The 57,671-nt window shown below is 28.2% G+C and carries 48 protein-coding genes (2 of these 48 only partly in view); 25 read left to right on the forward strand and 23 right to left on the reverse strand.

The genetic code is table 4. The features are described from left to right. The 3 genes from NPA07_RS02240 to NPA07_RS02250 all read left to right on the forward strand — a co-directional run. Nucleotides 1-134 carry the end of a hypothetical protein gene (locus NPA07_RS02240; protein WP_126117876.1) on the forward strand. The gene continues 760 nt to the left of window position 1, outside the view, so only the last 134 of its 894 coding nucleotides appear in the window; its start codon lies off the left edge, out of view; the stop codon is at nt 132-134. A 96-nt stretch (nt 135-230) separates the two neighbouring features. Beyond that, nucleotides 231-1,622 (forward strand): glutamate--tRNA ligase, encoded by a 1,392-nt coding sequence (gltX, locus tag NPA07_RS02245; protein ID WP_126117875.1) that lies wholly within the window; start codon nt 231-233, stop codon nt 1,620-1,622. Then, nucleotides 1,613-2,020: a hypothetical protein gene (locus NPA07_RS02250; RefSeq protein WP_126117874.1), complete on the forward strand. Its 408-nt coding sequence runs from the start codon at nt 1,613-1,615 to the stop codon at nt 2,018-2,020. Before gltX ends, NPA07_RS02250 begins: the two co-directional genes overlap by 10 nt. 168 nt (nt 2,021-2,188) lie before the next feature. Here the strand turns inward: NPA07_RS02250 and NPA07_RS02255 are convergent, their stop codons facing one another. Further along, nucleotides 2,189-2,806 (reverse strand): hypothetical protein, encoded by a 618-nt coding sequence (locus NPA07_RS02255; RefSeq protein ID WP_126117873.1) that lies wholly within the window; start codon nt 2,804-2,806, stop codon nt 2,189-2,191. Nucleotides 2,807-2,948: 142 nt separating this feature from the next. Then, the gene (locus tag NPA07_RS02260) at nt 2,949-3,677 is read right to left on the reverse strand and encodes a phosphotransferase (protein ID WP_126117872.1); all 729 of its coding nucleotides are present in this window, start codon (nt 3,675-3,677) and stop codon (nt 2,949-2,951) included. A gap of 90 nt (nt 3,678-3,767) precedes the next feature. On the opposite strand from NPA07_RS02260, the gene lepA reads away from it, so the two are divergent. After that, nucleotides 3,768-5,567 (forward strand): translation elongation factor 4, encoded by a 1,800-nt coding sequence (lepA, locus tag NPA07_RS02265; RefSeq protein ID WP_126117871.1) that lies wholly within the window; start codon nt 3,768-3,770, stop codon nt 5,565-5,567. A 203-nt stretch (nt 5,568-5,770) separates the two neighbouring features. Beyond that, complete coding sequence (locus NPA07_RS02270) at nt 5,771-15,445, forward strand: hypothetical protein (RefSeq protein WP_126117870.1); 9,675 nt, start codon at nt 5,771-5,773, stop codon at nt 15,443-15,445. A 73-nt stretch (nt 15,446-15,518) separates the two neighbouring features. Here the strand turns inward: NPA07_RS02270 and NPA07_RS02275 are convergent, their stop codons facing one another. Further along, entirely contained in the window at nt 15,519-16,634 is a 1,116-nt protein-coding gene (locus tag NPA07_RS02275; protein ID WP_126117869.1) for an MAG5150 family histidine triad lipoprotein, read from the reverse strand. Nucleotides 16,635-17,121: 487 nt separating this feature from the next. Here NPA07_RS02275 and ligA point away from each other — a divergent pair, with 487 nt between their 5' ends. Next, nucleotides 17,122-19,104, forward strand: a complete 1,983-nt coding sequence (gene ligA, locus NPA07_RS02280; RefSeq protein WP_164535710.1) for an NAD-dependent DNA ligase LigA — start codon at nt 17,122-17,124, stop codon at nt 19,102-19,104. A 94-nt stretch (nt 19,105-19,198) separates the two neighbouring features. Then, nucleotides 19,199-19,957, forward strand: coding sequence for a triose-phosphate isomerase (tpiA, locus tag NPA07_RS02285; protein WP_126117867.1), 759 nt, complete (start codon nt 19,199-19,201; stop codon nt 19,955-19,957). 81 nt (nt 19,958-20,038) lie between these two features. Here the strand turns inward: tpiA and nagB are convergent, their stop codons facing one another. Together nagB and NPA07_RS02295 are read right to left on the reverse strand one after the other, a co-directional pair. Next, the gene (nagB, locus tag NPA07_RS02290; protein WP_126117866.1) at nt 20,039-20,776 is read right to left on the reverse strand and encodes a glucosamine-6-phosphate deaminase; all 738 of its coding nucleotides are present in this window, start codon (nt 20,774-20,776) and stop codon (nt 20,039-20,041) included. An 8-nt stretch (nt 20,777-20,784) separates the two neighbouring features. Next, nucleotides 20,785-21,882, reverse strand: a complete 1,098-nt coding sequence (locus NPA07_RS02295; protein WP_126117865.1) for an N-acetylglucosamine-6-phosphate deacetylase — start codon at nt 21,880-21,882, stop codon at nt 20,785-20,787. Nucleotides 21,883-22,116: 234 nt separating this feature from the next. On the opposite strand from NPA07_RS02295, the gene NPA07_RS02300 reads away from it, so the two are divergent. Next, a complete protein-coding gene (locus NPA07_RS02300; RefSeq protein ID WP_126117864.1) occupies nt 22,117-23,304 on the forward strand; it encodes a phosphoglycerate kinase in 1,188 nt (395 codons plus the stop codon). A gap of 52 nt (nt 23,305-23,356) precedes the next feature. On the opposite strand, the gene NPA07_RS02305 is transcribed toward NPA07_RS02300, so the two are convergent. Then, nucleotides 23,357-23,731, reverse strand: a complete 375-nt coding sequence (locus NPA07_RS02305; RefSeq protein ID WP_126117863.1) for a PTS transporter subunit EIIB — start codon at nt 23,729-23,731, stop codon at nt 23,357-23,359. A gap of 134 nt (nt 23,732-23,865) precedes the next feature. Between NPA07_RS02305 and trpS the strand changes: the two genes are divergently transcribed. From trpS to NPA07_RS02345, 8 genes are all read left to right on the forward strand, one after another. After that, on the forward strand, nt 23,866-24,867 hold the full coding sequence (gene trpS, locus NPA07_RS02310) for a tryptophan--tRNA ligase (protein WP_126117862.1): 1,002 nt from the start codon (nt 23,866-23,868) through the stop codon (nt 24,865-24,867). 57 nt (nt 24,868-24,924) lie between these two features. Then, nucleotides 24,925-26,673, forward strand: coding sequence for a threonine--tRNA ligase (gene thrS, locus NPA07_RS02315; RefSeq protein WP_126117861.1), 1,749 nt, complete (start codon nt 24,925-24,927; stop codon nt 26,671-26,673). Beyond that, entirely contained in the window at nt 26,666-27,100 is a 435-nt protein-coding gene (locus tag NPA07_RS02320) for an MAG3450 family membrane protein (protein ID WP_256553291.1), read from the forward strand. The genes thrS and NPA07_RS02320 overlap by 8 nt, the downstream gene beginning before the upstream one ends. Nucleotides 27,101-27,394: 294 nt before the next feature. Further along, the gene (gene upp, locus NPA07_RS02325; RefSeq protein WP_126117859.1) at nt 27,395-28,021 is read left to right on the forward strand and encodes a uracil phosphoribosyltransferase; all 627 of its coding nucleotides are present in this window, start codon (nt 27,395-27,397) and stop codon (nt 28,019-28,021) included. Beyond that, nucleotides 28,008-28,790 (forward strand): MPN527 family putative ECF transporter permease subunit, encoded by a 783-nt coding sequence (locus tag NPA07_RS02330; RefSeq protein WP_126117858.1) that lies wholly within the window; start codon nt 28,008-28,010, stop codon nt 28,788-28,790. Before upp ends, NPA07_RS02330 begins: the two co-directional genes overlap by 14 nt. A gap of 20 nt (nt 28,791-28,810) precedes the next feature. Further along, the gene (locus NPA07_RS02335) at nt 28,811-31,153 is read left to right on the forward strand and encodes a class I tRNA ligase family protein (RefSeq protein ID WP_126117857.1); all 2,343 of its coding nucleotides are present in this window, start codon (nt 28,811-28,813) and stop codon (nt 31,151-31,153) included. Between the two features lie 141 nt (nt 31,154-31,294). After that, on the forward strand, nt 31,295-34,261 hold the full coding sequence (gene lon / locus NPA07_RS02340; RefSeq protein WP_126117856.1) for an endopeptidase La: 2,967 nt from the start codon (nt 31,295-31,297) through the stop codon (nt 34,259-34,261). A gap of 108 nt (nt 34,262-34,369) precedes the next feature. Beyond that, the gene (locus NPA07_RS02345) at nt 34,370-34,738 is read left to right on the forward strand and encodes an SdpI family protein (protein WP_126117855.1); all 369 of its coding nucleotides are present in this window, start codon (nt 34,370-34,372) and stop codon (nt 34,736-34,738) included. A 23-nt stretch (nt 34,739-34,761) separates the two neighbouring features. Here NPA07_RS02345 and NPA07_RS02350 read toward each other — a convergent pair whose 3' ends face one another. The 7 genes from NPA07_RS02350 to NPA07_RS02380 form a co-directional block, all read right to left on the reverse strand. Beyond that, nucleotides 34,762-35,265, reverse strand: a complete 504-nt coding sequence (locus NPA07_RS02350; protein WP_126117854.1) for a dUTP diphosphatase — start codon at nt 35,263-35,265, stop codon at nt 34,762-34,764. A 62-nt stretch (nt 35,266-35,327) separates the two neighbouring features. Continuing rightward, a complete protein-coding gene (locus NPA07_RS02355; RefSeq protein ID WP_126117853.1) occupies nt 35,328-36,041 on the reverse strand; it encodes a HEAT repeat domain-containing protein in 714 nt (237 codons plus the stop codon). 9 nt (nt 36,042-36,050) lie between these two features. Beyond that, complete coding sequence (locus NPA07_RS02360) at nt 36,051-36,827, reverse strand: Nif3-like dinuclear metal center hexameric protein (RefSeq protein WP_126117852.1); 777 nt, start codon at nt 36,825-36,827, stop codon at nt 36,051-36,053. Further along, a complete protein-coding gene (locus NPA07_RS02365) occupies nt 36,827-38,296 on the reverse strand; it encodes an RNA polymerase sigma factor (RefSeq protein ID WP_126117851.1) in 1,470 nt (489 codons plus the stop codon). Before NPA07_RS02365 ends, NPA07_RS02360 begins: the two co-directional genes overlap by 1 nt. A gap of 2 nt (nt 38,297-38,298) precedes the next feature. Beyond that, complete coding sequence (dnaG, locus tag NPA07_RS02370; protein ID WP_126117850.1) at nt 38,299-40,266, reverse strand: DNA primase; 1,968 nt, start codon at nt 40,264-40,266, stop codon at nt 38,299-38,301. 31 nt (nt 40,267-40,297) lie between these two features. Next, on the reverse strand, nt 40,298-41,659 hold the full coding sequence (locus tag NPA07_RS02375; RefSeq protein ID WP_126117849.1) for a glycine--tRNA ligase: 1,362 nt from the start codon (nt 41,657-41,659) through the stop codon (nt 40,298-40,300). 72 nt (nt 41,660-41,731) lie between these two features. Continuing rightward, nucleotides 41,732-43,483 carry an MAG3090 family protein gene (locus NPA07_RS02380; protein WP_126117848.1) on the reverse strand — a complete coding sequence of 584 codons (1,752 nt, stop codon included), beginning with the start codon at nt 43,481-43,483 and terminating at the stop codon, nt 41,732-41,734. Nucleotides 43,484-43,875: 392 nt separating this feature from the next. On the opposite strand from NPA07_RS02380, the gene NPA07_RS02385 reads away from it, so the two are divergent. The 6 genes from NPA07_RS02385 to mutM all read left to right on the forward strand — a co-directional run bounded on the left by NPA07_RS02385 (nt 43,876) and on the right by mutM (nt 49,325). After that, the gene (locus NPA07_RS02385; RefSeq protein WP_256553292.1) at nt 43,876-44,187 is read left to right on the forward strand and encodes a hypothetical protein; all 312 of its coding nucleotides are present in this window, start codon (nt 43,876-43,878) and stop codon (nt 44,185-44,187) included. Further along, nucleotides 44,177-45,301 (forward strand): transposase, encoded by a 1,125-nt coding sequence (locus NPA07_RS02390; protein ID WP_256553293.1) that lies wholly within the window; start codon nt 44,177-44,179, stop codon nt 45,299-45,301. Before NPA07_RS02385 ends, NPA07_RS02390 begins: the two co-directional genes overlap by 11 nt. 70 nt (nt 45,302-45,371) lie before the next feature. After that, nucleotides 45,372-45,728 (forward strand): S1 RNA-binding domain-containing protein, encoded by a 357-nt coding sequence (locus NPA07_RS02395; protein ID WP_235659520.1) that lies wholly within the window; start codon nt 45,372-45,374, stop codon nt 45,726-45,728. Further along, nucleotides 45,712-46,959 (forward strand): glucose-6-phosphate isomerase, encoded by a 1,248-nt coding sequence (locus NPA07_RS02400; protein ID WP_235659519.1) that lies wholly within the window; start codon nt 45,712-45,714, stop codon nt 46,957-46,959. The genes NPA07_RS02395 and NPA07_RS02400 overlap by 17 nt, the downstream gene beginning before the upstream one ends. A gap of 104 nt (nt 46,960-47,063) precedes the next feature. Continuing rightward, nucleotides 47,064-48,347, forward strand: coding sequence for a glucose-6-phosphate isomerase (locus NPA07_RS02405; RefSeq protein ID WP_126117846.1), 1,284 nt, complete (start codon nt 47,064-47,066; stop codon nt 48,345-48,347). Between the two features lie 156 nt (nt 48,348-48,503). Further along, entirely contained in the window at nt 48,504-49,325 is an 822-nt protein-coding gene (gene mutM, locus NPA07_RS02410) for a bifunctional DNA-formamidopyrimidine glycosylase/DNA-(apurinic or apyrimidinic site) lyase (protein WP_126117845.1), read from the forward strand. 21 nt (nt 49,326-49,346) lie between these two features. Here the strand turns inward: mutM and NPA07_RS02415 are convergent, their stop codons facing one another. The 8 genes from NPA07_RS02415 to NPA07_RS02450 form a co-directional block, all read right to left on the reverse strand. Continuing rightward, entirely contained in the window at nt 49,347-50,951 is a 1,605-nt protein-coding gene (locus NPA07_RS02415; RefSeq protein WP_126117844.1) for an APC family permease, read from the reverse strand. Nucleotides 50,952-51,477: 526 nt separating this feature from the next. Then, on the reverse strand, nt 51,478-51,747 hold the full coding sequence (locus NPA07_RS02420) for a hypothetical protein (RefSeq protein WP_256553166.1): 270 nt from the start codon (nt 51,745-51,747) through the stop codon (nt 51,478-51,480). Further along, nucleotides 51,687-51,824: a hypothetical protein gene (locus NPA07_RS02425; protein WP_256553071.1), complete on the reverse strand. Its 138-nt coding sequence runs from the start codon at nt 51,822-51,824 to the stop codon at nt 51,687-51,689. The genes NPA07_RS02420 and NPA07_RS02425 overlap by 61 nt, the downstream gene beginning before the upstream one ends. Further along, a complete protein-coding gene (locus NPA07_RS02430) occupies nt 51,818-51,946 on the reverse strand; it encodes a hypothetical protein (RefSeq protein ID WP_256553294.1) in 129 nt (42 codons plus the stop codon). Before NPA07_RS02430 ends, NPA07_RS02425 begins: the two co-directional genes overlap by 7 nt. Then, entirely contained in the window at nt 51,934-52,122 is a 189-nt protein-coding gene (locus NPA07_RS02435; protein ID WP_256553131.1) for a hypothetical protein, read from the reverse strand. The genes NPA07_RS02430 and NPA07_RS02435 overlap by 13 nt, the downstream gene beginning before the upstream one ends. Beyond that, entirely contained in the window at nt 52,107-52,358 is a 252-nt protein-coding gene (locus NPA07_RS02440) for a hypothetical protein (RefSeq protein WP_256553295.1), read from the reverse strand. Before NPA07_RS02440 ends, NPA07_RS02435 begins: the two co-directional genes overlap by 16 nt. After that, a complete protein-coding gene (locus NPA07_RS02445) occupies nt 52,288-52,650 on the reverse strand; it encodes a hypothetical protein (RefSeq protein ID WP_256553296.1) in 363 nt (120 codons plus the stop codon). Before NPA07_RS02445 ends, NPA07_RS02440 begins: the two co-directional genes overlap by 71 nt. Nucleotides 52,651-52,692: 42 nt before the next feature. After that, nucleotides 52,693-52,944, reverse strand: coding sequence for a hypothetical protein (locus tag NPA07_RS02450; protein WP_256553198.1), 252 nt, complete (start codon nt 52,942-52,944; stop codon nt 52,693-52,695). 290 nt (nt 52,945-53,234) lie between these two features. Here NPA07_RS02450 and plsY point away from each other — a divergent pair, with 290 nt between their 5' ends. Both plsY and NPA07_RS02460 read left to right on the forward strand, forming a co-directional pair. Continuing rightward, nucleotides 53,235-53,990 carry a glycerol-3-phosphate 1-O-acyltransferase PlsY gene (gene plsY, locus NPA07_RS02455; RefSeq protein ID WP_126117842.1) on the forward strand — a complete coding sequence of 252 codons (756 nt, stop codon included), beginning with the start codon at nt 53,235-53,237 and terminating at the stop codon, nt 53,988-53,990. A 102-nt stretch (nt 53,991-54,092) separates the two neighbouring features. Beyond that, the gene (locus tag NPA07_RS02460; protein ID WP_126117841.1) at nt 54,093-55,343 is read left to right on the forward strand and encodes a hypothetical protein; all 1,251 of its coding nucleotides are present in this window, start codon (nt 54,093-54,095) and stop codon (nt 55,341-55,343) included. Nucleotides 55,344-55,393: 50 nt separating this feature from the next. Here the strand turns inward: NPA07_RS02460 and NPA07_RS02465 are convergent, their stop codons facing one another. Continuing rightward, complete coding sequence (locus NPA07_RS02465) at nt 55,394-55,951, reverse strand: IS1634 family transposase (protein WP_256553186.1); 558 nt, start codon at nt 55,949-55,951, stop codon at nt 55,394-55,396. A 232-nt stretch (nt 55,952-56,183) separates the two neighbouring features. Continuing rightward, nucleotides 56,184-57,134 (reverse strand): IS1634 family transposase, encoded by a 951-nt coding sequence (locus tag NPA07_RS02470; protein ID WP_256553297.1) that lies wholly within the window; start codon nt 57,132-57,134, stop codon nt 56,184-56,186. Between the two features lie 365 nt (nt 57,135-57,499). On the opposite strand from NPA07_RS02470, the gene NPA07_RS02475 reads away from it, so the two are divergent. After that, nucleotides 57,500-57,671: the 5' portion of a hypothetical protein gene (locus NPA07_RS02475; RefSeq protein WP_126117839.1), read on the forward strand. The gene runs 1,190 nt beyond the window's last position; 172 of the gene's 1,362 nt are visible here — the first part of the coding sequence; its start codon is at nt 57,500-57,502; the stop codon falls past the right edge of the window.

A 57,671-nucleotide genomic window follows, 5' to 3' on the forward strand; every position in this document is an offset into this window, starting at 1 on the left:
CTCAACCTAATGCTGGAGCAATCCCAAGTTTAGTATCAACTAAACCACCAAAAAACCTAACAGAGGCAGTTGATACAATGGATAAATTTCTAACCGCTATGAAATTAGCAATAAAAAGTCTTCCTACAACCTAATAAGCCATGTGCTTATTTTTTTATAAATGAAACTTAAAATTTACATTTTCTATATAATATTAAATAATATATTAAGTATTAATATTAGAGGTTAAAATGAGAAAAATTAGAACCAGATATGCACCAAGTCCAACAGGTTATTTACATATAGGCGGAGCAAGAACTGCTTTATTTTGCTACTTGTATGCTAAGCACTTTAACGGTGACTTTATTTTTAGATTAGAAGATACAGATGTTAAAAGAAATGTAGTTGATGGAGAAAGAAGCCAGTTAGAAAATTTAGCTTGATTAGGAATAATTCCAGATGAAAGCCCACTTAAACCAAACAAGATTTGTGGTCAATATCGTCAAAGTGAAAAATTAGAAAGATACCAACAAATTGCTAACGAATTAGTTGACAGAGGTCTCGCATACAAAGCATATGATACAAGTGAGGAACTAGAAGCTCAACATGAAGAATCAAATAAAAAAGGCATAGCTTCATTTAGATATGATAGAAATTGATTAAAAATTAGTAAGGAAGAAAAAGAAAGAAGAGATAATGCCAAGGCTTATTCAATTCGATTAAGTATGCCGAAAGATACAATTTACCAGTGAGATGACTTAGTTAGAGGGAACATAAGTTTTAATTCTAATGATATCGGTGATTGAGTTATACAAAAAAGTGATGGTTATCCAACATACAATTTTGCTGTTGTAGTTGATGACTATGATATGAAAATTACTCATGTGCTTAGAGGCGAAGAACATATTACTAACACGCCAAAGCAATTAGCAATTTATCAAGCCTTAAATTGAAGTGCACCTCAATTTGGTCATCTAACAGTCATTACCAATATGGAAGGCAAGAAACTTTCTAAAAGAGATACAAGTTTAAAACAATTTATTGAGGACTATCGAAATGAAGGTTATCATCCTGATGGTGTATTTAACTTTTTAAGTTTATTAGGATGAAGTTCACCAGATACAGTTGAGCTTATGAGCAAGGAAGAAATAATTAAAAAATTTGATCCTGCTCGATTAAGTAAAAGTCCATCTAAATTTGATATTAAAAAGATGCAATGATTTTCTAAGCAATATATTAAGGAAGTACCAACATCTAATCTACTCAAAGAACTTAATTTAAAATCAACTAAGTGGAATAAATTATTTGTTGATACATTTAAAGACAGTGTATTTACAACAAAACAATTAATTGATGAAATGCAACCTTATCTAAGACCACAGGAACAAATTCCAACAATTGATAAAGAAAACCTAGATGTTGTAATTAGTTTTAAAAATATTATTAATAATAGCAATTTCACAATTGAAAATATTCAAAGTGCAATTGACCAAACTAAGGAAATAACAGGAAAAAAAGGCAAAAATTTATTTATGCCAATTAGACTTGCTACAACCTATATTGAACATGGCCCTGAATTAGCTAAGGCAATTTACTTATATGGCGAAAAAACAATTAAAGAAAGATTAGAAAAATGAAAATAAGATTTACATCAATTCAAGATCATAAAACAAAGGGTGTAGAACCAAAAATTATTTCTTTTGAGGCTGATGCTGAATATGATTATTTCATTGATGATGAAGACCTAAACAAATTTGAATATCATACATATCATTTTAAAGAGCCTTCTGTTGGTGAATCAAATAGAATTGAGATTAATGAAAAGAGAGTTAATATTTTTACAGGTATGTCAACATTAACAATGCTTAAAGGCATAAAAGCTGCAAACTCATTTGTTAATGTTGATGGTTCACAATTCTTTTTAAAACCTTTACTACACAATGTTGTTATTGAAGATAAAATCAAAAAATTTAAGTATGAATTATTTGGACCAAATGATGAATTAATTGGCGAATTTAATGTTTCACTTGAAGAAATATAATATATTAATGAAGTATTAGACGTGCTTCATTTTTTTACAAAAATGCTTGTTTATAGGCACATAAGCAATTTTAAATAGTGTAATTCATAATGAATTTATATTTGTATTATTAACTACCAAGAAGAAAATTAAAAAAGTGGCAAGCCACTTTGATTATTATTTATAAGACTATTGATTGTCTGCGTTTACTGTGTTTGTTGATTCTCAAACATTTTTGTTTGATTTCTTTTTAAGGTTAAGACTTTCAATAATTATACCAACAATAGAAACTGATATTACACCAACATGAGTAAAGAATTGGACAAATGGAATTGTACCAGATATGAATTTAGTATCACTTGGTTTTGTCATCTTAAATGTAGCACCAAAGAATTGGAATACAAATCAAGCAAGCATTGAAACAAATACAACTAACATAATTGGTCCAATAAACCAATTTCTATTTGCAAGTGCTTTAATTCCTATTGCTAAAACAACAAAAATTCAAGAAACATATAGAATTAAGTAAAGACTAGCAATAGCACATGCTGTATATGTCATTGAGTCTGAACCTACTAATACAGTAATAGCTTTAATAGTATCAGCAATTTTTAGAAAATCGGAGAAAATTGTGTTAACAATTTCTTTAAAAGCTACTATAAATTGATAAGCACCGTTACTTTTTCCACCTAATTTAGCAGATCATTCTGCTTTAGCAACAACAATTAATAAAATTGTGAATACAGCTAAAAGTACTGATAAAACAATAACAGAAGCATATTTTATTTTATTGCCTTTATTTGACATAAACACCTCATTTTTATTTTATAGTTTTTTACACTTTAATAAAACTATAAAAATATTATACAACTTTTTTAATTTTTGGATATTAAATAAATAAAAAAACTAATTTATATAATTTTACCAAAACAACTGTTTTATAGGCTTATTAGTCAATTGTTAAACTTTTAAGTTCATTGTTTAAATGGTAAATTCTCTCTTCATATTTATTTGTGCTAAATGGTAAAACATCCTGACTATAAGCTCACAAAATAACAATGTAATTTACTAATATTTTGTGTCTTAGTAGATAAATATAATCATAATTTCCATAAGTTTCAAGAAACAATTTCTCTTGTTCATTACTTAATTCATTTGCTTCAATATAATAAGCTAATTCAAAATGTTTATCGCCTAATGAAGAATATTCCCAATCAATAAAATACACTTTCTTATTTTTAACAATCATGTTAAAAAATCAAAGATCATTGTGCAAAGGAGTATCTTTTCTCATCCGTGAGAGTGTCATATTTATTGGTCTATAAAAGTCATCTAAAACTTTCAATTTTATCTTTTTTTCTTGTAATATTTTGCGATATTCTTTTATTCTAGCAGCATGATTTGATGCAGGAAATTTTAATTTTGAACTGTGTAAAATTTTTAAATTGTTTGCTACTTGAATAATATTATTCTCATCATTTCAATATTCCTTGCCATCAATGAATTCCCATCACACTTCGTCATTCTCATTTTTTATTAATTTTGGAACAAAATCAAAGTTACTTAACAACGAGTAATCTAACTTATGGTTAAACTTGTTAACAACTTTTTGTTGAATGAATAATTCATTATCTCGGTATGAAATATTGGTGTGACCTTTTTTAATTAAAACTTTCATTTTACTCCTTTTTGTTTTGAAATTATACAATTTTTAATAATATTTAGTTATTATATATTTTTAAATTTTGATAACTTGATAGGTGATATTATGGACAAAAGTAAAATTCGGAATTTTTCAATTATTGCCCATATTGATCATGGTAAAAGTACATTAGCTGACAGAATACTTGAAATTACAAACACAGTTAGCGAACACGATATGGATGATCAATTTTTGGACCAAATGGATTTAGAACGTGAAAGAGGAATTACAATTAAATTAAATGCTGTACAAATTAAGTATAAAGACTACACATTTCATTTAATTGACACACCTGGTCACGTTGATTTTACCTATGAGGTTTCGCGATCGCTTGCAGCTAGTGAGGGTGCTCTTTTACTTGTTGATGCTACCCAAGGTATCGAAGCTCAAACACTTGCAAACGTTTATTTAGCACTTGAAAACAATTTAACTATTATTCCAATAATAAATAAAATTGACCTACCATCTGCAGATATTGAAGCAACAAAGAAAGAAATTGAAGATGTAATTGGCTTACCTACTGACAATGCTGTTTGTATATCTGCTAAAACTGGCTTAAATTGTGAGCAAGTATTAGAAGCAATTGAAAAGTATATTCCATCTCCAAAAGATGCAGATGATTCAAAACCACTTAAAGCACTAATATTTGATTCATACTTCGATGAATATCGCGGTGTTATTATGCTAATTAGAGTTTTCGAGGGTGAACTAAAAGTAGGCGATGAGTTTATGTTTATGTCTAATGGACAAAAATATAGTGTTAGTGAACTTGGTGTTAGAAATCCAAAAGAAACTAAAAAGAACAGACTTGAAGCTGGTGAGGTAGGTTATGTTGCTGCAACAATTAGAGATGCACGAGAAGTTAGTGTTGGTGACACTATTACATTAGTAAGTAGACCAGCTGAAAGCCCGCTTGCTGGATATAAGAAGAAAAAACCCGTACTTTATACAGGGTTTTATCCAATTGATACAAGAGATTATATGGAACTAAAAGAAAGTTTGGAAAAAATAGCACTTTCTGATAGTTCAATAACCTGAGAACAAGAAACATCAAAAGCTCTAGGTTTTGGCTTTAGAGTCGGGTTTCTTGGGATGTTGCACATGGAGATTTTACAAGAAAGATTAAACAGAGAATATAAGATTGGTATTATTGCTACAAGTCCATCAGTTGAGTATGATGTTCACATGACTAATGGAACAATTGAAAAAGTATCAAACCCTGCACTTTTACCGGATAGAACATTTATTGATCACATCGATGAACCATATATAAAAGCTGAAATTTTGGTGCCAAATGAGTATATTGGTAATGTAATGGAACTATGTCAAAGTAAGCGTGGAATTTATATTAATATGGATTATATTGACTCAAATAGATCAAGGTTAATTTATGAAATGCCACTAGGTGAAATTATCTTTGATTTCTTTGATAGGCTCAAGAGTTTAACCAAAGGATATGCGTCATTTGAATATGACCTAATAGGCTATAAAACAAGCGAATTGGTAAAAGTTGACATACTTTTAAATGGTGACAAAATTGATGCATTTTCAATTATTACTCACAAAGATTCTGCATATAGTAAAGCGAGAGATTTAACACAAAAATTAAAGGAAGCAATTCCTAGACAAAACTTTGAAGTGCCTGTTCAGGCCACAATTGGAAGTAAGATTATTGCCCGTGAAACAATCAAGGCATTTAGAAAAGATGTGACTTCAAAACTACATGCAGCAGATGTTTCAAGATATAAAAAATTACTTGAAAAACAAAAAGCTGGAAAGAAAAAAATGAAGATGCTTGGAACAGTTGAAGTACCACAAGAGGCATTTTTATCAATACTTAAAACAAACATTGACAAGAAAAAATAGAGAGGTTTATAAACCTCTTTTTTTGTAAAAATCAAATTTTTTATGAAAAAAAGCAAAAATTTTTCATAAAAAAAATTATTCTTCCAGTTCTAACTATGTTAGATTTAATTATTTAGGGAAAAAATGAAAAAAATTAATTTTTTTCGTAATTTTTACTATAATTAATTTACAAAAAATTTATTTTTTGTTTAGGAGGGAAATTTATGTCAACCAGATCGGTAAAGGCAAAAAAAGTACTAGGTTGAGCAATTGCAACAGCAGCACTGACTGGCTCAATACTTTTAACCATTATTGCCATAAAAGCACAAAATACTAAAAAGACGAGTGATGAGCAATTTCTTAATAGTCTAAAAATTGAAGGTAAGGATGTTGAGAAAATTTATGCTTCTGAGGCCAAAGTTACAAATGTTAAGTACGATACGAACTCAGATTATGAAATTAATGTGCTTCCATTAGAAGGGTCAAATGATTTTACTTCAACAGCATATTACAAGATTGAAGTAACAAATAAGAAAACAGGTAAGATGTTATCAAGGATTGTTCCTGTAACAGGTTTTAAAAAATTTGAAGAAGAGAAAATTATTGTAAAAGGTTCAAGGCAATTTGACAGTAAAAGAAAGATGATGGCATATCTTGATGCAATTCCAAAGAACAACCCAAATGAATTGCGAAAATTTATTGAACGAGAAAAACATTTCATTTTTACAAAAGTGCCAAGTTCATTATCTGTAAGTTTCAAGGAATATTTAGTTGCACAATCTAACAATCAAGAAATTGTGAGAGTAACTTTTGTTCTAAATGGTTTAGTATCAAATGACACTTTTGCCAATAACACTATAAAACAGGCGAAAAAATCATTTAACAACCAAGAAAAAGTGTTTGAATTTAAACTAAGTGATTTAGTTAATCAATCTACAACAAATACAGAAGAACAAGCAAGACAAAGACTAAATGAACTTAGGGAAAAATATATACTCTTAAAAAATGAGACAACAGATGCTAAAAATGAAGCATTAGTTCCATTTATAGATAAGTATGAAAACACATTAACTTCAATAACAACTCATATTGCAGAAATTGATGCGATTTTGAATGATACAACAAAATCAGCATTAGATAACTATGAACAACTTGGTGAAAAATATGAAGCTGATCTTCTTGCTAAAAACAAGATTGATTTGGAACAAGATATCAATAAAACTGAAGCATTAAAGGATAAATATGCAGGTGAAGTTGCATATCAAACACCTATTAATGAAACAGTTGAAAAAATAAATGAAGCAAAAGCAAAATTATCTTCAAACAATATTCATGAGATTATAAGTGAGAAAGAAAAAATAAACGAAGCTAAAACTTCATTAACAGAAGCATTAACAAATATTTTAAAGAGTGAACAAAGGAAAGCACAAAATGCAACATTCAACTCAAGTGAATATGATTATTTAATTGCTGACATTAAATCGAGAAGGGCAACACCTGATTCATCACTTAGCGAAGCTGATATATTAACTAAAATTGAGAAACTTGAACAACTTTTAAAATCATCGCAAACAATTGACACTATTAAACCTAGTGAAATTTCAACAGCAAGTAACTCTTTATCTTCTGACCTAATAGTCTATAAAACAGCCTTAGAGACAAAATATAATGCATTAAAAGAACAAGCTAAAAAACTATCTTTTGAGAAAGATTCAATTGAAAATATTATAAATTATCATTCTAATAAGATTGATGATACTACAACATCAAAAGAAAATGTACAAGCTCAAATTGACCTGTTTAAAGCAATTTTAAATAATCCTGGTTTTGAAGCAAAATATAACGATTTGGAAAAAGACAAAAATAAACACAAAGCTACATTTGAAGGTAATTTAACAAAAGCAAATGAATTGATTGAAATTCTTGATGAAGGATTGAGCTATTATACAGATTCAAAAAACAAATTAGAAGAAGTTAAAGCTAAAGTTTTAGAATTTGTTAATCAATTTAGCGCAAAAACAACATCAATTGGCACAAAAGTTATTAATTCATCATTAATTGACCTAAACACATATGTTGAAGGTCAAAAAACTGCTATCACAACAGCCCGTGAAGGTAGTTATAGAACAATTGCATCTTCTATTAAATCAAAATATGAAAATACAGAAATATATAAAGAATATATTGCTTCTAATTTAACAGCATTAACAAATGCAAGCACAATTGAAATTGATGCTTGTTATCAATTAATAAATAAGCTTTATGAATTTGATCTTAATTTAAGTAAAAAGAATCCTACATATGGAACAAATGTTAAATGAGATCTAAAATTTGCTGAAGAATATGCTAATGAATTTTTAGCAAAACAAAATGCAGATTTTACTAATTACTTCTTATTAGATGATCATTACAATGAAGCACTAAACATAATCTTAAAAGCAAATAATGTTATTAATGCAATTCATGAAAAACACGCAAAAAGCATGGACGATAAACAAGAAAATATTTATCGTGTATTTTATGAAAAAATATTAGCTATTTATAAGCAACAAATTAAAGAAGCAAATAAATTTGTTGCTGATAATTTAGCTGATGCAAAAACAAGAAGAGAAGAGGCAAAAAATAACTTTAGCCAAAACCTAACAAAAGCAGAAGCATTGATGACAATGATTACTGAAGATGGTTATACATCTGTTGATCAATTCTACAAAGCATTCGAGTCTGCAATTAATGAAGCAAAAGCATTGGAATTAGATAAAGCTAAACTTAACCAAATTAGAGAGCAAGCTAAAAAAATAGAAGAAGCAACTAAGTTAGCAACAGAAAGTTACAAAAATTCGCTTCTAGATAAAGCTAGTCTTTACAAAGCAATAATTGAAAGAAAATATGCGGAAGTTAGTTCAGCTGAACTTGTTGACATTTATCCACAAACAAAACAATTAATTGAAACATATCTTACAGAAATTAATACTGAACTTAACAAACAAAGTCATGAAATTAATGATCTTAGAGCATTAGTTAAGAAACTTACTGAGTTTAATGACAAGTATGATGAAACAAGCAAGAAGGAATTTGACGAATTTTCTAAAAAATTTGAAGAAGAGTTCAAGAAATTAGAAAAGAATAAAAAAGACTACAAGAAAGAAGAAGTTTCTAAACTCGGTAAAGGTAAGTATCAAGATAGTGAATTACCACTTGATGACTTTTTTGGTGCTAATTCAACATATGAAGAAGCAAACAAATATGTAACAGCATCAACTCACAAGGACCAATATGCTGTTTCAAATACAAAAGCATTACTTGTAAAAATTAAGAAATCATTAACTGATATTGAAACAAAAGTAAGCACATATGAGTCAAATTGAGACTTAGCTAAAACAACTCTTGAAGCTACAGTTGCAAAAATTGAAAAGTATATTAATGAACATCCAAGTGCATCAAATATTGATGATTTAAAAACAACTCTCCAAGAAGTTAAATCAGAAATTGATGCAACAAAAATTGAAGAAGTTAATTTAACAAAACTTAAAGAACTTAATGAGAAGTTAAATACTAAGTACCAAAATTATCTTTCAACTGCCGATGTTTTATCTGCATCAATTGAAAAACTAAAAAGTGCAATTGAAAAAGTTGAAAATCATATTAAAGAGAGAAAAAACCTAGACAATATTGATGATAGTTATTACACAAACTTGATGTCTAATAACAAGATTCAATATAAAGATAAGGCAACTTCAACAGAGTCTGAAAAATCTCTACAAGAAGTTTTAGATGCAATGAAAGCACTTTTAACTTCTAGTGACAAAGAGGCAATTGAACACAATACAACATATGCAGATACTTTAATTAGTAAAATTGAGGAAATTAGAACCCAAAATTTAGTTAGTGTGCAAAATGAAATTAAGACTAAACTTGAAGAATATAATACGCTTAAACAAGAACTGGCAACATTAGATTCGAAAATTTATTATGAAGCACAAATTAATAGTCTTGAAGCCAATACAACAGCTCATAGCGATGCTGATGCAATTTCTAAATTAAGCAAAGATGACTTAAAGAAAAAGAGCCAAAAAGAAGTTAGCGATGTTAAGGAAAAGATAAGTCAACTTTATCAGTCATTAAAACAAGTAAAAGATGATCGTGAAACTGTTGTTGAAAGAGCCAAGATTGAAAGTACAAATAATATAACTAAAATTAAAGTTTTAAATGAAGAGTTAGAAATTCTTGGATTGAATTCAACTACATATCCAAACTTTAACACAGAAGTACTTCCAATTAAAAATGCCACAACAGAAAAAAATAATGAAATTTTAAGTGCGATTTCATCTAAGTCAAATCAAGAAATAACAACAGCAATTAATGAAGCGGAAGCAGCTATTAAAGCTCTTGAAGAATGAATTAAAAATTACAAGACAAAAGTTAAACAAGAATTATATGAAAACATTGCAAAAATCAAGAAACTAGGCAAATACATTCAAGATAATTCAACAAACTTAACATTACCAACTGATTATACAAGCAAGTTAAACAAGATTGAGAACAACGTTTCTAGTGACAATCTTGAACAATTAAAGTTAGGTTTAACAACTTCAAGAGAATTAATTAAGCAATTAGAAGACTTGATTAAAGCAAAAACACAAGAAATTAGTGCCAAAGCTAAAACGCTTAGTGAAGAAATTGAAACTGAAAAAGCTGAAGATGACTCTTGAATGTCACCTGCTCAAAAAGAAGAAATTAAGCAGTTATATGAAGCATCAAAAGAACTATTTTCTTCAATAAAAGAAGCTGGTACATCGCCAGAGCATACAAAAGGTCAAGGTGTTGACCAAGTAAGTAGAAAAATTACCGAAGCACAAGCTAAACTTGAAGAAATTAAACGTAAAAAAGAAGAATTTAAGAACTCACGTACAAGTTCAATTAGTGAATTAACTGATTTAATGAATAAATTACTTCAAGAAGCTAAAACATTGCCAACTGATCATCCAAATTATGTTGATGCAGCACATTCATCAATTACTTCAATAATTAACTATCACACTAACACATTTAGCAAAATAGATCAAGCTCAATGAGAAACAAAAACAAGTGCTGAAATTGAAGCAATTAAAGGTACAATTCTTAGTTATCAAACAAACTTGAATAACTATAAAGATGAAGTAGCAACTAAATATAGAACAGACTTAAAGAATGCTATTGATACAGCTAATAATAAAGTTACATCAATTACTCAAAAGAATAATGATAAAGATGGTGTTAATCAATCAAGTAATTATGATACAGCAATCAATACATATAAGAATCAAAATTTAGATCAATATCAAAAATTAGTAGATGACAACAACAAAGATCTAAGTGCTCTAAAAGATGCTCTTACAAGTGTTAAAAATTCAAATGAATTAGGTAAAACAACTGTAAATCAAGTTAATACAGAAAAATCTAAACAAATTAGTGATGAGGTTAAAAAGTATAGAGATAAATTAACTGAAATTCAAGCAAGTTCAATTTATGCAGATTTATATACTGAAATTACAACAGTAATGCATAAGGAATTTATTGCTGAACTAGATACAATTATTGCTAAATATTCAAATGATTTAGATACTGAAAAAGACTTAAAAGAATTTAGAACCGACTACGAAAAAATTCAATCTAAGCTTACTGAACTAAATAATAAATTTGAAGAACACAAAACACAAAGAGAAACATTATTAAATGAATTAGCTACAAACTATACAAAAATAGTTGAGTATGCTGCTTATTTAGATGCAGATATTAAATTACCATTAACAAAACAATTGGTAAGCGATGCACAAAATGATCTAGACGCTCATTTCAAAAAAATGACATTAACTATGTTAAAAGAGCAAAAGTCAGCAAGTGGTCAATATACAAAAGTTATCAATGAAATAAGCAAATATGATTCAGATTTAACTGCAAAATTAGAAGAGATAATTGCAGAAGTTAAGAAAACTGAATGAGAAAAAATCAAGGAAGTATTAACTAACAATCCTGAATTTTCAACTGAAAAAGCCGAATACGATGCATTATTAACAACAGAATTATTGAATAAAGCAAATAGTGGTGTACAAGAATTAAAATCAATTCTTCCACACTTAAAAACTGCCGAAGATAAACTAAGTTCAATAAATGAATTAAAAGCAAAATTGTTAGAAAAAATCAACAAGAAGTTTAATGAAAAAATCGATGAACTTAAAAACACATACAACGATACGAAAACAAAACTAGAAGAGAAAATAACAAATACAAAATATGCTGACATTAAAGCAGAACTTGAAAAAATTAGAGATGATAACAACTCAATTGGTACTGCAATCACAAACAAAATTGACTCAACATTAAATAATGATGAGTCTAATGCATATAAAGTTAGAGTTACAAATGATAATAATGAAAAGACTGTTGAAGAGTTAGATAAACTAATCCAACAAGCTAAAAAAATGAAGCAAGATTATGAAAGCAAAATTGTCGCATATGAAACAGAATGAAATAGTAAAAAAGAAGAAGTTGTAAATCTTGCAAAAGAAATTGAAGATCAAGTTAAGAGCCTAGAAGAAAAGAAGAAGACTTCTAGTCTTAATAGTGATGAAGAAAAAGCATTAAAAATTTATAAAGATGCAAAAGAAGAATACGACAATAATACAAAGAATGTAATAGACACCAAATCTAAAACAGATCTTGAAGAAACAATTAAAAAATTAAAAGAAGCAAAAGAAAAAGCTAAAGAAGCTCTCAAAAATGCTTCTGTGTCAATTCAAGCAGTTGTTGATTTAAATGAATTAAAATCAAAACTTGAAATTGATAAGACTAAACTAGAAAGCTATTCAACTCAAAGTGATGAATTTAAGAAAGCAATTGGAAATAACCTAAGTAATTTCAAAAATTACTTAACAACTGCAATTAGTGAAATTGATACATTAAAAAATAGTATTAATAGCAATGGTTTAACCACTGAAAATCAAACAAAATTAACTGAACTTAAAAATAAATATTCATCTACTCCTGAAAAGGATAAAAAAGTATTTGAATTTATTGAAAGTAAACTATTTGCTTACAACGATTTATTTAACTGACATCAAATTAATTTAACTAAAGTATCGAATACAAAACTAAAACAAAAATTAGATTCTAAATACAACGAATTCAAAACTGAGATTAGTAATTTCACTTTGCAAAATGTTAAAGATTCAAATGTTGACATTGATGATCTTACAACTAAACATAAAGCAATAGTTGATAAATGAACTATTGATGCTGAATTAACAAAAGTAAGCAAATATCTTAAATATGTTGAAGTAGCAGCTAAATTTGAATCATTAATTATGACTATCGAAAAGTCATATAATAATCAAGTTGGTGGTTATGGAGAAGTTGCTGCTTACAAACAATTTAAAGCAGAAGTTCAACAACTTAATGCTGGTAATATTTCAATTGAACAATTATTAAATAATTATGAATCTAAGAAGCAAGAAAAACTTACTAATGGAAATGTACCTGAAAATGCAGATTGATATCAAGGCGAAATAAAAAGAATTGAAGAAATTAGTGCAGATAACAATAAAAAAATTAACGATAAGTTAATTGAGATTGACAAAGCTAATATTGAAAAATTAAAAGAATTTGTCAAAGAATTAGAAGCACTTAAAACAATATATAGCAATTCAAGCATTAAATTTACAAGTTCAAACTTAACATCAATTACTAATAAAATAAATTCAATAAATGAAACTATTAATAAGAACGAAAAAGCCTTTAAAACAGAAGAATTAGTAAAATCAAAAGACCAAACAATTAAAGATAAAACCTTATTAGCATACTTTGAATTTAGAACACAAACAACAAGTAAATATAATGAACTTAATGCACTTAGTTCTAATGAATTAGTTGCAGAGGTTATGAAGTGATTGCTTGACAATGACCCTAAAGAAAACATTGTTGTTAATAAATATGTAATTGACAAATTAAATGAACTAAAGAATACTAAATATTCTCAATCATCATTTGATAATAAATTTAACCCAAACCCACAGAGTGTTGAAATTGAAAAGGTCAAGGAATTAGTTAAATATCTTGAAGATCTTGCTAAAGATTACAAAGATATTAAAGAAGAAATTGAAAAAGGTAAGTTTGAAGAACTTAAGAAATTAATTGAGTTTTACTATGAAGCTAGATACAAAGTTGAAATGGTTAAAACCAAGAATTTCAAAGAATATAAACTATTTATTGAGAACTCAGGCAAAGGTTCATTAAAAGCCATTAATGAAATTAAGAATTCAATTGATACAAAAGACAAAAAGTATCAAGATTTATTAGATAAATATTTCTATGAAAAATTGAATACATCAAATACTGCAAGAGAAAACAGTTTATTAGTAGATAACTACAATAAATATTTCATTGATGCTAACGGTAACTTATTAGGTCAAATTTCACACAGTAGTGAAGAGGACAAAATAAACAAATATCGTGCATATGCAAACATTGAAACTATCTACAAACATGCTGATACATTTGGTAATGTTGCACTTGCTAGATATATTAAGCACTCAGGTATTATGAACACATTGTTCTATGATTTAGGTAAGGATGCATCAGGGTCTAGATTTAGAACAGCAACTAACAAAGCAACATGAGATGACCAAAAATTCTTAGGTTATGATATGAGTCTGGATGAAAATATGCTTGCATACAATAAGACAAATCATAATTATAATAATGGTTATAGAACAATTATGATTGTGGGTGGTTTTGCTAAGTATGTAAGCGATCACTTAAATGACAAAAATGCTATATTCTCGTCTAGTGATAACTCACAATTATGGTCATACATATTTGATGCAAAAACTCAAACATTAGATTTTACAGCATTGAATTATGTTAAGGAATTTACTGCGAATAGTTCTAATATTAAAGTTGCTAAATATGTATTTGACTGAAATAGAGGTGAAGGTATTAGTGACAAAGCTAAAGTTGCTAAATTTAATAAAGATGACGCAATTACAAAGGAATTAAGTTACAGTGGTGTTGCAAAGTTTGGAGAATTATTTAACTTTAACAAAGTTATTATTCCGGATGGTGAATTGTTTGCTCAACAAGTTGTAATTCCATTATTAAGAGATGAAACAAAGTTCCCAGAAGCAAAAGGTCAAAAAACTACAATAATTCTTCCATCAACTGATTTTAGATATAGTTACAGAATGCAAATGTTATATAGTTACTATAAAGATGAAAAATATGTAAGTTACATTCCTAGCCCAGGATATGCATATGACAAACGCTATAAATCTCAACATATCGAATTTGTTGCTGAAAACATGCAATTTATGGCTGATACATTGTATTCTGAAAATAATCATATGTGATATAACATAACAAGAAATAAAGGTATTCTTCACCAATATTATTTCCCTATATTTAAATATCATTTCTCAAAAAATAACAATAATAATTATGTTGATATGATGAGCACATTAAAATATGTTCTTGAATCTAAATATTCTAGAGCTAATAATTCGCCATATACATATTGTTTGAATATTGATTCGTTTGATGTTTATAAGAAACATGTTATTACAAGAGATGCTAAAACAAAATATGAATCTTTAATTTATTACATTAATTCAAGAATGAGCAGTGCCAACAATAAAGAAGAGGGCGCCAAAACAATTGTAAAAGAAATAAACAATTCATTAAATACAATTAATAATAGTCCTAACACTTGTTGATCTGGTAAAGCGAATGAAACAGGTAAAACAGACGATCAAAAGCCTCACATAACATTTAGCATTGCAATATTTGATGATAAGAATAAATATGATTATTATAAAACAAGAACAAGTAATTATCGTTTCTACTTGAATGATACTAAAGCCGATATTTAATAAATTTAAAATACTTGCACACATGCAAGTATTTTATTTGCAATTTTCCTAATATGGCTATTTGATAGATTAATTATTCAATTGGTTTAGAACCATCTGCGAGATTAACTGCAGTAAATATATCCTTAATTTTTGCTTCTCCAATTGTTCTAGAAGTTAACGCTTTCAATTTATCAGTTAATTTTTGACATCATAGTCTTGCATCATTAGCGTATTTAAATCCAGCCTCGATAAATTCATTATTTTGAATTTTGTTAATAAGGTTGCCGAAATTTAACTTAACACTATCTCACAGTATTTTAAGTTGTTTTTTTTCAGAATCAGTTACATCCTTTAAAAATTCGTCTATTTTAGATGAATCACTATTAAAGTTGTTACTAATTTCATCTTTTAAGGTTAATAGAACATTGAATAACTCATAAATCATATTACCAATTGCATGGGAGTGATTGTGGCCAGTTTTAGGATCCTGAGTTCCATAAGTTGCTACTAAATATTGCTTCCCTTTTGGTTTCCAAGCACCTTTGCTCAAGTTTGCTATAACATTTGAAATTGCCTTATATTCTCTAGTAATAACACTTTCTCAATTTTCGTCTTTAATCTGTTTATTTTGCTCAATATTTATAATTATTTTATAAAAAACACTCCTTGTGTTTTCATTTTCTTCATCAAGAAAAGAATCTAACCTTCTTGAATTATTAAAAATTTGAGAGTTAACATCGTGAGCTAAATAGTGTAATTTTTCGAAGAAGTCAAAAAAATTTCTATTTTGAGTTTGATTTGAAAAGAAGGTTAAATCATTTATATGGTTAGTAATTTTAGAACTAAATTCTTTCATTAATGAATTTAGTTCTTTGCTATCCCTAACAACAATTTTAGTAAAATTACTGCCTAAAATAATATCCATCATTTCGCAAATTTTAACTATATTATCCTTGTTGGCTGAACCTGTTAAATCTAGTGATTTATCATATAGAACTCTGTCGCTATAAGCAAAAGCAAGATTTTTTTTAGAATCTTCAAGTAAGGATAAATATTCTTTAATTTCACTAACAATATGAGTATTTTTTACGACTTTATCTTGTTGTGTTGAAGTGACACAACTTGCACTTATACCCATAGGTAAACAAGTTGTTAAGGCAACAAAAGGGTAATATATTTTTAGTTTTTTTTTGTAATTAATTTTCATAAAAGACCTATTTCTACACAAAAAATTACCATTTTTATATATTTATTATATATTAAGCAGATAAAAAAGCATAAAAAAGGTAAAGTTTACTGGTGTTGTGCTATTATATAGTTGCAGCTTTGAGAAAGGCTGCCAGTGCATTTTTGTTTTTTTATCTCTTCTTCATTTTTCTAGACAAATTTGCACTGTAAAATAAATTAAGTTCTCTCATTTGTGACTAATAAACAAAATAAGACAAATTAAAATAAGTTAAAGTACAGAATTTAATATTTCTAGTTATCATTATTAAATTATCCCTTTCTATTCAATTTTCGTATCGTACTTGTTAGCTTTAAATAATTTTCATAATTATTTTTTATTTAAGGTCTTTACAAATTTAAACACTTTCATCTGTACTTTTGTGTTTATATCAATATTATTAATAATGCAGGCTAACCGCCTGTTTTTTTATTATAATTAACTCACTATTAATAATATAAGGAAGATTATGAATAAAAGCGAGATCAAAAATAAAATTGTTGAGTTAAGAGATAAATTAAATAAGTGAAATAAAGAATATTATCAAGATAATAATCCCTCTGTCAGTGATCTTGAATATGATAAGACACTGCTCGAATTAGAAGAATTAGAAAAAAAATATCCACAATATATTTATGCTGGTAGCCCGAGTTTAATATTAGGTTCTTTTGCGGACAATAAATTTAAAAAGGTGGTTCACAAAAAACCTATGCTTTCACTTTCAAAAGCATATGAGTATGCCGAGATTGAAAAGTTTGTATCTAACATTGAAAAGATTGTACCAATTGAAAATATTAATTTTTCAGTGGAGCCAAAAATTGATGGTCTTTCGATTTCACTACATTATAAAAATGGTTTCTTAAGCCAAGCATTAACTAGAGGCGATGGGCAAGAAGGCGAGGATGTAAGTGAAAATATTTATCAAATTAAATCGATTCCAAAATTTATTAACTATGATGCTGAATTAGAAGTAAGAGGCGAAATATTTTTACCAAAAGCTCAGTTTAATAGGCTAAATAGTCAATTAATAAGTGCTGGAGAAAAACCTTTTGCTAATCCAAGAAATGCAGCCAGTGGTACATTAAGACAACTCGATGCAACAATTGTTAAGCAAAGAAATCTTTCAGCTTTTCTTTATGAGTTAGTTGATCCACACAGTCATAATATCAAGACACAAGAAGAAGCAATAAATTTTTTAATTAGTTTAGGCATTCCTACAAACCCGCTTTTTAAATTAGTTGAGGTTGAAGAATTAGAAGAAGCGATTAGTTCGTTTGCAGAAATAAAAGATAAACTTGATTATGATGCAGACGGTTTAGTTATTAAATTAAATGATTTAAGATACTGAGATAAAATGGGTAGAACAGCTAAATTTCCTAAACACTCAATCGCTTTTAAATATGAAGTTGAAACAGCCACAAGTATTATCAAAGATATAAAAACAACAGTTGGAAGAACTGGGAAAATAACATATATAGCTAATTTGGAGCCGGTTGAATTAAATCAAACAATTGTAAGAGCAGCCACATTACACAATTTTAATTTTATTAAGGACTTAAACATTAATATTGGCGACCAGGTTCAAATTGTTAAAGCAGGCGAAATTATTCCAAAAGTTTTATCATTGGTAAAAAAACGCTCAGGTGACACTTTCGAGAAAGTTCAAAATTGTCCTTGTTGCAATAGTAAGTTAATTGAAATTGAGAATAATGTTGACCAATTTTGTATTAACAATCAATGTGCAGAAATGATAATTAATTCAATTTATCACTTTGCTTCAAGAAAGTCACTTAATATTGTAGGTTTAGGACTTTCAACAGTTAAGGACTTGTATAAAAATAATTTAGTTAAAAATATTGAAGATATTTTTAATCTACATTTACATAAGGAAGAACTACTTAAACTAGAACGCTATGCCGATCAAAAGGTTAATAATTTATTGAACAACATTGAAAAAGCAAAAGAGTCAACTTTTAGTAAAATCCTATTTGCATTAGGCATTAAACACATCGGTGAGAGAGCAGCAAAATTAATATCTAAGCAGTATAGCAATTTTTCCCAATTAATCTATGAAAAAGACACTTTGGAAAAAATATCAACTATAAATAATATAGGTCCTAAAATAATAGAAAGTCTAAAGGAATATTTAAATAAACAAGAAAACATCGATTTATTACTTAAATTTGATAACTTGTTTAAATATCAGAAAAATACACAAATTAATAGTGAAAAGTTAACTAATTTATCTTTCGTTATTACAGGTAAGCTAAACAATGCACGCGATTATTATATAGACTTAATTGAAACAAATGGTGGCAAAGTTTCTTCATCTGTTTCTGCCAAGACTTCATACCTTTTAGCAGGTGATGATGCAGGAAGTAAATTAGATAAAGCAAAGAAACTAAATATTAAAATAATTAATGAAGATGAATTTAACCAACTTTTAAAGTAGCATCATTTTCATATATTTTTTAAATTTTGTAAATCTATTAAATATTTTTATTTATAACTTTAATATAATTTTAAAAATTAATCAAGGAGTTATTATGAATTCAAGAAAATATGTAGTTATTGGAAATTGAAAGATGAATAAGAATTTTACAGAAACAATGGACTTTCTTTTATCTTTCAAAGAAGAATATAAAAAATTAAAGAAAAATAATAAGGAAGCTTTTGCAATTAGCCAATCAAATGATTTTGCAATTGCATTACCACATGCAAACTTATCAGCATATCAAATTAATAAAGTTAAAGAACTTAAGTTAAGTGCACAAGATGTGAGTCAAAATAATAATGGTGCTTTTACAGGTGACATTAGTGCAACAATGCTTCAAGATCTAAATGTTAGTTATGTAATTTTAGGTCACTCTGAAAGAAGACAAAATCACAACGAAAGCAATAATTTAGTTAATTTAAAAGCCAAACAAGCTTTAAACTATAACATTACACCTGTTATCTGTGTTGGAGAAAGTTTTGAACAATATGAAAAAGGTGAAACTAAGGAAGTTGTTAGAAAACAAATTGAAGAAAGTTTAAGTGGCTTAGATTATTCAAAAATAATTGTTGCTTATGAACCAATTTGAGCTATTGGTACAGGAAAAGTTGCTACCCCTGAAATTGCACAAGATGTTTGTGAATTCATTCACTCAATCACAAGCGACAAATTGGTTGTTCAATATGGCGGAAGTGTAAGCCCAAGCAACATTGCTGAATTAGCTAAACAAAAAGATATTAATGGTTTTTTGGTTGGCGGAGCAAGTTTAAATGTTGATTCGTTTATTAAGCTCATTACATTAGGAAACTAAAAATTAGTCCTTTCAGTTGGACTAATTTTTATTATTCATTTTTACAAAAAAACCTGTTTTATAGACTTATTTGAGAAATTACTAAAATTTATCTCTTATCAATTTTGCTGATTCTTCATCAATAATTATTGTCACATTATCATGACTTTGTAAAAAACTGGCAGGGCAATCTTGACTAATAGGTTTAAGTAAGGTATCAAAGATGGCTTGTGCTTTTTTAGGTCCAGTAGCCAAAAGTATAATTTGCTTACTTTTAAGAATTGTACCAATTCCCATAGTAACAGCTTTACGAGGAACATCACTCTCACAAGTAAAAAATCTTTTGTTTGCATTGATTGTACTTTGAGTTAAATCAACAACTCTAGTGATATCATCTTGTTTGCTTTCGGGTTCATTGAAAGCAATGTGTCCATTTTCGCCAATACCTAAAATTGTAAAATCAATACCCCCAAAATCTTTTATTATTTTTTCATAACTACCATTTTTATAATCTCTTTCGTACTTTTTAATATCAGGAAAGTTAATATTTTCGCGTTTTATGTTAATATGATTAAACAAATTATGATCCATAAAATAATGGTATGAATGTTCGCTTTTGATATCTAATCCAAGATATTCATCCAGATTGAAACTAATCACTTGACTAAAGTCAATTTTTCCACTTTTATAATTTTCAATTAACAACTTGTAAAGTTCAATTGGTGTTGAACCAGTAGCAAAACAAATTCGCGAATCTGCTTTGCTACTTAATTGTTTGCTAATTAAACTATATGCTTTAAGAGCAACATCTTTTTCATTTTTTTCTATAAAAACTTTCATAATTGTCCTTATTCTATCTTTTTACCATTAATATAAACGGTCATAATTTTGCTCAAATTTTTGCAATCTAACAGAACAAAATCAGCATAATAACCTTCTGAAATATAAGCAACTTTTTTTAATTTATAAGCAACAGCTGCATTATATGATGTTCACTTTACAACATTTTTTAAACTGTGCTTCATTATTAATAAATTAAGAAAAGCATCATGTAAGCAAATTGCACTACCTGCAATAGTTTTTGTGCCTTCAAGGTAAATAATATTACCTTTTTTCTCAATAGCAACACCGCCTGAATAACATTTACCATCAGGGCCATATGCAGGTCTAATTGCATCACTAATACACATAATATGATCCTCATCTAACATATATAAAGTTTGATCTAGTGTTCTTTCACATATATGATGTAAGTCAGCGATAATTTCACTATAAACAGGATACTGAACTGCGGCTTGAACTAGTCCAGGATTACGAGAGTCAAAACCAGTCATAGCATTTCAAAGATGACAAATACAATTAACACCTGATTTAAAATATTCAGCAGCTATTTCAAAACCAGCAATAGTGTGTCCAATTGAAGCCTGAATATTATGTTTTTGCAGTTCATGAACAAGTTTTTTATCAAACATTAGAGGATCAAAACTAATTTTTCTCAAAAAATTGTTTGAACTCTTAACTAGTGTTTCAATATCAGATTTTGTTGCTTTTCTTAATCACTCACTTTTGTGAGCACCCTTTTTGGCTTCACCTATAAAAGGTCCTTCAATATGTATTCCAATATTTTTAGCACCATTATTAAATTGAAGATTCATATGAGTTAGTGACCTATTTAATTCATCTCAACTTGCAGTCATTGCAGTAGGCATAAAGCTCGTAACACCCCTTAGTGCCAAATTGTGAGCTATTCTTTTTAGTGCTTCTGGACTGTCCATAACATCATCACCCATAAAACCATGAATATGTGTGTCAATAAAACCAGGAACTAAAAGATATTTGGCAATTCCTTTTTTTGGAGTTATTTTGGTAATAAATTCATCAAATTCAATGTCAGCACAATCAATAACATTATCATAATTAGCAATAAGAACATCTTTAATAATCATATTAAACCTCATTAATTTAAGTTAGTAATTTAATTATATTACTTCTATTTTTGCAAGATTAATTTATCAATCATTTAGTAAATTAATTTCACAAAAGCAAAAATAATTTGTAATTAAATTCCTATAAGGTTTTATTCTCACAAAAAAATTTAAAGGCTTTCATTTATATAATCAATCAACATTTAAATTGTTTATAATATTTATATATGTTTAATTAATTAGGAGTTATTTTACATGAAAAAAACCATTGACGATTTAGTTTTAAAAGGCAAAAAAGTTTTAATGAGAGTTGACTTTAACGTGCCTATTAAAGAAGGTGTTATTACATCAAACAAGAGAATTGTAGCTGCTTTGCCTACAATTGAAAAAGTAATTAAAGAAAAAGGTAAATTAATTTTATTCTCACACCTTGGTCGTGTTAAAACTGAGGAAGATAAAGTTAAGAACAACCTATTACCAGTTTCAAATGAATTGGCTAGATTACTTAAGAAACCAGTTTTATTTGTTGACTCAACCAGAGGTGCAGAATTAGAAAAAGCAATTGCTAATATGCAACCAGGTGATGTAATTTTGGTTCAAAATACACGTTATGAAGACCTAAACGAAAAAGCAGAAAGTAAAAATAATCCAGTTTTAGGAAAATACTGAGCTGACTTAGGTGATGTTTTCATTAATGATGCTTTTGGTACAGCACATAGAGCACATGCATCAAATGTTGGTATTGCATCAAATATTAAAGAAAACGCAGTTGGTTACTTAATGGAAAAAGAAGTTAATGCACTAACAAAAGCTATTGACAAACCTAAAAAACCTTATGTAGCAATTATTGGTGGTGCAAAGGTTAGCGACAAAATTAAAGTTTTAGAAAACTTAATTCCACTTGTAGACAAAATGATTATTGGTGGTGGAATGGCTTATACATTTCTAAAAAGCCAAGGGCATTCAATTGGTAAAAGTTTATTAGAAGAAGAATTTATTCCATTTGCAACAGAATTTCTTAAAAAATATGGCGACAAAATTCTTTTACCTCTTGACCACGCTTGTTCAACAGAATTTGCTGATGTAGCTCCAACAATTATAAATGTTGGTATTAGTGATGAATATATGTCGCTTGATTTAGGACCTAAAACAATTGAATTATTTACAAAAGCTATTGAGGGTGCTAAGACAGTTGTTTGAAACGGACCTATGGGTGTTACAGAATTTGAAAACTACAAAAATGGTACACTTGCAGTTGCTAAAGCAGTTGCTGCTCTAAAAGGTTGCTACTCAATCGTAGGTGGTGGTGACTCAGTTGCCGCTGTTCAAAAATTGAAAATGGAAGACAAATTCTCTCATGTTTCAACAGGTGGTGGAGCAAGCCTTGAATTCTTACAAGGTATTCCACTTCCAGGTGTAGAAGCTATTCAAGACAAGAAATAGTTCAATTAATAAAAAATGCGTAAAGCCCTGTTTTATAGTGCTTAACGCATTTTTATTTATCTAAATATTCATTCAATTCAATTGCAAGTTTACGTGCATAATCACCAACAACAAGTGAAATTTTATTGGTGCTAATCATAATACCTGTTATAAATTTTGTGCTTTGTAACTCTTCCATTTTAACTAGTGATTTATTTTTAATTAGAACCTTAATATTTGAAATACTTGCACTTACTTCTTCAATATTTTCTTTACCTCCAAGATTGTCAACTAATTCTACAATCTTAATATTTGAAGGTAGTTTAATATTGGTTCCTTCTCTTTTTAATTTAAGTTCCTTCCTGTTTCTTGTGCGTCAATAAACTCAACAAAAACCAAAGGTTACTATTGTTAAGAGAACAACTAAGAATTTATCTTTTTTACTCATAAATTTATTATACAAGATAAAAAACAAAAGAAAATTAATATAAGAGTTAATTTTGCGCCTATTATCTTTTACAAAGATAAATATAAATTTGTTGTAAAATAAATAATAGTAATTTAGCTTAAAAAGAGGTAGTTATGAGTAGAAAAAGATTATTAAGTGGAATTAAACCAACTGGCGACTTAACATTAGGAAACTATATTGGTGCATTAAGAAACTTTGTTAAATTGCAAGAAAATTATGATGAAGCATACTATTTTGTGGCTGACTTACATGCATTAACAACTGGCTACGTAGACCCAAGTGAGTTATATAAAGCTCGAAGAGAAATAGTTGCAATGTATTTAGCATGTGGACTAGACCCTAAAAAAAGCACAATATTTTACCAAAGTGATGTTGTTGAACATGCACTAGCTCAGTGATTAATGACTACTGAAATATCAATTGGAGAGCTAAATAGAATGACCCAGTTTAAGGATAAGAGTCAAAAGCTAGCAAAACAGTCAAATGGAACAGAAAAGATTCCAGCAGGTTTGCTAATGTATCCGGTTTTAATGGCAGCTGACATATTAATTTACAACCCTGATTTTGTGCCAATTGGAGAAGACCAAAAGCAACATTTAGAATTAGCACGAACTATTGCAGAAAGATTAAACCGAGACTATAAGACAAACTTTAAATTAGTTGAAGGGATTATTCCACCTGTTGGTGCAAGAATTATGTCCTTAAGTGATCCAACTAAAAAGATGTCAAAGAGTGATAAAAGTACCAAGTCAACTATTTATCTTCATGACAAACCAGAGGATGCTTATAAGAAAATTTTAAAAAGTGTTACTGACAGCGAGAATAAAGTTTATATTTCAAAAGATAAACCTGGCGTACTAAACTTATTAAATATTTATGCTTCTTTAACCAACAAGTCTCTAACTGAGGCAGAAGCAGAATTTAAAAATAGCAATTATGCAGAATTTAAAAGCACTGTTGCACAAGTAGTTAAAGATGAATTAATTAAAATTCAAGCAAATTATCAAAAAGCTACAAAAATGGTTGATAAAGTAGTTTATGATGGTGCTAAAAAAGCACAAGAAATTTGCCAGCCTATTGTTGAAGATTTAATGAAAAAAATGGGTTTCAGGTAAAATTGTTTTTACTAAAAATCCTATAAAACAGTTATTTTAGAAAAAAGAAGGTATATTATGAAAATTCAAGCAGACAAGTTATTAAATCATACAACTAGTCATCTTTTAGGTGCTGCCGTTGAAAAACTTTATCCAGAAGTTAAATTAGGATTTGGGCCAGCAACTGATGAAGGTTTTTATTATGATTTTGAATTTAAGGAACCTTTGAGCGTAAATGATTTAGGTAAAATTGAAAAATTAATGAAAAAGTTAGCAAATAGAAATCTTGTAACAATTCAAATTTCAGAAAAAGATTATGACTTTACTAATAAACCATACAAAAAAGAGTTATATGATGAACTAAAACAACAAGGCAAAAAAGTAACTTTTTATGCTCTTCAAGATCCACTTAATAAGGAAATTGTTTTTAAGGATTTATGTGCTGGTGGTCATATAGAAAGTACAAAAGTTATTAAAAACTTTAAACTTTTAAGCATTGCAGGAGCTTATTGAAGAGGAAATAGCAACAATATTCAACTTACTAGAATTTATGGAACAAGTTGAGACTCAAAAGAACAACTTGAAAATTATCTTGCTATTTTGGCTGATCGTAAGGAAAGAGATCATAGAAAAATTGGTAAAGAAATGAAGATTTTTGCATTTAACTCTCTTTGCGGTCAAGGTTTGCCAATTTGGTTAGAAGATGGAATGTACATTCACAATGAAATTAGAAACCTAGTTTTAAAAATGGATCGTAAATATGGCTTTACTGAGGTTCTTACTCCTCATTTTGGTTCAGAAGATCTATATAAAACAAGTGGTCACTTAGCGCATTATAAAGAAGATATGTTTGCACCAATAGTAGTTGAAAATGAAAGATTGATAGCTCGTCCAATGACTTGTCCTCATCACATTGTCTGCTACAACCTTGAAAAAAGATCATATCGAGACCTACCAATTAGATATTCAGAACAAAGCCAACTATACCGCTATGAAAAATCAGGTGCACTAACTGGACTTGAGCGTGTTAGGGGAATGCTTCTAACCGAAGGGCACTTATTCGTTAGAAAAGATCAAATTGAGCAAGAAATTAAAAGCATGTATCAATTAATTGAAGAAATGTTACATATCTTCAAAATTGATATAAGTTATATTTCACTTTCACTCCGTGACAAAAGTGATAAAGAAAAATACTTTAATGATGACAAGATGTGAAATAGTGCTGAGAAAATGCTTAAGAAAGCTCTTGATGATATGGGTGTTAAATATGAAACTGTCATTGGAGAAGCTGCATTTTATGGTCCTAAAATAGACATTCAAATTAATACTGCACTAGGTCATGAAGTTACAGTATCAACCATTCAACTTGATTTCTTGCAACCTAAAAACTTTAATATTACATATGTTGGCTCAAACGGAAAAGAAGAGAGACCCGTTATGATTCATCGTGGCTTGATTGGTACATATGAGCGTTTTGTTGCTATTTTACTTGAACAAACAAAAGGAAATTTACCATTTTGACTTGCACCAAAACAAGTAACAATTATTCCAGTTAATTTAGAAGATAATTTAGCATATTCAAGAAGTGTATTTAATAGATTATGAAATTGCAATATCAGAGTTAAGATTGATGATCGCGATGAGCGATTAAACAAAAAAATTCGTGAAGCTCAAATGTCTAAGTCAAAATTCCAACTTATTTTGGGTGCTAATGAAGAAAAAAACAACACTGTTTCATACCGTGAATATGGTAAGGAAGAAACCAAAAATGTTTCAGTAGATGAATTTATTAGTATGTTGAGCAAACTAAGAAATAATTATGAGTAATAAATCAAAAGAAAAAAGAGAAGTTAAAACATGAAGACCACTAGTCAATGTATTTTTTACATTGCTTTTTTGTGTTTTATTTCCCTTTGTTTGATGACTATTTGCAACTAATGATTTTAACAATCAAAAGGTTACAAATTTAGCAATTTGTATTAGTGTTATTTTAATTTACTTTTTTTTGGCTCTTGGTCTAAATATATTATTTTATTATTTTAAGATCCTAAATTTAAGAAGTTTTAACATAAATATACCTCTTCTATGCATCATTTTATGAGTAATTTTAACTTCATATATATCAAACTTTAACATTTATGGGCGGATGGGTGCTTCAATTGGAATAGTTGTTTCAGTGACACTATTAATTAATTTTATAATTGGTAAAATTGAAGATAGAGTTCAAAAGAAAGTTGATGAAAGTAATAAATAGTAGAGGTGGAATTTATGAATATGTGAGTTAAAAGGAGTATTGAATTTGAAAATTATAAAAGTGAAGCTTCATTACTAACAACACTTCACTTTTATAATTTTCAAATATTTTATGTTTTTAGGCTTTAATAAATGAATTTATTAACCTATAAAATAAGACTGATTAATACACTTTTGAATTTCATTATTTTTTTGGTCAAATTAATTTTTTAATATTTATATTATTTTTTGAATATTCAAACAAAATTTTTAATATATAGTATTATTATTAAGACTAATATTAAAGGAGTAAAAAATGTTAAAAGTTTTAGATCACCCACTTATAGCAATTAAACTTACCAATATGAGAGATAGAGAAGCTAATCATTCACGTTTTAGAAGAAATTTAAATGAGATTGCTTCATTGATGGTTTATGAAGTTTTAAGAAACTATAAAACTAAACCACGTAAGATTATTACACCGTTAAATCAAGAATATATTGGTGCAACATTTGACAAAGAAATTGTTATTGTGCCAATTTTAAGAGCTGGTCTCGGTATGCTTGATGGTTTGCTTGAATTAATGCCTGAGGCAAGAGTTGGACACATTGGACTTTATCGTGATGAAGTAACACATAAAGCACATGAGTACTTTTACAAAATGCCTGAAGTTAAAAAAGATAGTTATGTTTTTGTTGTTGATCCAATGTTAGCAACTGGTGGCAGTGCTGTTGATGCAATTAGAAAACTAAAAGAAGACGGTTTTACTAATGTTCATCTTGTTTGTCTAGTAGGAGTTAGCGAAGGTGTTAAAGCTGTTGAAAAAGCTTTTGGCAAAGATTTTGAAATTTATTTAGCTTCACTTGACAAAAAACTTAATGAACAAAGATATATTGAACCTGGTTTAGGGGATGCAGGAGATCGTATTTTTGGAACAAAATAAAAATATCTATTATGGCAAGAATATAGTTTTTAAAATTGTTACAAGTGGAATTTTATTAGCACTTGCAATTGTTGTTAATGTAGTCTGCTCTAGTTTTGCTAGATTTCCGCTAGCACCATTTTTGAAATTCGACTTTTCAATAGTTATTATTCTTTTTGCAGCGATGTTTGTTGCACCTTGGTCAGCATTAATTATAATTATATTTTTAGCCTTAATTGGTCCTTCGTATGGTACAAGTGGATATGATGCTGTTGGTTTATTAGGTCACTTTACTCTAGCAATAGCACAAACAACATTTGTATTCACCTTTTATATTTTTAATAATTTATTAAGCAAAATTATTTTTCAAAACACATACAAAAAGCAAGTTGCTATTTATCTTGTTAACCTATCAATTGCGATTGTACTTACAAGCACAATATTAACTTTTATTAATGTTTTTATTATCACGCCTTGATATTTTAAAGCACTAAACTTACTTAATAATGAGCCTGCGACAATATCAAGTTTGATTAAAAGATGAGGTGATTTTAAAAAAATTTTTTTAAATATTAATAATTATTTTTTAGCAACAAGCAGCCTTTTTTCTCTTTTTAATATTATTAATCTTAGTCTTAATTCAATCTTAATTTTCATATTTTTAAGCTTTAATCTTAAAATTAAATTATGAAAAATTGCTGATTTTGAAGTAAGTAAACAAAAGTTTCTTAAAAATTTATTTATTAGAGCTTGCTTTACTAAATTAAAGAAAAAAATAACAAATAATTAAATAACGCTTAAGGAGTTATTATGTCAACTTACAACCAAAGAAAAATTGAAAAGAAATGACAAAAATATTGAATTGATGCCAAATATTTTGAGCCAGAAAATTCAACTAAAAAACCTAAAAAATATATTTTAAGTATGTTCCCTTATCCTAGTGGAAATATTCATATGGGTCATGTTAGAAATTATGCAATTAGTGATGTTTTAGCTCGTTATTATCGTCGAAAGGGTTTTAATGTTTTACACCCTTTTGGTTGAGACGCTTTTGGTCTTCCAGCCGAAAATGCTGCAATTAAAAATGGCATTCATCCAAAAGATTGAACATATAAAAATATTAAAGTAATGAATCCTAAATTAAAAGATTTAGGGATTTCATTTGCCTGAGATTATGAGTGTATTACTGCAGATGAAATTTATACCAAATGAGAACAACTTATATTTTTAAAAATGTGAAAGAAAGGCTTAGTTTACCGTAAAAAAGCACTTCTTAATTGATGTGAAAATGATCAAACAGTTTTAGCGAATGAACAAGTTGAAAATGGCAAATGTTGACGTTGTGGAGATGTTGTAGTTCAAAAAGAAATGGAACAATACTACTTAAAAATTCGCAATTATGCAAAAGAATTACAAGATGATCTCGGAATTTTAAAAGGTCATTGACCTGATAAAGTTTTAATGATGCAAAAAAACTGAATTGGCTATGAAACGGGTTATTTAGCAAAATTTGATGTTATTGATAAACAACAAAATCACTTTGATTATTTAGATATCTTTACAAAAGATAAAGAAATATTAGCAACAATGAATTTTATTGTTATTAGTGCAAGCCATGATATTGTTACTAGTCTAATTGAACAAAATAAACTAAGTCAACAAGAGATTGAAACTATTAATTTAATTAAGTCAAAAGCAGTTTCAAAAGACTTTTCGCAAAAGTTATTTCTTGAACTCCCTTTAAGTATTATTAATCCAGTAAACAGTCAAGTTTACAATATTTATGTTAGTGATTTTTGTTCACTTGGAGAAAGAAATAGAAGCCAAATTATTGATATTAATAAAGTTAAAAGCCACGAAGAATTTGCTAAATTTAATAATATTGAAATTAAAAACTATGCAGATGTTGAAGTTAACTTTAGCAAAATTGAAGAATCTAGCAAAATTAACCTACAGGATTGAGGAATTAGTAGGCAAAGATATTGAGGATCACCAATTCCAATGATTAATTGTGCTAAATGTGGTTTAGTGCCTGAAAAAGAGAAAAAGTTACCAGTAACTCTACCATATAAGGTTGACTTTACAACCAGTGGTAACCCACTAAAATCTAATGCAAAATGATTAGTTACCAGGTGTCCAAAATGTAATAATAAAGCAACAAGAGAAACTGATACATTTGATACATTCTTCGAGTCAAGTTGATACTTTTTAAGATATACAACACCACCAGCAAAAAGAGAAAGCCACATTTTTGACAAAGCAAAATTGAACTATTGAAACACTGTTGATGAATATATTGGTGGTGTTGAACATGCTATTATGCACTTACTTTATGCACGATTTTTTACCAAAGTTTTAGCTGACTTAAACATGACAACTTTTAGAGAACCTTTTAGTAATTTATTGACACAAGGTATGGTTCTTAAAGATGGGCTAAAAATGTCAAAGTCAAAGGGTAATGTAGTTAGTCCAGATGAAATGATTAAAAAATATGATGCAGACACAATGAGACTTTTTATTCTTTTTGCTGCTCCACCTGAAAAAGAACTTGAGTGAATTTCGTCAGGCATTGAAGGTTGTCATAAATTTATTAAAAAACTTATTGCAAGAAGTATTGAGGTTAAAGCAAGCGACAAACTTAGTGATATCAAAATGTTTGAGTTAAGTAGTGAAGAAAAGAATGCAAGAAGAAAACTTTATCAAGGTCTTCTTAAGCAAGAAAGCCTATTTAATGATCGAAGAAATAATTATGCATTTAATACTCTAATTGCTTGGACTATGGAAACTTTTAATGCTTATGATAAAATTACGAATTCATTGCTAATTAAAGAAATGTACTATGTTTTATTAAATATTTTAGAACCTTTCATTCCACATTTAGCTTGAGAATTAAGTGATAAATTCTTTAAACTTAAAAACTTAAAGGATTTTAAAATAGACAATAGTGCTCTTGAAAGTGATGAAGTTAGCTATGGAGTTACAATTAATGGTAAAATGAGACATCAAATTTGTGTTAATTGCGCAAACAATAACAAAGATTATGTACTCTCATTAGCTAAGAGTGAGTGTTCTAGATGACTTGCAGACCAAAATATTATTAAAGAAATTTTTGTTCCTAACAAGATTGTTAACCTTGTAACAAAAGCAAAATAATCAATTAGTACCAAAAAAGTCCTAAATTTAATTACTTTTTTAATATTTAGTAAGGTAAAATTAAAGAAAATAAAAAATATTTGGCACTTTAATGATAAGAGTGCTAAAATATTACTAACGCATTTTTAAAGGAGAGTTATTATGAAAGAAAAAATCCTGTTAGTAGACATTCTGGATGATAAATTTGTTAGTGATACAATTTATAATCACGAAACTAAAATTATCGATATACCCGCAAAAAACCAAAGTTTCAGTGACCAATATTTAAGTCACTTATTTAACTATTTTGAATCAATTAACCATAATGTTAAGAAAGAAAAAAATGAAGATGCTAAATATCTATTTATTGGATATTTTGACTACCTAAGTGCAGGTTATGATAAGAGTCCCGAATCTAAGGCAAAAATAATTAGTCAAGCAATAAATGTTAATCCATATTGTTCATATGTAAAAGTTCTTGATGTAAAAGTGGTATTTGAAGGTGATTCAAAAGAAGTTAAAAAGTATGTGCTTAAGGTTAAGGGTATAGGACGTTATAAAATAAACCGTCTTGAAACTTCAAACGGTAGCCTTGCAGTAAATTCATTTGATGTTGAAAATGCAGTCGCAGCTAAAAAATCATTTGTGTCTGAATTATCAAAAGAATCAATTAAAAAATTAGATGTGGTGGACACAACAATAACTACACTTGTTGAAAAAGGTATATGAGACAAAATAATTTTTTATAATTTAGAAAATAAAAATTCTACAGAAGTTCGAAATAGATGAGCAGAAGAAAATTATGAAAGAACTCAAAAACTTAATGAAAATGAATTAGATTTTTCTGGCGAAAATATTATTGAATCGCTTATGAGTTACTTTGCATTAGGTGGACTTTATAAATTGGATGTCTTTAATTTAAATTCAATTGATGATCAAATTGATTATATTGCAATAACTCTTTATTCATATCGTAATTTTCATTGAACACCAAAAGAAAAGAAAGTAGTTGATAGTCTTAAATTCTTTGAAAAAGATTTCGTTAAAAACAAAACAATTGATGTTTCTTCAAAGGCAGCACTTAAATATTTTGAAACAGAAAACTTTGTTCGTGGCAATGCTGGATTAAATGAAAAAAGCAAAAAGTTATCTGATGATAAAAAAGACGAATTATTATCTAAAAAACCACCTAAGGATTCAAAAGGTTCTAAAGATCCACTTGCAGATGCAATTATTGAAAATGAACTTAACCAAAAAGTTAAGAATAATTTAGAAAAACAACAAAAAGAGTTTCTATTAAGAGAAAAACTTAAAGCAATTAAAGAAAGTCTTTCTGAAAGTGATGGAGCAAATGAAGAAGACGATTCATTTGCTAAATTAATTCATGATCCTAAATTGAAACAAATGTATCCTGAAAGTGTTCTTAAATTAATTTCAACTGAAAAAGAAAAACTAAAGGGTATGATGTCTGGTACACCTGATGCAAATATTGGCGCTGCATACATTAGTACTCTTAAGAAAATGCCTTGAAGAAAAATTGAAGTTGAAACTCTTGATATCAAACATGCTAAGGAAGTCTTAGACAAAAATCACTATGGTTTAGAAAAAGTTAAAGAACGTATTATTGAATACCTTTCTTTAATTATTAACCACAAGAACATATCTAAAAAATCTGAAGAAAACAAGTTAATTGACATAGAAGAAAACTATCAAATTGATTTATCTTTGTTTAAAGAAGATACAAAGAATTCAAAAATTCAAAAGAAATTTAATAATGTGCCTATTCTTACATTAGTTGGTCCACCAGGTACTGGTAAAACATCACTTGCAAGAGCAATTGCTGAAGCACTTAATAAAAGTTATATTAAGATTAGTCTAGGTGGTGTTCATGACGAAAGCGAGATTAGAGGTCACAGACGTACATATGTAGGCTCAATGCCAGGTAAAATTATTAAAGCAATCCAAAGAGCAGGTGTATCAAACCCATTAATTTTACTTGATGAAATTGACAAAATGTCTTCTGATTATAAAGGTGACCCTGCTAGTGCTATGCTTGAAGTTCTTGATCCAGAACAAAACACAAAATTCCAAGATAACTATCTTGAACATGAATATGACTTGTCAAAAGTTATGTTCATTGCAACAGCAAACTATTATGAAAATATTCCGCCTGCATTAATTGACCGTGTTGAAATCATTGAATTGAACTCATATACAATTAATGAAAAGATTAAAATTGCTCGTGAGCACTTAATTGACTCAACAGTTGAACAAGCAGGAATTAAGAAAGAACAATTCAATATCGATGATAAAACATTAGAGTTTATTATTAAGCACTATACAGCTGAGGCAGGTGTTCGTGGTCTAAAGAGAAACCTAGACAAAATTGCCCGCAAGATTGTTACAAGAATTGTTGAAGGTGAAAAAATTTCTAAATTTACAATTGACAAAAATATTGCGATTGAAATGTTAGGCACACCTAAGTTTACTGACCACCAAGATACAAAGGAACCACAAGTTGGTGTTGTTAATGGATTAGCTTATACATCAATAGGCGGAACTACTTTACAAATTGAGGTTTCTAGTTTCAAGAGCAAAAATAGTGGCATTAAATTAACAGGTTCTCTAAAAGATGTTATGAAAGAGTCAGCAAACATAGCACTTTCATACATAAGGGCAAACGCTGAGAAGTTTGATATTAAAAACTTTGCTTTTGATGAGCGAGAAATTCATATTCACGTACCAGAAGGTGCAGTTCCTAAGGATGGCCCAAGTGCGGGTGTAACTTTCACAACTGCATTAGTTAGTGCTTTAAGCAATAAACCAGTTCCTCAAGACATTGCTATGACTGGCGAAATTACACTAAGAGGTCGTGTATTTGAAATAGGTGGACTAAAAGAAAAATCGTTTGCTGCATACAAAAAAGGAATTAAAACAGTGTTTATTCCAAAAGACAATGAAAAGAACATTGCAGATATTCCTGATGAAGTTAGAAAAGCAATAACTTTTATACCAGTTGAATCATATGATGAAATCTATCAACACATTTTTGCTAAACAAAAAAGCAATAATAACGTTGATGAAGAATCTACTAAAAAGCCTATAAAACAGTCAAAAACAAAAAAATAAAAGATAATAATTTAGCTTATATTTTCAAAATATAAGCTTTTTTGTTTTTTTATCAATTACAAAAATTAACTCTTTATTGATATAATAAATTTAATCAAAGGAGAGATTATGGCCGCTGAGGGTATCATTGTTTTTGGAGTAAATATTATTTTATCAATTGCCTGTATAATTGTGGGGGTTTTGCTTTTTTGGAAAACACCAAAGTTTAATAAGCATTTAGGTTATCATACTAAATTAGCAACAAGCAATAGCGATTTTTATCAATTTGCAAACAAAAATTTTGGAAAAATGATTTTTATATTGGGTATTGTAACATTGACTATCACGATTATTAGTTCAGCTGTTGTTTTTTCTGTGCGAGATTTTTACTATTTATTCTTTATTGTTTTTGCATTATGAGCTATTTCATTTATTAGTATCATAATTTATATTGAAATTATGTTGCGTAAGAGACAAAAGATTATTGGGAATTTTTAAAAAATATTAGAAGTTTAGTGCTTCTAATATTTATTTTTGATTCTTTCATAATTCTTTTTGTTTTTACTGTAGTAAGCTTCTAAAAGATCTTTTTGAGTATAACCTAAAAGTTTTGCTGTTCCTAGTGTAAGAGCTAGAATCTCACCGATAACAAATTTATTGATGTTGTTTGTGGCACTAGAAATAGTTTGAAACAATAAACAAATTTGTTTATTTACATCCCTGCTCATAATTAAAGGGTTAATATTTGGCTCCACATCGTATTGGTAAGCAAATGAACCAACAAAGTGTAAAATGTCCGCAAATTCTTCAAGCGCTTTATCCTTATCAACTTCCTTGGTTGCCTTTCAATATTTAAAGGTTTGCACTTCATTAGCAAATTCAGCTGTTTCAACAAGTAAAGCAAGTAATTTCATATAGTGAAATTCCCTGATTTTGTTTTTTGAAGCTTTAGCATTGATATCGTTTCTTGCTGTTATTGCTTCATCAAGTTCCTTTTGCATGGTAAAAATTTTTGATAAATTCATGTATCTATTATACAACTTTATATTTTTACTAAAAGGCAAATAAAAAAGCTAAACAGTTTTAGCTAATTATCTGATTCTTCTAATAATTTTAAAGAACGCGAAGCTTCCTTAGCGAGAATGTCTTTTGAATTTAAATATGTTTTTAATATTTGCTTACTTGCTTCAAAATTAAATGCAGAAAGTAAAATTATGAATTTTCAAACAAAAATTTTATTGTTAATATTTTTATCATAAATGTCAATTAATTCATTGAGTAATTTTTCGTTTGCTAATTCTTTTTTATTAAAGCATATTGAACCAATTGAATCGATAACTTCCAATTTTTGCTCACTTGTGCCTAATTTTAGAGTTTCAAGCAATATTGGCAATATAGATGGGTGCATTTTTGCTAGTGATTTAGCAATTATATCCCGTGGGGTAGGATATAATTTTTTTAAGCTAACATATTTAGGTATTTCACTAATTTGGTTTCTTCCAATTTTTCCTAAAAATTCAACCATTTTTTTAGCTGTAAATATGTTACCTGTCTCAAGAGTTTCGCAAATTGCAATCTTTGTATAAAGTTTGTCCTCGATACATAGACGCTTTAACAGAGCATCAACAGATTCTTCATCCATAGGCGATAGATTATAGGCAACCGATGAGCGTACTCATGCATATTCATGATTTAATAATTTTAAAAGTTCATCTTTACTTTTATTTTCAAATTCAGCAATATCTTCACCATCAATATAGCCTCTTGATAATCATTGTTTTTTATTTTCAACTGGTTTCATAAATCCTCATTAAATATTTCAATATGGTTCATCAATATGCACTAATTCAACAGGTATGTCATGGAATTTTTGTTTTAAAATTTCGTAGACATCATCAGCAAACACTTGTTCATCAAGGTGTGGTATTTCAAGAATTTTTGTTCCTGTTTCTTTATATGTAATTCAATCACTTCATTTGATATCACTTGTAACAATTAAGTCATAATTCATTTTAACAATATTATTTATTTCTCTAATATCTCCCGCACCAGAAAGAAAAGCAATTTTACTAATTTGACTGTTTCATAGTCCTTTTGGAAAATTTGTTCTCATAGCATTAAAACCAAAAGCATTCTTAATTTTTGCTACTAAATCATTAAAAGTAGTATCAAATTTAACTAAATTTGGATAGTTGTTAATATAGTTTTGTTTATATTTATCCAAATTTAATTTCTTAATTATCTGGTATGATGTGCCACAAGGTTGATTATCATAATTTGTATGAAATGCTAAGACGTTAATTCTTTTTTCTTTGCAAATTTGATAAATAGCACTTTTATAAGGTGCACTTGCTTCTTCGTCTTTTCAAGTTTCTTCAAATTTAAATGGGTGGTGAGTTAGAATTAAATTAGCATTCATCTCTAGTGCTTTGTTTAAAACTTCATTAGTTAAATCTATTGCACATACTATACCTCTTAATGGTTCAGCAAGGTTGAATTTTAAAGAAAAACCGCTTGGGTCTCATTCTTCTTTAAAACCAAGAGGTCACTTATCTAATAGAAATTTTGTCACTTTTCTAATTTGCATTATTTAATAAAGTCTTTCAAGTGGCGTCCCTTGCGTGTGCTACTTTTAAGTTTTCTTAAAATTTTATTCTCGATTTGGCGAATTCTTTCTTTTGAAACACCTCTTTCTTCAGCTAATTTTTCAAGAGAGTGAATTGGATATTTATTTCCATTTTCATCAATGCCAACTCCATAACGCTTACAGATTAAAATTCTTTCTTCATCGTCAAGTGATTTTTCAAGAATTGAATTAAGTGTTTCAACCAATTCTTCTTGTGAAGCAAAGTCCACCGGATTAACCACGCTTTCATCCTTGACAAAGTCGCTAAATGAAGAATCATTTTCTTTTCCGATTTGTTTATCTAACGAAATGGGATCAATGTTAATTTTTCTAATGTATCTAACTTTATCTGCATCGTAGCCATTACCATATCTTTCTGCAATCATTTCATCAGTAGGTTCATGTCCTAATTCTTGTTGAAGTTCACGTTCAATTTTTGTAATTTTGTTAATAGTTTCTACCATATGAACTGGAACTCTAATAGTTCTAGCTTGGTCAGCAACAGCACGAGTAATCGCTTGTCTAATTCATCAAGTCGCATATGTTGAGAATTTAAAGCCCTTTGATACATTATATTTTGAAACAGCCTTAACTATACCTGAGTTACCTTCTGAAATTAAGTCTATAAAACTTAGTCCTCTATTTTTATATTTTTTAGCATTATTAATAACTAAACGAAGATTACGCTTAATAAGTTTATCTCTTGCACGTTTACCTCTAAAACCGCCTTTTTCCATTTCTTGAGCAAGTTTCTTTTCTTCTTCAATTGTCAAAAGTTTTCCATATTTACCAATTCAACGCATGTATCATTTAACTATATCATTTGTTTCGGTAAGCTTATTTGTAAGATCTTTATCTTTGATAACTTTAGTATCATTTAGGTTAATTTCTTCATCTTCGTAACTTTCTAACTCAAGTGTATCGTCAAGGTTTTTTGATTTACTTTTCTTTGTTTTTTTCTTTTCTTCTACCTCTTCGTAGTATTCATCCTCTTCATCTTCATCATAACTTGTGTCAACATAATCATCTTCAATTATGTATTCTTGGCTCTCATCATCATCGCCATATGAACTTACAAGACTATAACTATCGTCATCATCTTCAAGGTCTTCATCATAAATATTACTTTTTATACTTTTAACTTCTATTTCATCTGTATATTCTTTTTTGTTTCTTGAACTTTCTTCAATTTCAGAGTCAAAATCATCAAGGCTAACATCATCAAGATCACCTTCGTCACTTTCATCTATAATTAAACCTGCTTCAAATAACTGAGCTAGAACTTCGTCCATTGATTCATCATCAATTTCAACTTTAATTGAATCTAGGTATTCATAAACTTCTTCTTGGGTAATTTGCTTCTTTTTTATACTCCTTGTGTGCTTTTTAATCATTGAAACAAATGATTTAATTTCACTTGATTTACTCATGTTTATTCTCCTTTATCTATATATGCATTTTTAACATCATAGTCTGATGACTTTCTTTTTCCAATTTGTCTCATTTTTTTGCTAAAGTCTTCATAAAATTTACTTGACTTGTTTTTTTCATCATTATTATCTTGTGCAATAATCTTAAGTCTTTCTTCATTAGCAGTGTATTCAATGTATGCTTTATCCGATTCATTTATTGCCAATCGATAAACATTTTCAAAATTCGTCTCAATTTCTTCCTTAGTTTTGTAATTTTTGTTAAAACCACTAAGGTCGACATTAATTTCCTTTTTTTCGAGTTCAATAATATACTTTTTTAATATATCATCATTTAATTTGTTTTGTTCTTTTAGCAATTTATAAATTTCGTGTTTTAACTCTTCATCATTAAAGTATGCAAAGAAAAAATCATCATTTTTATTTCTTTCAAACTTTCTAAATAATTTATTTAATTCTGGATAATTGAGCAGAACATAAAAAAGCCGATTAATTAGTTTTCCATCTGGATCAGGAGGAATTCTTTTAGTATTGTTTTTATAATTCGCAATATCATTATTGCGATTGACATGGTTTTGGTATTCTAACTCGTTTTCTAATAGTGGCGGAACATCTTGTTGTGAAAAATCATAATCTTCATATTCACTTCCGCCTGATGGCGGTGCATAAATTTCTTGTGAGTCATATGGGTCAGGCAATTTAGGTTTACTACTGATTTTAATGTCAAAACGATAATCATTTTTGATTTTATTCTTATAAAATTCTTGAATATTTAGAACTTGATGTTCAAGATAGTAAACAAAATCATCGCAAAAAGCCTTAATATTTTTCATTTCATTGTCAAGAGAAATATTTAGGTTATATTTTCTGCTTAAATATTGATAAATAAAATCTAGTGCAGCAGGTGCGTTTTTTATTAAATTGTGTATGTTTTCTGGCCCATAGTCATTAAACAATTCATCTGGATCACTTTTGGTTGTGTTATTAACAATATAAGTGTCAATTCGATGGTCAAGCAAGAACTTTGCACTTTTAAGCGAAGCTTTTTGACCAGCGTCATCACCATCAAGGAAAATTATTATTTTTCTTCCTTTTAGCAAGCGAAAATGATTGTTGGTTAGTGCAGTACCCATTAAGCCGACAGCATTAAAGATTTTTGCTTTATAAAGGGCTATAACATCAAAGAAGCCTTCTGTAATTATAATTGTTCCATCTTGACTTTTTTCACTAGCTTGATTTCAGTTATATAAAAGAGAATTCTTTTTGAATAATTTTGTTTCATTACTATTGATGTATTTTGGTTTAGTTTCATTGTCAAGAGCACGCGCACTAAAGCCTACTATCTCACCTCGTTCATCTCTTATAGCAAAAGTTATACGGTCTTTAAATGACAATGCTTTATTATGACTATTAATTAAACTTGCTTTTACTAGTAGGTCAGCATTATTTTCTAGTTCATTTGCAAAAATTGACTTAAAACTTTCTTGGTCACCAAAACCAATATCAAAGTTTTGTATTATTTCATTACTTAGGGAACGTTTATTTACAAATGATTTTAGAGTACTTGATTTTCTTTTTATTAGTTCAAGTTTGAAGAGTGAGTTAGATTTGTTATTGATTTCAATTATTCTTAAGTCTTCTTCATTGTAATAACTAACTGTTTTTTGAAAAAAACTTAAATCAACGTTGCTATTACTTTTGTTTGCTAAATATTCAAGTGCTTCTTGAAGACTTCACTTTTTATATTTTCTTAAAAAGGCTAAGACATCTCCCCCGACTTGACAAACAAAACATTTAAAAATTTGCTTCTTTTCATCAACATTCATTGATGGGTTTGTGTCCTGATGAAAAGGACAAATGCAAACATAACTTCGGCCTTTTTTACTTAAGGTAATAAATGAGCCAATTACATCAACAATGTTATTGTTTGCAATAATTGATTTAATTATTTCATGATTATTGTTGCTCATTCATTAACTCCCACTTTTATTAAAACCTGTTTTATAGTTCTTTTAGTAAATTTCTAATTAGAACAGTCTTTTGTTGCATGCTATCACGATCTCTAATAGTGACTGTTTTATTTTCAATTGAGTCAAAATCTATTGTGACGCAGTATGGTGTACCTATTGCATCCTGGCGTCTATATCTTTTACCTATTGAACCACTTTCATCATATGTTACAGAAATCCCTGCTTTCAATAATTTTTCATAAATTTTAGTTGCTTCATTATTAAGTTTTTTAACTAAAGGCAACACTGCAACCTTATATGGAGCAAGATCTTTATGTAAGTGAAGTATTACTCTTGAATCATCACCTTCAAGTTTTTCTTCATCATATGAGTCAATTAATATTGCTAACATTAAGCGATCAAGTCCCATAGAAGGTTCAATTACATAAGGGATATATCTTTCATTACTAATAGGGTCAATGTATTCAAGATTTTCTCCTGTTGCACTCATATGTGCTTTAAGGTCAAAATCAGTACGATTTGCGATTCCTAAAAGTTCTCCTCAACCAAACGGGAAGAAATATTCAATATCACTTGTGCCTGATGAATAGTGACTTAGTTCTTCTTTGTCATGTTCTCTAATACGAATATTTTGAGCCTCTAGACCTAAGTCGAGAGCAAATTTTTGAGCTTTTTTAATGTAGTACTTATAAAGTTTATCTGCTTCATTAGGATGACAAAAGACTTCAAGTTCCATTTGTTCAAATTCACGAGTACGGAAGATAAAATTACCTGGCGTAACTTCATTTCTAAAACTTTTACCCACTTGTCCAATACCCATAGGTAATTTTGAACGCATGCTCCTTTGGACATTTTTGAAGTTAACGAAAATACCTTGTGCTGTTTCTGGCCTTAAGTAAATTTTGCTCTTGGTTTCTTCTGTAACACCTTGTTTTGTTTCAAACATAAGATTAAATTTTCTAATTTCACTTCAGTTAGTTTTTGAACCTTCATATTCTTTTAGATTTTTGTCAAGGAAAGTTTTAATTTCTTCATTTGACATCTTTTCTGGAATAATGTTTTGATCAATTTCTTGAACTAGTTTGTCAGCACGATATCTTTTACCATTAACTTTGTTTTCAATTAAAGGATCATTGAAATTGTTAACATGACCAGAAGTTATTCAAACCTGAGGGTTCATTAAAATTTTTGAATCAAGTAGGTGGTTATTTTTTTCACTTTTGATAAATTCATTTTTTCAAGCAGTTTCAATATTATCTTTTAATAATGAACCTAATGGTCCATAGTCTCAGGTGTTAGCTAAGCCACCATAAATTTCACTACCTTGAAATACAAAACCACTTGCTTTTAAATGATTAATTAAAACAGTCATATTTTTTTCATTGTTTTTCATATATTTATCTCCGCCTTAAATAAGTGCAATAATTACAAAAAATGCAGCAATGTGCATTTTCGTAATTAAATTTTAACCTCCAAAATTAAAGAATATTGGACCACCAGCTAATTGAATAATTGCAAGTATATCTAATGTTAAAAGTCCTGCAAGGATTAGAACTAATAATAAGATTAGAAAGTAAAAGCCTGCTGTATTACGCTTTTTAGCAGGAAGTTTGTCTGCTGTTTCACTTGATTCAAGTGCTACAGGTTCATCACCTCTAAGACCTGTGAAAAAGTTTTCGTCAACTTTTTTATCTTTATTATCAATTATTTGAATTGGTTTTTCCTCAACAACTCTAACTGCAAAGTCACTGGTTTCTGGTTTTTTAGCTTCTTTGTGGTCAATTAGCACAAAGTCGCTTACACCATTTTTTTCTTCCTTAATATCTTGAATGAAAAGTTGTTCATTAGCAACCGGTTCGACTTCTTGAACAAAAAGCTGGTCCTCAAATGTTACTTGTGGTTCTTGCTCAAGGGTTGGTTTTTCTTCAACAATTGTTTCCTGAACTGCTTCAGGTTGTGATTGCTCTTCAACAACAACTTCAGGTTGTGATTGTTCTTCGATAACATCTTCAACCTCACCCATAACCATTTCAACTTCTTTAGGTTCTTCATGGTTTAAACTTGTATCAACTGCATCTCTTTCAGCTGATTGGATTGTTATTGTTTTAGTAGCATCTGATTCATTAATAACTGTTACTGAGAATTTGCTTCTTGTTGCTAAGTAAGGAATTGCATATTCATATTCACTGTATGGTACAAAACCAACGTGATAAAGGTCTACTAACACATATGAGTTAGCTCATGAAATTGATTGTTTTTGTTTTGTTTCTTTGTTTAAGAAATAAGCACGATTTGCTGGAGTATCTTCTAATTCACTATCAATGCTTAGTAATGCTAATAATGACTCAAATGTTGCATCCAATTCAGTGTGCATTCTTTTAACTAATTCAGCATGTGAAAAATTAGGATTTTCTTCAACTTCAAGCAATTGTTTATTAAAGTTGGCATAGTTTTTCTTGATTGCATCATAGTCAGCTTGACTAACTTTTTGTTTTGGAGTAGTTTCGATAATATTTTTAATTTTTTCAGTATATAATGCTACACCACCTACATAGTCATCAAAACCTAAAGTAACATAGTTAACATATGAAACGCCCTCGAGTGGTTTGTAATTACGTTTAAGTAATTCCATTTTACGAGCCATTTCATTGAAGTTCATATCCTTTTTAGCTAATTCTTGTTTGAGAAGTTCTAATTCTTTATCAGCTTCAGCATTATTTTCATGAATTTGTGCTAATAAAATATTAATTTGTTCTTGAAACTGTGATCTAATTGCTTCAACATCGACAATATCTGATTGTTTTTTCTTTTTAGCAATTTCTAATTCTGGTGGAAAGTAGGTTGCTGGATCCGAAATAAGTACAAAGTCTAAATTTTTTAATCTTTCTTTTGCTCCATAATAGTCATGTTGGAATGTTGATGGATTAATATTAATTTGACGGCAGTTTCCTTCATAGGTTCCACCACCATCAAAACCTGCTGTTTTGATGTAGTAGTTTCATTGACCATCTTCATAGTCACAAGTTAATTGACCTTCAAAAATTTTCTTATCATTTTGATATCAAACTGCTGTTTCATATTTAAGCAACATATATCATTCAAGAGCTTCTTCTCTTGTTTTAAATTTAGCTAAGCCGATTTTAATTTTAGGATGTTTAAGTAATCAAGGGTATGTTAAATCTTTTTTTGCTTCATAAGTACAGTTAAGTCTTTTCATATTGATTCCTCACTAATTTTTAATTAGCCAACTTATATTTTTAATTTAATTTTGGCTTAATATTCATATTTAATATTATTATAAAATAATATTTAAATTTAATATGTAATTAGTATTAAAAATTGGCTAAATTTTTAAAAATTTTAATTTTTGTTAAAAAATCAAATTTTAGGCAATTAGATTTAAATTTTTTCCATATTTTTTCCATTTATTAATAAAGTTTTAATTAGTGTTACTATATAAATTTTAAATAATTACCTATTTTCACCAATTTCAGTTACAAAACCTACAAAATAGTAAAAAACAAAGTGAAATAATCAAAAATTTCCTTGTTTTTTATTTAGTTTTGATATAATATATAGTAACATTACTATATAAAAAGGAAATTAAAGATGGCAATACCAAAAGAAATATTATCGATTGAGAGACCAAAAGGAACGATTGTAAGAAACAGTTTTGGAATTTATTCAGTTGTTAAGAGAAGTTCAAAATATGTTAACGGAAAAGTTTATTCCTACAATATTGCGGTTATTGGAAGAATAGAGAACGGCAAATATATAGCATTAAAAGAACCAAAATACATGAAAAACAATAAGAAGCGTAGTAACAACAATAAAGGACTATGGAAATGTTGCAATTTTTCAAAAACATGGCAAAAACATATACGAACAATTACAAAAACATTTTGATGAATTGACAACTAAGAAAATTTATTTAATATCATTAATTCGATGTGCTTATCCAAAGGCCACAAACAGAGATTTAAAATTTTATTATGAAACTTCTTTCCTATCGGAATTATTTAAAAATGTTGGTTTAAGTGAATCCATGATGCCTGATTTTTTTGAAAGAGTCGGAAGAGATTATGCAAAAATTGAGAATTTCATGGTTGATAGAATTAACCAGTTTAAAAAATCTATTCAAATTATTGATGGTACATTAAAATCATACAATTCTGATGATTCTGTTTTTTCTAAATGAACAAGAAAAGGAAAAATAAAAGGTAGTAAAGATTTTACACTTTTGTATACATACGATTTAAAAACAAAAGAACCAATCTATGGTAGACCATATGCTGGAAATATGTTGGATTGCACTATATTTGAAGACTATTTGGAAAATATAGCTAAAAATGATGAGTTAATAGTTGGGGATAAAGGTTATTGGAATTCTAAGATAATTAAGAAGATTGAAGAACACAAAAAAATGAGATATTTATTTCCAATTAAACGTTCTTCAAAACTAATTTCAGCAAATAATTTAATGGATAATTTGATTCCATTAATGATAAAAGATAGAAATTTACTTGGAAAAATTACTAATATAGGAAATAAATACTATTACACAATTAAAGATTTAGATATAGAAGCGAATGAAAGAAAAGTGCTTTTTAAAATGTCACAAAAGAAGAATAATTTTGAATTTCAAAAATTTAATGATGAAACTATAAATCTAGGTACAATAATCTTTGAATCTAACAGCAAACTATCACTTGAAGATGTCTACACAATATATTCTCAAAGATGAGAAATAGAAGAAATGTTTAGATTTTATAAGAACATTTTAGAATTACCAAAAACAGGAGTTCATTCTGAATATAGCTTATATACAACAGAGTTTATTAATTACATTTCATTGATAATTTCAATGAGAGTTAAGAACGAATTAACAAGGCTGAACCTAGCTGAAAAATATTCATATAATCAAATTATCAACTATCTAAAATCATTTAAAAAACAATCGTCCAATGGTGTTGATTGAAGAAATACTAAATTATTAAATTACATTGAAAAACTTGCTGAAATTTTAGCCATATAGTAACATCTGTTAAAACTTTTTTAATTTATTCTAGTCTATAAACTAAAAGTTTAAGTATAATAAAGTAACAATGAATCACAAGGGCGATATACTTTTTGGAAAGATAACTAAACTAAGCAATGATGGGCTTAGTGTTTTATGCAATAATGATCTCTACTTTATTCCGCGTTCGCTAATGTGTGATTGAAGTCGTCTAAATGACAAATTTAGTTTTAGAGTCGGCGATCGAGTCAATTTTATTGTTGAAAAAATTGACTACAAAAACAATATTAAAATTGGTAATTTCAAAGCTAATCATGCTGCTTTTTTGCGTAGTCCTTTTAAAGAAAATTTAGCAAATACTAAGCACGGTTTTAAAACTCTTAAAGCTCAAATTGATCATGATATAGAAGTCTATAATATTAAGGAAAATGATGGCAACAATTAATCTTAATGCTTATAATTATTCACCTGATTTTAAAAACGAGAGTTTAGTTAATCGAGGCAAAAATTTAATTAGGGATATTAAACTAAAAAATATTGAAGGTTTTGAACATTTTGGGTTTCATGAATTAGCACTAAATTTTAGTAATTTTAATGTGAGAGAATTAAATAATTTTGTTAAGTTGATTACTAAGCAAAAAATTGGTGAAATTCTTATTTTAGCAAGTGGCAAAATAATAGAAAATTTTAATGCCGGATTTAATTTTCTCTTTGAATATGACTTACTTAGAGAACACAAAATAAAATTTAGTTTTATTAATATTGATAATATGTCGCAGGATTACTATGGTATCTATGAGAAAATAAAGGATAAATTTTGCCAAAGAAATACAGGTATAATTCTTAGTTCCTTTAATAAATTTAATGAGCAAACACTTAACTTTGTTAAATTATTAATGAATTATTTGCAACTTAACGATGGGTATTATCGAGCATTAGAACGAGTATTTTTAATATCAAAAGAATCGCTTGAAAAACAACTTGAATTTTTACATATTCCACTACAAAACAGGTTAATTAGTCCAAATATTCTTTCAAATAATTTTTCATTTTTTAGCGAAATTAATATGTTACTTTTAATACTTAAAGGTGCTAATATTAATGATTTAGTTGAAGGTTATTCATCTGGGTGTGTTAGTTGATTAAGCGGAAATTTAGAACAAAACAAAGCTTTTCAATATGCATACATTCGCTATTGTTTAAAAAATGATAAAAAGAGTGATCTCTTAATTGGTTCTGATGAACGTTTTAGTGGAATACTTAAGTTGTATAGCAGCATTAATAATATGCGATTTTTAGGTTCAAAGCACATTTGTATGAGTGCAACATTTAGCCAGGATATTTATACATATGGACAATATTTAATTGACAATAATCGAAACTTTTTTACTTCGGTTTTTAGTCTAGAAAATGAGAAAATCGACTTTCGAATTAGTGATGAGATCAATAACACAAAAGATGGTTTAGAGAGTTACAAAGACAACCGAATAAGTTCATATTCAAAAGCACTTCAAAAAGGATATTTAAACACACTTTCGAACGTAGCTTCACTTCCTGTCTTTAGCATTGAACTTGAATCTGGAAGTGAGTTAAGTTTAGGATATATTGTTGGGTTCTTATACTGAAGTTATATTTATGAATGTTACTTAAATAAACTTAATCCATTTAGTTTTTAATATTGTATTATTTCCATAATTTTTCTATAAACTTTTGATTTAGTGTTACAAAAGTTTAAAAAAGTAGAATAATTTATATAATTCATTATTTAAGGAGTTTGAAAATGAAGGCAGTTAAATTAAATTTACACAATTGTGTTGATGAAAAATTATTACTTTCTTATGAAGATAAAGTTAAGTCAATTCATAATTCTATAATGTCTAAGTCAGTAGTTGAAAAGGATTGATTAGGTTGACTTGAATTACCAAATAAGGCTGGTAGTGATGAAGTTAAGAAAATGAAAAAAATTGTTGAACTTTGAGAAAGTAAAAATATTGAAGCAGTTGTAGTTATTGGTATTGGCGGTTCATATTTAGGAGCAAAGAGCGGTTATGAATTTATTTATGGTCAATACAGCATCAATAAACCAAAAATGGAATTAGTTTTTGCAGGCAATAGTATTAGTAGTGAAAGCTTAGTGGCTGCACTAAAATATGTTGAAGGTAAAAAATTTGCTATTAATGTTATTTCAAAAAGTGGTACAACACTTGAACCATCAATTGCATTTCGAGAATTTAGAAAACTATTAGAGGCAAAAGTTGGCGCAGTAGAAGCCAAGAATTTAATTGTGGCTACAACCGATGCTAAAAAAGGTGTTCTATATTCTTTAGCAAGTCAAAAAGGTTATGAAAAATTGATTATTCCTGACGATGTAGGTGGTCGTTTTAGTGTACTAAGTCCAGTTGGTCTATTTCCTTTTTTGTGTGCTGGAATTGATATTGATCAAATTCTCAGTGGTGCACAAGCAGCAAATAAGGATGCAAATGATTTAAGTCTTAAGACAAATGATGCATATCGTTATGCAGTGGCAAGACATATTTTGAGCAAAAATTACACAATGGAAATGATGATTTCATATGAACCTAAAATGCAATATTTTGCTGAATGATGAAAACAATTATTTGCTGAAAGCGAAGGCAAAGACGGTAAGGGATTATTTCCAACTAGTGGAATCTTTTCAACTGATCTTCACTCACTAGGCCAAATGATACAAGATGGAAACAAGGTTTTATTTGAAACAATCTTAGTTCTAGACAAGCCAAAGTATGATATTGACTTTAAAGCAGATAAAGAAGATTTAGATAAATTAGTTTATCTTGATAAAAATAAATTACACAGTGTTAATATGACAGCATTTAATGCAACACTTGATGCTCATATGAACACTGGTAAAGTACCTAACATTGTTATGAATTTTGCTAAATTTGATGAATATACATTGGGATATTTATTTCAATTCTTTGAAAGAGCATTAGCAATTAGTGCATACTTATTGGGTGTTAATCCATTTAATCAACCAGGTGTTGAAGTTTATAAAGCTAATATGTTTAAAATCCTTAAAGGATAAGAGTGTTATTTTGAGCCAAAAGTGGCTCATTTTTTGTACTTATTCCAGGTGTACATATTATCAGTTGTATGGCAAACGCAATTGTTTAAATTATTCAAAAGCACTGTTTTATAGTACTTTTAGGAAATTGAAAAACTTTGATATAATTAATTTACTATGCCAGAATTACCAGAAGTTAGAAGTGTGGTCAAAGACCTAAGACCAAAAATAATTGATCGCAAAATTGTCAAAATTGACATATTAGAACCTAAATTAATTAAGGAAGTTAGTAGCAGTGAATTTGTGCAATTTTTGCTTAATGAAAAATTCATTAATGTAGAAAATTTAGCAAAACATATTATTTTTGTACTTTCTAATAACAAATATTTATTAAGCCATTTGCGAATGAGTGGCAAATATTTTACTCATTATAAATTTAGACCAGCAAGTAAGCATGATTATATGATTTTTCACCTTGATGATGGTAGTTGTATTTACTATAATGATTCCCGAAAATTTGGAACATTTCACATTAAGGATGATAAAGCATTATTGACAACTAAACCACTTAACAAAGTGGCTAAAATACCTTCTGAGATTAATGTTAGTGAACTTTTTGATAAGATCAAAACGAAGAATATACCTATAAAACAGGTTCTTATGGATCAATCACTTGTTTCTGGAATTGGTAATATTTATGCTAATGAAACATTGTTTTTAGCCAAAGTTAACCCTTTAACACCTGCTAAAAATATAAGTTTTAGTGTACTTAGTAGCATAATTAAAACTGCTACAGTAATTATGGATAAGGCGACTGAACTTGGTGGCTCAAGCATTGATTCTTATACATCAGTTGATGGCGTTAAGGGAGAGTTTCAAAACTTCTTACAGGTTCACGGTCACTTTAATGAAAATTGTCCAAGGTGTAAGGTTAGCAAAATTAACAAAATTTTCATTAACAAAAGAGGCACTTATTACTGTCCAAATTGTCAGAAATAAATTTAAAAAATGAGTAGCGAATTACTCATTTTTTATAGCATCATTTAATTTTTTTGGCTCTTCATCAATTGAGCGAACTATATCAGGAGAGTCATTAAAATTATAATTGCTTCAAATATCTTCAAGATATTTTGGTTTGTAATTAATTAAATCAAATTCATCAAGCACATTTCTTTGTTCAAATTTCTTAATTAGATAATAATTAATTAAAGGAAACACAATTATAAATATTCAATATACAAAGTAGAAAACTAACTCAACTCACTTACCGATATAAAGTGTTTCATTTCCATAGAAAATACCACTTAGTGCTCTATCATTATTTAAGATACCGGCAATTGTTGCTCATATGTAGGCCACATTTGTAAACAAGGAACCAATAATTGCTAATATTGAAAAAAGTCAAAATAGAACGCTGTTCATTTTTTTAACGTTAATATTTTTACGTTTACGTAAATATAAAATTATTATTACTGCATAAAAATTAAAGAAAATAAAAGTAGGTAAATTACTTAATCCATCAAGTGCATTATCACCTTTTAGTACTCAAACAGTTGACGAGATAATTATTCATATAATTCCATAAATTATGCTTATTAAAAATACTATCATTCTTTTAAGATTCATCTTACTTCGATATTTAGCACCACCAAGAATGATTTTTAAATTAATTGCATTATTAAGTTCATAAACAAAGCCAGTAGTTACTCCATTTAAAACCCCAATAGCAGAAATAAACAAAAATAAGTTAAATGTTATTGTCAAACTTTGTGCTAATTTATTATTTTTAGACTGGTCAATTGTATTTTTAATTATTTGTTCAACTAAACCACTATTGTGTAAAATAGCTGACACTGCTATTAGAGAATAGGTTACAATGACAGCACTCATACCAATAATTACTATTAGTGGAAGAGTATCTTTCTTTAAATTATTAGCTACTGAGCCAACTGATAAAAATGCATCATATGCAAAGAGTGCAAAAGGCAGAGCCACTAGCAAACCTTTAACTGAACTTCAAGAAAAGTTAACTTTATTAAAAGCATTTGAGCCACCTGCATAGTTTTGCTTATATAAACTAATTCCAATAATAATCGCAAATATAAGCGGAATAAATTTTAAAATGGTTACAATTTTTTGAATACTTGAACTAATTTTTAAACTTATAACCATCATACTAAAGAAAAATACAAATATGACTAGTGCACTAAATGGCAAATAATAGGTAGGAATTTTAAAAGCACCATTAGCACAAATTTCAATAAAATTGTGTAATGCCTCGGCACTGAAAAAACTTAGTGCCACAATTAATATTGCACCATATAAAAATGTGTAATTAAAGTTAATAAAGTAGCCAAATGCCTTGCCACCTAGCTGTGCAGCTCAGTTGCTTATACCACTTGCCTTTGTGTTTTTTATACGACTAATTTCGCTAAAACTTAGTGCACTACAAAGTGATATTATACCTGCCAAAACTCAGGTCATAAGTCAACTTAAACCATCGCCACTTGTCGCCTCCTTAATTGAGTGATTCTTGAAAAATATCCCAATTCCTACAACACTACCTATTAACATAGTTAGTGCGAAGAAAAAACCAATTTTTCTGCTATTCTGTCCTGCTTTCATATTTATACCTTTCTTATATTTACTTGTGAGTAAATATTATAAATGAGAATAGAAATTTTTTGTGATAATTTTCTTCTATTTTGTCCAATTTTTAAGGTTGTAAAAATTATAGCCAAAACACATAAAAGTTTAGCTATTTTTTTAACTAAAACAGCAAAAAATGTGTTATTTTTTTGTTTTTGTGTGTACAACATTAAGGTTTACCGCATTTTTTAAATGTTAAATTACATTTTTTAAAATTTTGCATATTAAAACATACAACATCATTAAGAAGTTGCTTTTAATTAATTCATTTTGTCTTCAATCCTAAAGTTTTTTCATAACTTTTGGGGATTGACATCATTTGTTAATTTCTTTTAAATATTCTTCAATCAACAAATAAATTGTTGATTGAAATAAAAAATAACTTATTTAATAAGTATTGAGCCGTTGGCTCTTATTAAGACCTGTCGGTCTTAAGAAGCAAAACTTCTTTTGTCTTGCCAGATAGGCTTTCTTCTTTTAAAAAAGAAGAAACAAGAAAAACTTACTTAAATGATTTGTAATTAGCGTCAATAAATTCCTTCATTTCTTTTGTAATATCATTTAACTTTTCAAGATTTTCACTTAATAGTTTTTTAATAAATTCAATGTCTTTATTGTTTGGGTTTGCAGAATTCTTAAATATATTTTCAAGTTTTTCAAATGTACTGGATGTTCATGTTCTATTATGAAGCATGGTTTTAATTGTAGCTCTTACACCTTGATGTTGTGGATCAAGATTTTTTGATATTGCATATACATCGATTGCACTCAATTCGTTTCCTTTCGGTACTCTGGCTTCATATTTTCTTTTCCCTCAACAAAGAATAATTTATTTTCAGGAGTTACCATGTCTTTGCCTCTCCACTTTCAAACATAGAAACCCTAGCGCCATTATTATCAAATGGAGCAAGATATTTGTTGTCATATCTCACAGTATGATTAACTATTTTTCTTTTAATTACAAGATTCATCTCTTCTTCAAAAATTTCAGTATTTGGCTTTCTAAAAACATTTGATTTTTACTTACTGCTTCGGCCTTTTTAAATTGTTTGTTGTATTCATCAATTAAAAGTTCAATTTTTCCCAAAAAGTCTTCAAAACAGTTGATTCCGTTTGTATGAAAGAATGTTCCTATTCATCTTTGCAATGTTCAAAATGATCTTTCAACATTTGGTTTTGCCTTTGGATTGCTCGCTTGTTATAAGTTCAATTCCTCTTGCATTTAGCGCTTCTTCCATACTGTTCTTGTACTATCTGAACCTCAAAAGTTCTTCTTCTATCCGTTATTATTACTTGTGGAATGCCATACCTTTTAAATAATTGTGTTAGAAGATTTTGATATCCAATTGTTGTTTCCTCAATGTCAATTCAGATTGCTAACAAACTTTTTGTTGCCGCATCAACAAAGATTATAAATATGGTACTTCTTACTTTCTCCAAAAAGATGAAGTGGTGTTGCATCAATTTCAATAATTTGCCCAAAATCATAGTCAGAACTTTTATTTTGGTAAACACCTTTTAATGGATTTTTATTTAGAATTTTTTCATAAATTTTAATAAACTGTGCCTCGATTTTAGAAATATCTTGACCGTTTTCTAAAAACATTCTTCTTCTCTTAACTCATTTTTTTACTTTTCTCGTTGCATATGAACTGCAATAACCAAGTCTAAGCATTCTTTTATAAAAGGTAGTGAAAGGCAACAATTTTTTTCATCATTAGTAGTTCTCATTATTGTAAAAATGCAACAAGGCTACACTAAGATCACCTTTTGATATTTTCTCAATATGTTCCACTAATTCATAATATCTATTAGTTAAATCAATAATAACTGAATCACTTACTTTCACACCCCTAAGTTTATTTTTATTACCATGTGATATACTGATTGCATCTTGGTTATTTGTAGATGCAATCAATATTTGATTTCTATATCTTTTAATTGTTTTTGTTGATGTTCTACAACCCAATTTTCCTAATATTTTTGATATTTCGGCATTTGGTCTATTTCAATATTGTTGAATTTTTTAAATCTAAAATTTTTTTATCTTCATAATCAGTTGTTTTACCTGTATCAACTGCTTGAAATCTGGTTTTAATTACAAGATTTTCCATAATTTAAATTCTCCTTTTTAAAATAATAATTGAAACCTAAAAATGGACAAAATAAAAGATAAAAACAGGGTGGACAAAATAAAATAAAACCATTAATTATAAATGAGAATAGAAATTTTTTGTTTTTTTATTGTAAAATAAATCTATGCATATTATTTTCTATAGTATATTATTAAATCTAGCACTAGTTTTGGTAGGTTATATCAGCCTTGGTTCGCTAAATACCAGTATTATTTTGTCAAAATGAAAAAAGAAAGATGACATTAGATTACATAATTCAAAAAACGCTGGTGCAACTAATAGTCTAAGAACTTATGGCATGAAGTTTGCAGGCTTGGTTTTTGCAATTGATGTTTTTAAAACACTAATACCTACATTAATTTTAGCCGCAATACTAAATCATGTTGAGCAAGCATATATTTTTGCATCAAAATATTATATGAGTCCTCAATCTCTTGCTTTAGGTGTTATTATTGGTCATATCTTTCCGCTTTATTTTAAATTTAAAGGTGGCAAAGGTGTTGCTTGTACTATTGGTCTAATTGCTTCCATTAATATCATTTTATTCTTGGTTGCTGCAACAATGTTCTTTATTATTGTTTTTGCATCTCGATATGTTTCACTTGCTTCAATAGTTTGTGCAATAATATTGATACCTCTTAGTTTTATTCCATGAATGACTAGTGGAATATTGGGTTACTGAAGTAATTTTATTAATGTTCTTACTATAAATATGTGATATGTGAGCGGAATAATCTATCTAATTGCTGCGATACTAATTATTACAATGCACCATAGCAATATAAGACGCTTGATTAAACATAGTGAAAGTAAGTTAGGTTCGAAGGAAAAAGAAAGCCAAAATTTGAAAAATGATGAACAAAATCTACCTAATGTGTAGATTTTTTTATTGACCTAAAATGTGAAAAAAACAATAAATTTTTACCATTTTGCAAAAAAAAAAAAAAAAAATGTAACCTTTCAAAGTGAAAGGTATAAAAAAATGAATAGAAAAAATAAATTAAAACTTATATTAAGTAACCTTGGTTTTGTTAGTTTACTAGCACCAATGGTGTCTTCAAGTTGTGGAAGTGGACCAAAAACACCACCTGCTCCAACACCAAATCCAGGCACAACTCCAACACCAGCACCTACACCAAATCCAGGCACAACGCCAACTCCAACACCAACACCTACTCCAAATCCAAATCCAGGCACTACTCCTGGACAACCAAATCAGCCATCAAACCCGCCTGTTCAAAATGAAATTAGTGTTGAAGAAGATATGAATATTAGCATTCATAAAAAAACTCATTATTCTTTTAAACAGTCAATTAACTATATCGCAAGTGAAAAAGTCTATAGAGTAATAAATTCTAATAATCTCAAATCTGATGAGATTAGCAAAGCTGATCTTATTATTACAAGTAAAAGTGGCAAATACACATACACAATTGACACATTAACTTCTAGCAAAGAAAAAGGTGAAATTGATTTAGTAATTGATCGACAAAAAGATGGTAAAAATGTTAAGCACAATATTAAAATAAAAGGTTTTTATACAGACCTTTTTGACAAAAAACTATATTTAATAAATAGTTTAGACTTAAAAGACAAAACACAATACATTGTTAAACAATATATTAGAAAATTTAAAACATTAGATGAATTAAAGAGTCAATTATCAATAAAGACTTCAAATAATATGGATCTAAGCGCATTTTTAACTGCCCAAGATTTGAATATTAAGAACATTAGCGTTGATGAAGTAGATAATCTTAAAGGTGAATGCATTGTTACAATTACTTTTTTGGAAAATTCAACAGGCAAAAGTCAAGAATTATCATATGTAGTTAATGGTTTTAAACAAACGCAAAGGCTAGAAGATGCGGTTAATTCAATTTTTGACAAAATTGAATTACAAGATAACATTAATGATTTCACTATTTATGACTATGGAATTAATGATGCAAATAATATGCCAAAGTTCTATAAGAATAATACTGAAGTAACAAATATTAAAGATATTTTTACTCAAAAAGGAATCAATTTTAAAAACACTAGAATAATGCAAAGTTCTAAGCAAACTGATGGCTATAAAGGTTCTGCTATGGTTTTTCTTGCTTTTGGATGAATTGACAGTAGTAACAGTGAAGTTTATGCATATCAACAACAAGTAATAGGATTTAAGAAACTTAAAACAGATACTGAATTAAAAGATGTATTAAAAAATGTCTCGACTTTGACACTTTAAAAATTCATTTTTTAAAAAAGCCTATAAAATAGGCTTTTATGGAAAGTCTATTATTTAGATTCTAGTAAAACAGGGCCTAATTCATCAACTTTTCCCCATTTAGGAATTATTTGATAACCCAATGATTCTCTTAAATTTGTGTAATCTTCTGGTTCTCTAACTCTTAAAAAGTATTTTTCTTTCTTGTCTAAACTCTCAATAAGTACTATTTTTACCTTTCTCAACGCATCAACAATTCTGTCAGTTGTTAAACTGTTATTAGCTAATGAACTTAATGAAAATTCTATGAATCTTTCAATAACCAATGCCAAATAACAAATCATAAAATGACCTTCAATTGTTTTTTCTTTTGACAAATAAACCGGTCTAGTTTCAAAAGTTGTTTTTAAAATCCTAAATGATTCTTCAATCTTTCATAAATTTGAATATGTTCTTATTACTGTTTCAATGCTTAAATTTTTGTTGCTTGTATATATTCCGTAAAATCCATCTCATCTTGCGTCATCTATAATTTTTTCTTCATTTAATGAAATTTCTCCAACAGAATAGTTGACATATTTTTTGCCACCTTTTTTAATTCACTCATCGCTTTTGAGCCATTTTTTCAACACAACTTTTGGCTTTTTTAATCAGTCTTTCTCTATCACTTTGATCTTTTTTCTTCTTTTTCTGAAAAACTTAAAATTAAATTTCCATCCAATGAATTATCAAGTCCTAATTCATCCTTAATTTTTTAGTTAATGGTGCTTTTTTACATAAAAACCTTCACTGCTTGCTCATATGTTGCAAGATCTATAATGCCGGGAACAAGGTTCTTATTTCCTTTAATTTTGTGAGACATTATGAACTCAAAACCATCTTTTTAAGTTCTAAAAGATTAGGACCAGAGTTTAACCCTCTGTCTGCAATAACAGTAATATTTTCAATACCTAATTTTTCCTTAACTTCCTTTATAAAAGGGATAAAAGTCTTAAAATCACATGTATTTCTGGCAAACAATTTGTATGCAATTGGAATTCCATAAGCGTCAATCATCATCCCAAGAACAACCTGTACATTATTAATTTTTGCATCCTTAGAAAATCCGTAATCTAACAAGTCATTTTTTTCAATACTTTCAAAGTAAACAGTTGTAACATCGTAAAATGTTTCTTTTAGGTTTCTATCAAATAGTTCAGCTAATTTTTTGTTGATATGTTCAATGATATCTAGCCTTTCATCACACAAAATTTCAAGGCTTCTGTAAATTGATTTAAGGGTGTCATCATTCTTTATTGTATACTCATTAAAAATATTAAATGTTTTACTTTTTGAACAAGGTTTTAAAAATCTCATTGCGACTAAATTTTGGACAATATTGTTCAAATCATATTTGATTCTTTTCATACTCTTTGATTTCTCAAAATATTTATCTAGATCTAACTTTCGGTAAACATTGTTTAGTATTAAATTGCCATAATTTAAAACTTCTAATTCATTCTGATATTTATTGTGTATCTTGTTTTCATCTCTAATATCATATTCACCGTCAACGTTATCGTCAGATAAAACATCTTTAAATGTCCCAAGCATTCTGCCTAAAAGTACTTCTTTTTCTTCCTTATCTTTTGAATACTTTTTAAATTCATTTCTCAGGTTTTCTAAAAAATTAGGATCGTTTTCTTCTAATTTGGATAATAATCCCAAATTTTGGACAACCTTATGTTTACAAGATTTGCTTTCCTTATCTCAATAACTTTTCACAATATTAACATATTCTTTATTTCTAACTCTAATAACTTTAACAAACATAATTATATTATACTATGTTTTACTAGAATTACAGAAAAAAATAAAAAATTCATATACTATGTATATGAGCCTTATTTTTAATATGTTTTAATGGCTAAAGTGTCAAAGTCAAGAAAAATGTTGAATTAAAAAATACATATAAAAAGACTGCAAGCGAATATATTGCAGAATTTAATAAACTTAAGCCTGAAGAAAAAGAATCATTACTTAGATTAAATAATAATGATTATGACAATAGTTTTGATAAGTTAACAAGACAAGAGAGAATTAGTACTATTAGTTATAAACTTGATACAGTAGGAAATAATTCAGTTAAATTAACTATTAGTTGAACACAAGAAAAAACAAGAAGTAGTTTTGAAAAAATGTTTAATTCTTTTGTAGTTAGCGGTTCAGAAGAAGAAACAATTGTCAAAGAAACTAGTGTTGACTTAAGCGATAAGAGTGCTAAAACAGTTGAAGAATATATTAATGAACACAAAAGTGATTTAAAAAGCAAGATCACTGGAAGTGCAAAGAATAATACTTCACAACAAT

It is taken from the genome of Mycoplasmopsis caviae (assembly GCF_024498215.1).
Lineage (GTDB): Bacteria > Bacillota_I > Bacilli_A > Mycoplasmatales > Metamycoplasmataceae > Mycoplasmopsis > Mycoplasmopsis caviae.